Source organism: Pseudomonas sp. Sample_21, from assembly GCF_004307525.1.
Classification (GTDB): Bacteria; Pseudomonadota; Gammaproteobacteria; order Pseudomonadales; family Pseudomonadaceae; genus Aquipseudomonas; species Aquipseudomonas atacamensis.
Genome location: NZ_RCNZ01000106.1, coordinates 1 through 57,671 on the forward strand (window position 1 = coordinate 1; position 57,671 = coordinate 57,671).

Sequence of the window (57,671 nt, forward strand, 5' to 3'; positions counted from 1 at the left end):
AAGAAGACAACATGGCCATGCTCTGCTGCCACAGCGAAAAGGGCGAAATGTTCCTGATGAGCCGTTATCCGGACGAGGATGAGCTGGAAATCACCCTCGATGGCGAGCCATCGACGCTGGACGGGGTAAAAGTCACCCTCAGCCCGACCCTGCTGAAGATCGAAATCGCCGCGGCGGATGCCGATGCGTTGAATGGGGATGATGTGCTGGAAATTACCTTCAATCCGGATATGGTCGATATGGCCGAGGTCGAGCTGACCTTGAAGAATATTCTGGACGGCACTGGCACCTATATCAGCCAGATTTGATGGCGTCTGGACAGGCCCAATCGCTGGCAAGCCAGCTCCCACAGGTTTTAGCGGCGTGCAGGCAATTTATGCAACGCAGCGATCACTGTGGGAGCTGGCTTGCCAGCGATGGGGCCGGAACTGCCGGTCCAACACTCCCCTGCTACAAAAAACCACCAATGCGCCCCGGTATTTCCCGCGCTTTGCACAAATGCCGTTAGTCGCCACCCCCCGCGATGGATTAAAGTAACGCCCCCAGCCCTGGCGTATGACGTATGCCCTCGGCCATCCATTTCCAGGAACAGTCATCGATGGAACATCGTGAAGCGCTGCTGGCGCTGCGAACCTTTCTTTCAACGCAGATTCTCGGCCAGGAAAAACTCATCGAGCGTTTGCTCATCGCCCTGCTCGCCGACGGCCATATGCTGGTCGAGGGCGCTCCCGGTCTGGCCAAGACCAAAGCGATCAAAGAACTCGCCGAGGGCATCGAAGCCCAGTTCCATCGTATTCAGTTCACCCCCGACCTGCTGCCGGCCGACATCACCGGCACCGAAATCTACCGTCCGGAAACCGGCAGTTTCGTCTTCCAGCAAGGGCCGATCTTCCACAACCTGGTGCTGGCCGACGAAATCAACCGCGCGCCGGCCAAGGTGCAATCGGCCTTGCTCGAAGCGATGGCCGAGCGTCAGGTCAGCGTCGGGCGCAGCACTTATGAGCTGTCGCCGCTGTTTCTGGTGATGGCCACGCAGAACCCGATCGAACAGGAAGGCACCTATCCGTTGCCGGAAGCCCAGCTCGACCGTTTCCTCATGCACGTCAAGATCGGCTTCCCCGACGCCGCTGTTGAACGGCGCATCCTCCAGCAGGCCCGTGGCGAGGCGTTGAACGGCGAGACCAAGCCCGAGCGCCGGGTCAGCCAGCAGGCGATCTTCGCCGCGCGCAAGGAAATCCTTGGTTTGTACATGGCCGACGCCGTGGAGGAATACCTGGTGCAACTGGTCATGGCCACGCGCAACCCGGCCAAGTTCGACCCGGAAATGGCCGAGTGGATCGCCTATGGCGCCAGTCCGCGCGGTTCGATCGCCCTCGATCGCTGCGCCCGCGCCCACGCCTGGCTGGCCGGTCGCGATTTCGTCAGCCCGGAAGACATTCAGGCCGTACTGTTCGACGTGTTGCGCCATCGCATCATTCTGTCGTTCGAAGCCGAAGCCGCTGGCATCGATCAGGACCGCGTGGTGCAGCGGATTCTCGACGTCGTCGCCGTCGCTTGACCCCCATGAACGCCGCCCTGCCCTCCGAACCCGGTATCCGCATCAGCCTCGCCGAGCTGATCGAGATGCGTCACCGCGTGCGCGAGGTACAGCTGTTTTCCACGCCGAGTCAGCGCAGCCCGCTGATCGGCCTGCATCACTCGAAATTCCGTGGCCGTGGCGTCGACTTCGATCAGGTGCGGGTGTATCAGGCCGGTGACGACGTGCGCACCATCGACTGGCGCGTCACTGCGCGCACGCAGGAGCCGCACACCAAGCTGTTCCACGAAGAGCGCGAGCGACCGATTTTCATCATGGTCGAGCAAAGCACCCGGCTGTTTTTCGGCTCGGGGCTGATGTTCAAGTCGGTGCTGGCGGCGCAGGTCGCGGCGTTGATCGGCTGGGCCGCACTGGGGCACAACGATCGCGTCGGCGGGCTGGTGTTTGGCGATAACGAGCACTACGAAATCAAGCCTCGGCGCAGCAAACAGAGCCTGCTGCAATTGCTCAACCGTCTGGTCAAGGTTAATCAGTCGCTGCACAGCGAGCGCGAGCCGGATCGCGATGCCTTCGGCGTGGCCCTGCGCCGCGCGCGGGAAGTGCTGCGGCCGGGCAGTCTGGCCATCGTCATTTGCGACGAACGCGCGTTGTCCGACAGCGCCGAACAACAACTGAGTTTGCTGGCGCGGCATTGTGATCTGCTGATGCTGCCGCTGTCCGATCCGCTCGATCACGCACTGCCCGCCGCCGGCCTGCTGCGCTTTGCCGAGCGTGGCGCGCAGCTGGAAATCGACACGCTGAACTTCGACCTGCGCCAGACCTACCGCGCCCAGGCCGAAGCGCGCATCGCCCGTTGGGAATTGCTCGCACAAAAGCTGCGGGTGTTGCTGATGCCGCTGAGCACGCAGAGCGAAATGGTCGAGCAGATGCGCGAATTCCTGAACCCGCAGCGTCCGGGGAAAGGTCGATGAACGGCCTCGAACAACTGCAACCGCTGATCTCGCCGCCGCCGATCGCCTTCTGGCCGCCGGCGCCGGGCTGGTGGCTGCTGCTTCTGCTGTTGCCGCTGCTGGGCTTTGCCGCGTGGAAGCTGCGCCGTTTCATTCCGATGAAGAAACGCCCGGTGGTACGCGCCGAGCAACCGCTGGACCCGGTGCGCATCGCCGCGCTCGCCGAACTGGCGCAAATGCCCAAGCCTTACGACGGCGCTCCGGCCGGTGCCTGGCTGCAACAACTCAACGGCCTGCTCAAACGCCTGTGCCGCAACCACTATCCGTACAGCCAGAGCCACACCCTCAACGGCCGCAAATGGCTGGCCTTCCTCGATAACCGCTGCCCGGCTGCCGGCCTGACGCGCTGGATGGTGCTGGTCGAAGGCGCGTACAAACCGGAATGCAAACTCGATGACAAAGCCATCGCCGGCCTGACCCAAGCGGTCGACACGTGGATTCGCAAACATGTTTGAGTTCGCCTGGCCGTGGATCTTCATGCTGTTGCCGCTGCCGTGGCTGATGCGTCTTGTCCTGCCGGTGGCCGACAGCGGCGAGCCGGCGCTCAAAGTGAGTTTCCTCGCCGACCTCGAAGGCCTCGCCCGCCGCCGCGCCCGCGCCAACTTGCCGGCGTGGCGGCAGCAGGCGCCGTTTATCTTGCTGTGGCTGATTCTGCTGACCGCCGCCGCCCGCCCGCAATGGCTTGGCGAGCCACTGCCGATTGCCGCCAGTGGCCGTGATCTGCTGGTGGCGGTGGACGTGTCCGGTTCGATGGATTTTCCCGATATGCAGTGGCAGGACGAAGAAGTCAGTCGCCTGTCGCTGGTGCAGCACTTGCTCGGCGATTTCCTTGAAAGCCGCGACGGCGACCGCGTCGGTTTGATCCTGTTTGGCAGTCAGGCTTACCTGCAAGCACCGCTGACCTTCGACCGACGCACCGTTCGCATCTGGCTCGACGAGGCGCGGATCGGCATCGCCGGCAAGAACACCGCGATCGGCGATGCCATCGGTCTGGCCCTGAAACGTCTGCGTCTGCGCCCGGCGCAAAGTCGCGTGCTGATTCTGGTCACCGACGGCGCCAACAACGGCGGCGAAATCAATCCGCTGACGGCCGCAAAACTGGCCGCCAGCGAAGGCGTCAGAATCTATCCGATCGGCATCGGCGCCAATCCCGAGGACAGCGGCTCGACCGGCCTGCTCGGGGTCAATCCAAGCCTCGATCTGGATGAGCCGGCGCTCAAGGCCATCGCCGAAATCACCGGCGGCCAGTACTTCCGCGCCCACGACGGCCTCGAGCTGCAAGCGATCAAGGACACCCTCGATCAGCTCGAACCGGTGACCCAGCAACCGACTCAGGCACGCCCGGCGCAAGCCTTGTATCACTGGCCGCTGGCGTTGGCGCTGTGGTTGAGCCTGTTGCTGGTCGTCCGCGAACTGTGGCCGGATAACCCGCTGCAACGCCTGTTTACCAAGCAACTGTATTTGCAAAGTCCGCTGCCGGACTGGCGTCAGCGCTTGCAGCGTTTGCGCCTGCGGAGGCGCCGATGATCGCGCTCTGGCCGCACTGGTTCCGCCCTTGGTGGCTGCTGCTGTTGCCGCTGCTCGGCTGGCTGCTCTGGCAACTCTGGCACCGACAGAAACGCGCCGGGCGCTGGCAGATGATTCTGCCGCCGGCATTTCACGCTGCGCTGCTCAGTGGCGGCAGCGGTCGCCAGAGCAAACTGCCGTGGATCGCCCTTGGCGTGGCATGGTTGCTGACCATTCTGGCCTTGCTCGGACCGAGCTGGGAGCGCGTCGAACAGACCAGCCAGAAACCCGCCGATCCGCTGGTAGTCGTGCTCGAACTGACCCCGGAGATGCTCGCCACCGACTCGCCACCGACGCGTCTGGAACAGGCGCGGCGCAAGCTGTTCGACCTGTTGCAGGCGCGCAGCGATGCGCAGACCGCCATCGTCGTTTATGCCGGCAGCGCGCACACGCTGGTGCCGCTGTCGGATGATCTGGCCACCAGTCGCAATCTGCTCGACGCGCTCAAGCCGTCGCTGATGCCGGAAGCCGGCCACCGCGCCGATCTGGCCGTGGACAAGGCGCTGGCCTTGCTCAAGCAAGGTGCGCTGGGACAGGGACGGATTCTGCTGATCGGTTCGTCGCTCAACGAAGAGGAACGGCGAGGCATTCGCCGCGCGCTCAATGGCGAGTCGACGCAACTGCTGATGCTCGGCATCGGCACCGCCGAAGGTGCGCCGATTGCCCAGGAGGACGGCAGTTTCCTCAAGGACGAGCAAGGCGCGATCCGCGTGCCGCAACTCGACAGTCCTGGTCTGGCGACATTCCTCAACAGCGTCGGCGGCGAGTATCACCCGGCGCGACTCGACGAGGCTGATCTTGGCGCCCTTGGCCTGCTCAACGGCCCGCGCAGCCTGCGCGACGACGGCCAGACCGTGCGCCTCGATACATGGGCCGATCAGGGCTATTGGCTGCTGTTGCCGCTGTTGTTGCTGGCTGCGTGTGCCGGGCGCCGTGGCTGGCTGTTCTGCCTGCCGCTGCTGTGGTGCCTGCCGCAACCGAGCTACGCTTTCGACTTCGAAGACTTGTGGCTGCGCCCCGATCAACAGGGTTTGCACTTGCTCAAGCAGAAACGACCGGCCGAAGCCGCGCAGCATTTTGAAGATCATCAGTGGCAAGGGGTGGCGTTGTACGAGGCCGGCGACTACAGTGGCGCCGCTCAGCGCTTCGCCGAGGGCAGCGATGCCCGCGCCCACTACAATCGTGGCAACGCTCTGGCAAAAAGTGGCGAGCTGGAAGCGGCGATCGATGCCTACGAACAGGCGCTCGAGCTGCAACCGGATCTGCGTCCGGCGCAGACCAACAAGGCGCTGGTGGAAAACCTGCTGAAGCAGAAAAACGCCCCGCCGCCGCCCGAACCGGATAACCAGCCGAACGAACAAAGTCTGCCCGGCGATGAGCCCTCGCCCACCACCGCGCCCCCTCCGGCGGTGAGCAGTGAAACCCAGAGCGAGGCGCAACCGGCCGAGTCGGCCAGCGAACCGCCGCCGACCGCCCCGCCGCTGCCAGGCCCCAATGAAATCCCCGGCAGCAACGAGGAAGAGGAAACCGACACGGTGCCGACCCTGCGCCCGAGTGAGAACAACCTCGAAGGCGAGCAGCGTCAGGCGCTCGAACAATGGCTGGGCAAGATCCCGGACGACCCGGGCGAACTGCTCAGGCGCAAATTCTGGTACGAACAGCAACAACATCAGGATCAGGAAAACAATCGATGACCCGCTTCACCGCTCTCTTGCTGCCCCTGCTGATCTGCACGGCCACCGCTCAGGCGGCCGAGCTGACCGCCAGCGTGGATCGCAGTCGCCTGAACTCCGGCGAGACGGTCGAGCTCACCCTCGAAACTGACGACGTCACCCAGTTCGGCAAGCCCGATCTGTCGGCACTGGAAGCGCTGTTCGAAGTGCGCGGCACGCGCCAGGTCAACCAGCTCAACACCCTCAACGGCGAAAATCGCGCGACCACACGCTGGATCATCACCCTGCTGCCGAAAGAAAACGGCAGCGTAGTGATTCCCCCGCTGCAACTGGGCGAAGCACAGAGCCAGCCGATCACCGTGCAGGTGATCGCCAGCGACAACCGCGAAGACAACAACAGCCTTGATCCGGTGTTCATCGAAGCCAGCCTCGACCAGAACAGCGTCTACGTGCAGGCGCAGGCCATCCTGACCCTGCGCATCTATCATTCAGTCTCGCTGTACGACGACAGCAGCCTGAGCCCGCTGCAAATTGCCGATGCGCGCATCGAACAACTTGGCGACACGCGCACCTACGAGAAAGACATCAACGGTCTGCGCCACGGCGTGATCGAGATGCGCTACGCGATCTATCCGCAACACAGCGGCCTGCTGACCATCGCGCCGCAGACGTTCAGCGCCACGCTGGTCGATACCGCGCCATCGGCAGACGCCTCGGGGCCCAAGCCCGGCAAACTGATGCGCGTGAGCTCGGCGTCGATTCCGCTGACGGTCAAACCGAAACCGCTGACCTACCCGGTCGATGCACCCTGGTTGCCGGCGCGCAACCTCAGCCTCAGCGAAAGCTGGAGCCCGGAACCCGACCACACCCAAGTCGGCGATTCCCTGACCCGCAGCCTGACCCTGAAAGTCGAAGGCCTCGCCAGCTCGCAACTCCCAGCCCTGCCCGCCACCGACGTCAACGGCCTGCGCCGCTACCCCGACCAACCGGTGCTGAGCAACCAGAGCAGCGACCGCGGCATCATCGGCAGCCGCGAAGAACGCGAAGCCCTGGTGCCGAGCCGCAGCGGCGCGATCGACCTGCCAACCGTCGACGTGGTCTGGTGGAACACCTTCGAAGACCACCTCGAACACAGCAGCCTGCCCGCGCGCACCCTGCAAGTGGCGAACAACCCGAGCCTGCAAATCGACACCCCGGCCGGCACCCTGCAACCGAGTACGCCCGACAACGACACCCTGTGGTGGTGGAAACTCAGCACCCTGATCCTCGCCTGCACCACCCTGCTCGGCTTCGGCCTCTGGTGGCGCGCCCGCTGGCAACCGGCAATCCACCGCGCCGCCCAGACCGGCCCGAGCCCGCGCACCCTGCTCGACGACATCAAACGCGCCAGCCAGGCCAACGACCCTCACGCCACCCGCCAGGCACTGGACGCCTGGGCGCGGCAGCAGCCGGAGACACTGGCAGACATGGCCGCGCGTTTTGTGCCGTTGTCGGACGCGTTGGACGGGTTGAATGGTGCGCTGTACAGCGAGACGGGGCAGCATTGGCAGGGTGAGGATTTGTGGCGGGCGATCCGAACGATTCCAGCGGCGGAACGGGTGCAGGATCCGGTGAGTGAGAGTGGGTTGCCGCCGCTTTATCCGAAGTAGGTCCCGTCACCCTCGGGATTCGGAGCGGAGGTCACGGCAACCGCCGAACTCTCTGAATCGATTCCCACTTTTGGCACGTAAAACGGGGACAGACTACGTTTTCGGAGTAACTTGCTAAACATGGCCTGTCCCCGTTTACCCGCAGGTGAGTTCGACATATACAGCTTCGATGATGGCATTGTCTTCCTCAAAGTCAGGTACATAAAATCTCAAGCCCACGTCAATGACATTGAATCCTGAGCTATTGAAGACCAGAACTTCTCCTCGCCTGGACAGAAATTGTTGAGCCACCAAGGCATCTTCACCGACCAGGTTCTGCTCATCCCAGAAAAGCTTACTCCACTTAAAAAACTCGACACCAACGACTATGAGCTTTTCATCAAAGTACACATGAACGCCCAAGTCATCATAAGCGTCAGTCGGCACTGCCGAATCTTCGGTTTTGAAAAACGCCTCAAAACCACCACCCAGGGCTGTTCGGGATTCATCTCGCGTCATACCAGCGCGAATCAATCCCAAGTCCCCGCCCCCCAAAAATCTGAAAATCTTCGTCATGTCTTCTTGAACTTTTCCTGGTTGAAGGGCAAATCTGAAGTTGGTTGATACGCCAATGCTCACTGCAACGACCCAACTCCAAGCGACTAAAGGATCCCTCAGGGACAGTCCACGTTTTTTAAACGAGGTCTGTCCCGTTATCCTCAGAGATCGAACACAGAACGAACATATTCCGTCAGTCCAATTAAATCCTCGTACGCCACTGGACCAAGCAAAGGTTCATGAATGGACAAATAGACCGCTGCCGTCATGTTTACTTGCAAAGCACATTCATCCACGCCCCACAACCTTGACGGTGCAATCATCCAGTTAATCCCAGGCAGCCCTTCGCGTGACCGGCCAACAAGCGACCATGCTACCCCCCCCCTGTAGCCTTCCACGGCGACTTTCAACTTGTCGATATCAACGTTGCTAATACACTCAAACCTGAAAGCGATGAAGGGTGGCAGCGCAGAATGATCCTCCCGCTGCATTTCATTCCCAACCCTTACTTTTGGAAAACGCTGTTGATACTTTTGCCACTCCAATACGCCAACTTCAGCAATAACAGTCAGGAGATGGCCTTCTTCATTCTCAACTGTCATAAATTAAAGACCTTTGATCCCTCGAGACAGGCCACATTTATTTAAACGTGGTCTGTCCCATTATCCTCCGTCCTATTATTCTCCTTAGTTGCTACTGGCCCCCAATATCCGCGAAAAGGAGGTTCCGGCGCAACCAATCTCCAAACCTCTGCGGAGTCACAACATTTGAACCAAAACTCATCAAATCCAGGTCCAGCGTAACTATCTAATACGCGAACACTTTCTGCTCGACCATTTACTACTTGGTTGTTGATCCAAACAACAAATCGACGGTATTCGTCCGGCGAAAAAAAGCTCTCTATTACTTCCCAGCTACAGCCCGCCATACTTTATCTCACCCAGGATGGATCAATTTTGAAGTCTTTTGGAAAAAGAACCTGACTTCCCCCTCCCACAAGCCCTCCCTGAGGGGCGGCTACACCTTCAAAATACTTAGTACCTGCTGGAACTTCAATCTTCACCACATTTACCGCCGTATTTCCCCATTGAGGATTCAAAGCACTGTCTATGATGGATTGCACAGGGCCTGTCGGTTTTGTCGCGGTCCAATAAGCCCCAAGCTCATTAGCCGAGCCTCCATATACCCGATACAAAGTTGTCGGTTTCTGAGTTACGACCTCTGCGTAGGTAGCGCTCCTGAACGTGTCTGCAATCGAAGCTGGCAGAGGACCTTGATTGAGCGGGTTGTATTGATTGAGTAGTTTCCCGCCGCTAGGCATGACAACTGACTTCAGATTGCCCGCGCTGTCCAATTCCAAACGCGCGATTGTTGCTCCAATCTCTGCTCCATCTTTTCCTAAAAATTGGCTCAAAGTTTTACTTGAAACGGTTACTCCCACCTTCCCTAAAGCGGCGGCTCCCTTTGCCAGACCACCTACGTCCGACACAACGCCACCGACGGTATACAAAAGCAAACCTAGATCGCGTCCAAGCTGCAACGCCTGATCGGTCCCACCAAACTCCAGTGCGTACTCCATCCTACCAATAGTTGCGAGCAAACTGTCCACCGCGGCATTACCAAGCTTGGCTCGCAGCGCTTCGCTTTCGACAATTTGTCGTAGACCGCTGAGACTCTCCAACGGACTTGCCAAGAAGCCCGATAGGCCGTCCAGATCCTTCCATCCCCCTTCCTGCAGGCCAATGATCACACCAAGGCCTGTAGCCATATCTTGGGTGCTATCAACGCTCGCCCACTTCCGCCATATCTTTATCTTTTCAATAAGACTTGGCGCTGCTTCCAGCTCTTTATCTCTTTGTATCTTCTGCTGCGTTGCCAACCAGTTGTTATCAACGTTTGCAATCGCAGCGTTGTTGGCCGTGGCTGCACCGCTTGGATCGCTAGCCGCAGCAATAGCGGTCACCAGGCTGGTGATGAGGTTGCGCTTGGTTTCGCGATCCGCAGCTGTTTCGTTTGGATCTGGGTCCGCAAACAGTGCTGTCAGCACACTGGCTGCCGCTCCACCCAACGCACCCGCCGAACAGCTTTGGCTACTGGCAGCAGCGCCTGCGCAACCAAGAATCGCATGCAAGCCTGCGTGTACCGGGCTGCCCTCTTTGAGTCCCTTGAGGACCAATTGCCCGATGTAATCCGATCCCTGCTGCTGGACGTAATTGACCACCATGTTTTGCGCAAACTGCGCGCTAGTACCGGTGACACCGCCGGTGATCCCGGCGACCAACGCGGTAGTGATCTGCCGATAAGTGCCTCCAGGCCCCCAGTTCTTGTTGATGTCTTTGACTTGCTGGGTGAGTTCTAAATATTTTTCACGGTGGATAGCCCTTTTTTCATCCGGAAGGCTTTCGTCATGTGCTGCGAGGTACTCTCTTTCAGCTTCCTTCTTCTTGCTATCGGCTTCGTTCGCACGGTTTTCGATGAACTGCGAGACGTTCTGCACAAACTTGCCGACGATTTCGAAATCCACGCCAATTTCCTCGGCGTCGAAAATCGGCTTGAGCTTGTTGCTGCCGTCACGCTCGCTGGAAACATTGGTGGTGATCGCTGCAATGGTCTGTTCAGCAGTTTTGCCGGTCAGTTCCTGTTGCTTGGCATTGTTGGTGATGGTGACTGCAGCACCGCTGATCCCGCTATGGGTGGTGCTGCTTGAATCGCCGCTGGCGAACAGGACGACCGGTGTATTGGCGTTTGCACCTTCCTTGGTGGTGACAACTGGCCCGCCTCGGGTCGGCGTGCCACTGGCGTTACCACCGCCCTTCATATTGAAGCCATAACCACCACTGAGATTGATGCTACTGGCGTCGTACTCGGCCTTGTTCTTGATATCAGAACTCGTCAGCGTGCCAGTGCTCAGAGTGTTCTTACCGTCAGCGACCGCTTTGTCGGTACTGGCGATCACAGCCCCGACCAGATCGGTATTACCCTTGACTTCAACCTGGAAACCACCGTCGCCTGCCTTGATGCCCGACTGCTCGGAAACACTGGCGTACTCGCTTTGCATGTGCTGCGCAGCGATGCCGCCGCTGACGCTGCTGGTGCCGTAGCAGAATGGCGGCACGCAAATGCTCACTCCGACATTCGCGCTCATCTGTTTGGAGGTATAGGTGCTGGTGTCCTGCTGGCTCTCGACATTGAGATCACCGCCGACTTTCACCTTGACCGTTTCCCCCGTAGCCACAGCCCCTTTGATGTTGGTGTCGCCACCGCTCTCCAGGCTGAGCGTCTGGCCTGACTTGATCGAGGTATTGGTGTGGGTGACGTCATCGCCATCGCTGCTGCCCCGTCCAACGTTAGCGGCGAGCTCGAAGGTAATGCCGTTGCTTTCGCCGAAGCCAAAACCGATGCCTGCGCTCCAGCCACTGTTACTGTTGGCGCTTTGTTGATGCGCGGTGTTTTGCGCGGACAACAGATTGATTTCGCCATCGGCTTTCAGGCTTACATCGCCACCGCCCTCGATCCGGCTGCCGACAACATTGATGTCACTGTCAGCGCCGGCACCCGTTGCAACGATGTTGACCTTGCCTCCCGCGACCACATCGCTGGCAACAACATTGCGGCCACTCTGGCTACTGTTCATCTTGCTCTGACTGTTACTCAGATTGACGCTGACCTTAATGCCACCCACCGGGTTCTGCATCATTGCCTGACCGGCATCCATTGCCTGATTGGCACTCATGGCCGCGTTCACCGCAGCCAGTGCGACCATGCGGTCATCACTGGTTTTCTGCGCCGCCTCACCCATTTGCTGAATGCCACGCAGAGCATCAACCAGGGGAATATTGACGGTCCCGCCGATTGCCGTACGGCTCGTGCTGGCGGTTTTATTGGAGTTGAGCGTGTCGAATCCCGCTTCGATATCGACATGTTTGGCTTTTATGTCGATATCACCCTGAGGAGTCACCAACTGGCTCGCACTTTGGGTGTAATGATCACCTGCTGACAGGGAAATGTTGCCACCGAGGGAGGCGATTTGACTGCCCGACTGACGAGTCGACGTGTTGTCGCTGGTCTCTTTCGTTTTGACGATCCCGGTCGCGCCCTGCCACCACGAGCCGACTTCGCCGACTTTTTTGCTGCCGGATTTCGAGCTTGAGGACGCATAATTTTCGGCGCTGGTGATCTCCAGATTACGCCCGGCATCGATACCGATATTCTTGTCGGCCACCAACGTACTGCCCTCGACGACAGAATCACGACCGCTGTTGATTTGAATGCTGCCAGCGCTGATATCGCTGCCGATACTCTGCGTGGACGATTGTTGCGATCGCTGGGTTTTCTGCGTATTGGAGAGCCACCCCGTAACCGTCATCCCTGTCTTGCTGGAGCCTTTCGACTGACTGGAAGTCAGGGTTTCTTCAGCCGTGCCAATCAGAACGTCATTGGCCGCTGTGAGCTTCACTTCATTTTCCGCACGCAGCGCAGCTGCCTGCAGGTTAATGTCGTGGTTCGACTTGAGCTCGATATCCTTGGCGCTGAGTTCGGTGCTGTTCAGACGCGTCTGCGTCTGCTCACTACTGCTGGACTTGCTTTTGTTCCAGCTTTTCTTCGACGACGCACTGGCCTGGCTGTAAGAGTCTTGAGCTGCAAGCAAGTTGATGTCGCGGCCAGCGCTAGCTAGCAAAGTGCCGTCACTGCTGAGTTTGGCACCGGTCAGATTGACGTCCTGCCCGGCCGAGACAACCAGTTTGGAGCCCGCCTCGACGGTCGAACTGACGGACAGGACCGTCTCACTCTCACTCATCGTCGACTTTTTCTTGCCGAAGGAGCCTTTTTTTGTTTTCGAGTAGTAGTCGTAGTCGACGTCTTCTGCGGTGGCGATATTGACGTCATCACCGGCGAACAAATACGCCTCGTTGCTGGCGCTGATACGACTCGCGATCAGATTCAGGTCGTTTCCGGCGCTGGCAGCAATATCGCGACCTGAGCTGATAACGCTCGACTGCTGGGAAACGTTGATCGACTCGACTTGCTTGCGCTTGCTGCGCGCCGAAAACTCACTTTCATTCGCTGCCGACGTTACGAGTAAATCGTTGCCCGCGCTCAAGCTGATGTCGCGTTTCGCATCCAGCCAACTGGCCACGATTGCCACGTCGCGATCGGCACTGATCGACAGATCCCGCCCGGACGTTACTTCGGCGCCGTGCTGCGTGATGCTCTGATTGAGGAAACTGCTACCGCGCGCATTCGTGCTCCGGTTCTGGACCGAAGTGATATTGACGTCGCGATCCGCATCAAGCGTCATGTCCTGACCGCTTTTGAGCACACCGCCGATGTTATTGATATCGAGGCCGGCCTTGATCGTCAGATCGTTGGCTGCTTCGATTCGCGCGGCGTTGTCCAAGTAGTCACGATGGAACACGTTGCCACCCCGGCTGACATCTACGCTGTTGACGTCGCGCTGGTTGATCACGCTGCCGTTGGTGGCTGTCAGGCTGACATTCTTGCCGGAAATGATGCCGCCGGACTTGTTGATGATGTCGTTGCCGGCCTTGAGCGTCAGGCGCTCGCCCGCTTCGATCAAGCCGCTGTTGGTGAGGTCATTGCCTGCTTCTGCCCAGAGGTTGTTCGAGGCGCGCAGCGTACCCGCGTTATCGAGGTTGCCGCCGGCGATCAGGGTCACGTCACCGCCCTGAATCAGTGCCCCATTTGGCGCCAGGCGGTTATTGGCCTGCGCCAGGTACAGCACCGGCACCAGCACTTTTTCGCCGTTCACTTCGTGCTCTTCGAGCCAGACGATGTCATGGGTCAGTGCTGCCACTTGCTGCGCGGTCAAGGTGACGCCCATCGACAGGTTGAGCTGGCCCTTGCTGGCGATGGCGTTGTTCATCAGGTACTTGAACATCGCTTCGTCGGAAGTCTGGCCGTCGATGAAGCGCTGACCAGTACGGGCGACCACGGCCTGCTGCACCAAGCGTTGTTCAAACAGGCCGTCGCCCAAGCGCTTGGCGCTAGTGTCGGGGTCGTAGCCGAGCTTCTGCAGCAGGTAATCCGAACTCTCGAATTTTTTCAGGTCGGTGAGTACCGGATTGGTTTCGATCAGGTATTTGTGTGGGTTGGAGCGCACGCTGGTGTCAGGCAGACCCTGTACACGTGGCACGTCAAAGGAAACATTGCCCCGATCAGGCGCTGAAACCCGGACAAGTCCGCCGCTCTCGGCGGCATTGACGCTGATCATTGCGGTCTTGTCGTTGAGATTCAGCGACTGACGATCAGCCAGTGCCAGTTCACGGTTTTTCACCGAGACCGGGGCGTTGTCGTCGATCTTGAACTCGGTCGCATGTCGGACCGGCATCCCGCCCGCATGAGTCGAGGGTGCGGCGCTGATAGAGCTGATCTTCCAGGCTTCGGCGGCCACCATCGCCGGTTCGCTACCGTCCTTTTTGCTCAGACGGAACAGGCCGTTGTCGCCGCTCGGCAAGGTGAAGCCCGGCAAGGCCAGTGGGTTGACCTGTTGTTGGGCCAAGTCTGGAGGCAACTGCGCGTTGATGCGAATGACGGTTGGCGTTACCTGGCCGGCCAGTTGGGTGGACCCCAGGCGCGATGCTCCCCCGACCGATGCGTTGCCGTTGCGGACAACACCGTTGTCGATTTTGTTGGTTGCGTTTATGTAAACGGTGCCACCGGCCTGGACGACCGCGTTTGCATTCGATGTCGGGGTACTTTCAGTGACGGTGTCTCTGGTGAATACCGCGTTCTTGAGAAAGTCCGGGGCCTCTGCACGAACGCCGGTGTCATAACTGGGCGCAGCGTAATGGAGCTTTCCAGAATCGTATTCGACAGCGATCGAGCCGAACGTGAGGTATCTGATAGCTTCGCGACCACCCTGACGCCCGCCAATCCGGGTCAGCGACTCAACGTCATTCATATCCCAGACGTGAATATTGGGAACCATTGTTCTTTTGCCGTTCAGCGCTCCGATGTAACCGGAGTCGTAATCCGGATCGTTGGCCGCGTTGTAATTCAAAACGTCCTGCCAGAAGCCCCAGCTTCGGGCTGCACGCGGCGCATCTAGCCAACGCGTAACGGTGTAATCCCCCGCCGTCGCCCCTTGGTTAGTAAAATTCTCAACGTTGAATGTAAGATTTCGACCAGCGCTGACAACCGACGCATTATTGATGAATTCGCGTCCGTTCCCCGTAAGGTCGCGCCCGGCCGTCAAGGTGCCTGATGCCGAATCCCTGACAATGGTTGAGTGGTATTTTTCAACCCAGACCAAGTGACTCGGCAGGCGACTTTCGAAATTGATGCCACTGAACGAGGTGCACGTCGTGCATCGAACACCAATGGTTCCCGAGACCAGCCCGCCACCGGCAGCAACTTCAAACACATCCTTGCGATTCTCGATGTGATCGGCCGACAGACTCAGATCACCCACACTTTCGATGGTCGCCGAAATGTTATTGATCGAAGAGCTCCAGCCGTTGCTGTCGTCGCGGGCAATACTGATATTGCCCATGCCATAGATATCGGCGTAACGGTTGGTAAGCGACCCCACACGCAGGTTCATGTCGCGGCCACTGAATATCAGCCCGTTCTCGTTGAGCAACGAATCACTGTTGATCCGCAGATTGCCGGCGCTGCCCAACGTCCCGTTGTTGACCAGCGACGCGGCATTAACGGTCAGGCTGTCGGCGGAAGTAAGCCGGCCCAGGTTGGACAGGGTGCCACGGCTGGTGACCGTGGCGGTCGATGCACCGGTGATGCTCGCCACGCTGCTCAAATCGATGCGCGAAGCCAGCAGCCCCAGATCGCCGACACTGCTCACTCGCCCATTGCCGCCGTAAGTCCCGCTCAACTGAATATCGAGCCCGCCATCACTGGCAATCAACCCCTCGTTCGTCCAGTTCCCGCCACGCCCCACCAACTGATTCGAGGCCAGCAACTGACCACTAGCCGTCTGCACGAAATTGCCGACATTCACCGTCAAGCGCCCCGCCTGGATCACGCTGCTGTTGGTCCAGCTGTCCGCGTTCAGGGTCAGGCCGCCACGGGTCACCAGTGAGCCGCCGGCGTTCATTACGTTGGCGGTGGAGATGCCGAATTCACCGAGGCCGACATGGGTCACTGTGCCGCCAGCGTTGAGCAAGCTCGGTGCGGCGAGGGTGAAATCGGTGTTGGCGGTTTCCACCAGGCCGTTGCGGTTGTCGAACTGGCTGCCGATCTGGAAATCGGTTTTGCCGCTGCTGCCGAGGGCGCGCAGTTTGCCGCTCTGGTTGTTGAGATTGGCGGCGCGAATCGCCAGAGTGCTGGCGCTTTCGATCAGGCCGCCGTTGTTGGCGAGATTGCCGCCAAGGCCAATGTCGATGAGGCTGCCGCTGACTTGGCCGGCCGCGTTGTTCATTGAGCCGGCGATGACGTTCACCTGGCCGCGGGCATAGATGCCGCCGCCGCTGTTGTCGAGGGCGTTGCCGCCGGCGTTGAGCAGGATGTCGCCGCTGTTGGCGGCGATGCGCCCGCCGTCGCTGTAGATGCCGCCCAATGCACGCAGGTCGAGGCGACTGCCTTCGATCTTGCCTGACTGGCCGTTGCGCAGGACACCGGTCAGACGGGTTTGCAGCAGACCTTTGAGGCTCGACAGCACGCCGCCTCGGCTGTCGAGGCTGTCGGCGGTGAGGTTCAGGTCGCCGTTCTGCGCAATGATCTTGCCGCCCTGGTTGTCGATTGCGCCGTTGCCCGTGTTGACGGTCAGCGCGGTCATGCTTTGCACCGCACCGTTAGCGTTGTTCAGTGCGGCTGCGGTGAGGGTGGCGTCGGCGGCACCGCTGGAAATCAGGCCATCGCCGTCGTTGCGCAGCAGGCCGCCGGCGGTGAGGTTCAGTTGGCCGCTGCCGGCGATGGTGCCGCGCTGGCTGTTGTTCAGATCGCCGCTGGTGAGCAGGCTCAGCAGGCTCTGGCTGATCATTTGGCCGCCACGGTTGTCGATGCTGGTCGAACGCGTCAGCACCAGCGGCCCAGTGCTGCCGAGCGCGCCGTTGACGTTGGTCAGCGCGCCGAGCAGGTCGAGTGTGACGCGATCATCGCCGACCAGACTGCCGGCGCTGTTATTCAACGCGCCGCCGGTGAAGGTCAGGGCTTTTTTCGCGCTCAGGTTACCCGAGGCGTTGTTCAGACTCGCCGCCCGGATATCGAGGGTGTCAGCGCTTTTGATCAAGCCGCCGGAAGCGTTGCTGACTTCACCGCCGAGCACAGTCAAGGTCTGCTTGCCGTCGCTGGTCAGCGTGCCGGCGCTGTTGTTGAGGCTGCCGGCCTTGATGTAAAGCTCGCCCTTGCTGCCGACGCCACCCTGGCTGTGGTTGATCAGCGCGCCGCTGAGGTCGATGCTGACATTACCGAGCTGGCTGGAGATCGCGCCCCCGAGGCTGTTATCGACGCTACCGCCGGACAGGGTCGCGCCGGTCCAGCCAGAGACCAGTCCGCCCTGATTTTTCAGCTCGGCCGCCGTGAGGGTCAGTTGCTGATTGCTGATCAGATTGCCGCCGCGATTGTCCAGACTGTTGGCGTTGAGGCTGAAGCTGTTGACGCTGGAAATTTCACCTTTCTGGTTGTTCAGGTCACGCAGGGTGGCGATGCTGAGCACGCCTTTACTGTTGATCACGCCGTCCTGGTTATTGAGGTCACGCAGGTGCCCAATGCTCAACGCGCCTTTGCTGCTGATCACCCCGCCCTGGTTGTTGAGGTCCTGCGCGGTGGCGCCGAGGTCGATGGCAAGGCCAGCGGCACCCACCAGCGTGCCCTCCTCGTTGTTCAGGCCGGTGCTGTTGAGGGTCAGTTGTTGCGCGGCGCGGATGCTGCCCTTGTTGTGGTTGTCGAGCAGGCCATCGACGGTCACCGAGATATCGCTGTCACTGAGCAATACGCCGCCATCGCTGTTGTCGAGACTGGCCGCGCGAACCTGCAACGCTGCTGCCGCGATCGTGCCCTTGATCGAGGTCAGGGCCTTGTCGAGGGTCAGGCTCAGTTTCTGATTGCTCAGCACTTGGCCGCCGCTGTTGTCCAGCGATTTGGCGATCAGTTCAAAGGCCTGCTCGCTGGAAATCTCGCCACCACGGTTGTTCACCTCAGCGAGATTCTTCAGCAGCAACTGCCCTGGCGCATTGATCACCCCACCCTGGTTGTTCAGCGCACCACCGTGCAGGTCGACGCTGACGCTGGCGTGGCTGCTGAACAGTTTGCCGCCCTGCTGATCGAGGCCCTGAATATCGGCAGTCAACGCATTGCCAGCGCCGAGGCTGCCAGCCGTGTTGGTCACTTTGCCGGCGCTGAACTCAAGCTGATCGGCGGCGTAAATGCTCGCCTGACTGTTATTGAGTTCGCCGGTAGTGATGTGCAGATTGCTTTTGCTGCTGATCACGCCTTTCTGCTGGTTGTCCAGCGCGCTACTGGTGAGCGTCAACGCTGCATCGGTCAACAACTGGCCGCCACGGTTGCTGACCGCACCGTGTGTGTCGACGCTGAGCGCTTTGGCGCTGGACAGCGTACCGCCATCGTTATTGAGGCTTTGCGCATCGATCGCCAGCGCACCTTCGCTGAACAGACTGCCCTGCGCGTTGTTCAGCTCGCCGGAAAGAGTGATGGCGAGGTCTTGTTGCGTGGTCAGGCGAGCGCTGTTTTCCAGACTTTTGCCGACCAGCGTCAGGCCGGTAGCGCCGGACAGCACGCCGTTGTTGCGGTTGATCACCTCGTTGACGGTCAACGCCAGATTGCCGCCCGCCAGCATGTAGCCGCTGTCGCTATTGTCGAGCCAGGCGCCGATCAGGCTCACGCCGGCCTTGCTCGACAGTTCACCGCTGCGGTTATCGACACGGTCGACGACCAGTTGCAGCGCTTGGGTCGAACCGACCAGGCCTTCCTGACGGTTATCCAGACGCGCCGCCGTGAGCGTCAGGCCCTCGTCGGCGATGACCACGCCAGCCTGGTTGTCGAACAGATCGGTGACGGTGAAATCGACCTCGCCACGCCCGCGAATCTCACCGCCGCTATTGTCGAGGCTGGCGCTGCGCGCTTGGAGGCCAGCGGAGGCGATCAGGCCTTTTACGTTGCTCAGCGCACGGTCGATGACCAGGGTGAGTTTTTCATTGCTGAGCAGCTTGCCACCGTCGTTGTTCAGGCTTTGTGCGTTGAGGTTCCAGGCTTTGGCAGCGGAGATTTCCCCGGCGCTGTTGTTCACATCCTTGAGGTTTTTCAACAGCAGTTGCCCCGGCGTATGAATGTTGCCGCGCTGGTTATCGAGCAGGCCATTGTTGAGGTCCAGGGTCAGGTCGCCATTGCTGAACAGCTCGCCGCCGTCCTGCTGCAGCGAGGTGACGGAAGCCTGCAGGGTTTTCTGGCTGCCGATGATGCCGCCGGAGTTATCCAGATGCGCGGTGATCAGCAACAGCGTGCCGTCTGTGGCGAGGCTGCCGCCCTGACGGTTTTTGAACTCACCGGTGGTCAGGGTCGAATCGGCCTTGGCACTGAGGATGCCGTTGTCACTGTTATCGAGACTGCCGCTGGTGAAGGTCAGGCCCTTTTGCGAGGCGATCAGCCCGCCCTGATTCTGTACCCCGGCGACGCTGGTCAGTGCCATCGCTTCCAGGCTCGACAGCTTGCCCAGGCGATTGTCGAGGCTGCCGAGATTCAGGGTCATCTGCCCTTCACTGCTGATCAGGCCTTGCTGGTTGTCGAGGGCATTGTCGAAGGTCAGGTCCAGTGTGTTCTGGCTGACGATCCGCCCGCCCATGTTGCTCACACCGATGCCGCTGAGCGTCGCCGCGCCTTTGCTGAAAATCAGGCCATTTGTGGCGTTGATGATCTGCGCGACTTTCAGGCCCAGCGTGGTGTCGGACAGCACCTTGCCGCCCTCGCTGTTGTCCAGGCGTGCGCCATTGATATGCAGGTCGAGTTGACTGGAAAGCGTACTGGCGCGGTTGTCGATCTGGTCGACATTGACGGTCAGGGTCTTGAGCGACCCGACCAAGCTGTCCTGGCGGCTGTTGAGAGTCTTGCCGGTGAGTTTCAGATTGCCTTCGGCAACCAGTTCGCCGGTTTGCTGAGTCAGGTTGTCGATGCTGGCGTCGATATCGCCCTTGCCGGAAATCCGTCCGGCATCGTTGGTGACATCCCGGGCTTTGATGCTCAACAGTCCGGTCGAGGTCAGCAAGCCGCCATTGTTGTTCAGCGTGCTGCCTTCGAAGGTCAGCGCTGCCTTGCTCTCGGCGCGGCCCTTGTCGCGGTTATCCAGATTATCGATCAGCAGCGTCGTCGCTTTGTCGGCGCGCAAAACACCCGCACGGTTGTCGGTGGTCGCGCTGCTGACGGTCAGGGTGTCGAGACCGGAAATCTTGCCGGCGCGGTTATCCAGGCGCGTGGCCTGCACGTCCATCGCACCGTTGGCCTGGATCAGGCCCTTGTTCTGGTTGTTCAACTGGTCGCTGATGCGCGTGGTCAGCGTGCCTTCGCTGGTCAGCTGGCCTTGCTGGCTGTTGTCCAGTTGTTGCGCTTTTACCGCCACGGCCTGTTTCGCGCCGATCCGTCCGGTGCGATTGTTGATGGCGCCGAGGGCGGTGATGTCGAGCAAACGGCCAGCGGAGATCAGGCCGGCGACGTTGTCCAGCGAGGTGACCGTGAGTACTACGTCGCTCTGGCTGCCAAGTTCACCGTTGCTGTTGATCAACTGACCGATGTTGCCGGTGAGTCTGCCATTGCTGGTGAGCGTGCCTTGATTGTTCAGCACTTGATTGGCAGTGAGGGTCAGGCTGTTGTTGCCCAGCACTTTGCCTGCGTTGCGGTTGTCCAGCGTGCCGGCAGTGATGCTCGCGGTCTGGCCACTGAGCAGACCATTCTGGTTGTTGAGGGTTTGCGCGGCGTTGACGGTCAGGTTGCGGCTGGCGCTGAGGCTCTTGCCACTGTTGCTCAGATTCTGTGCGCGAAGGCTCAAGTCACCGTTGCTGTTACGGCTGCCGTCAGCATTGACGCCGGCTTCGATGGCGCCGGCGTTGGTCAGTTGCCCACCGGCGCTGAGCACCACGCTGTCGCGGGCGGCCAAGGTCTGGCGGTTGGTCAGGTTGCCTTGGGTCTGTACGTTGAGCGACGTGCCGGCGTAAACCGGAGCTTGCGCGTCGAGGCTGGCTGCCTTGACGTTGACCGCGCCGGTAGCCGAGGTGTCGGCCAAGCTCAGTTGCCCGTTCGCATCCAGCTGAATATCGCCGCCGCTGGCGATCAGTTTGCCGTCGAGTTTCACCCCGACGCCGGCCTCGGTGCCGACCAGTTTGATCGCCCCGGCGTACATGCCGCCGAGCGCCGAGGAGTCGATGGCCAGTTGCGGTTTGGCGCTACCGTCGTCGGCGCGGGCGGTGGCATTGAGGGTGTCGGCGTTGACGTCGTTGCGACCGGCGACGATGGTCAGGTTCTGTGCCTGGATCTGCGCATTGATTTTGGCGCTGCGGGTGATGATTTCGAAGCGGTCGATATTGGTTGCGTTGATGCCCGCGCCTTCGATAGCCACGCTGCCTTGATCGACCTGAAAGCGATCCAGCCGACCGTTTTCCAGCACTGGTTTACCGGTAGTCAACGTCACCCGTGGTGCGTTGATGAAACCGCAGCCATTGCAGGTAATGCCATACGGGTTGGCGACAATCACTCGCGCAGACTGCCCGGCCACTTCGGTGTAACCGCGCAACTGACTCGGGTTGCCGCTGATGACTTCGTTGAGAATCGCCTGCGCCGAACCGCTGTTTTTCAGGTTCGGGTTACCGATGACGTGACCGCCCAGTTGCGTGTTCGAAGTTTGAGTCGCGCCGTTGTTGAGGATGACGCCCTGTGCGCCGACGTTGTAATCGTGGAACTGGTTGTGCGACAGGCCACTGGCGTTGGGCGTGGCGATGTTGACGATCGGCACGCCGTTGCCGGCACGGTCCAGCGTGGTATTCGGGTTGGCAACGACGATGCCATCGGCCTGCGCCCACAGCGGTTGCCAGAACATGACGTTGGCCAGCAGGAAGGCCAGTCCGCGCTTGGGCATGCCGAGGAACTGCTCGCGTTTGGCCGTAGCGGCAGAAGGCTGGCGAGCGAGGAATGCGTACTGGCGAACGTCCATGTAGAAGATCCTGCAACGGGCAATAATCGGTCTGATCAGGTGCCATGCTCCGCAGGAAAGCGGCGCGGATGAGCGCAAAGAGTCGCTGGCATCCCTGCAATAGCGCGCTAGTATCAAAATAGTGGCGCGATATTAGATGGCCACTATTTTGACGTCAATTAATGGATGCGTTGAAAAATCGATTTCGATGAGCGGTTGTGCCGGAATCCCCGTTGCACCGTTCACCGCCCGCCTGCGCGATAAGCCCCACCGGCGCAATAATCTGTAAACTCTCCCCTCTTTCGCCGCCCTCATTTCATCTGCGGCCATCACCTCTTTTCTGTAGCGGAGTCCACCTTGCGTCTGTTCCACACCTCCGACTGGCACCTTGGGCAAAACCTGCACGGCCAGGAGCGCGATTTCGAGCACGCGTGTTTTCTCGAATGGCTGCTGCGCCAGTTGCACTTGGCGCAGCCGGATGTGCTGCTGATCGCCGGGGACATCTTCGATACGGTCAATCCGCCGGTCAAAGCTCAGGAACGCCTCTACGATTTCATCGTCAGCGCTCACGAACAGCAGCCGTTGCTGACCATTGTGATGATCGCCGGCAACCATGATTCCGGTTCGCGGATCGAGCTGCCGGCGCCGTTGATGCGGCGTTTGCGCACCCATGCGTTGGGTCGGGTGCTGTGGCTGGATGACGGGCAGCTCGACGCCGAACGTTTGTTGCTGCCGCTGCCGAATGCCCAAGGAGAAATCGCCGCGTGGTGTCTGGCGCTGCCGTTCTTGCGCCCGGCGGAAGTCACTGGCGCGCATCTGGGTGACAACTATCTGCGCGGCATCGGTCAGGTGCATGAATGGCTGATCGCGGCGGCGAATGCCAAGCGCCAGCCCGGGCAGGCGTTGATCGCTATCAGCCACGCGCACATGGCCGGGGGCTCGGTGTCGGAGGATTCCGAGCGCAGCCTGATCATCGGCAATGCTGAAGCGCTACCCGCCAGCCTGTTCGGCGAAAGCATCAGCTATGTCGCCCTCGGCCATTTGCACAAGCCGCAGAAGGTCAACGGCGAGGAGCGCATTCGCTACAGCGGCTCGCCGATTCCGCTGTCGTTCTCCGAAATCGGTTATCAGCATCAGATTCTCGATGTGGTCCTCGACGGTGAAACTCTGGTCAGCGTAGAGCCGAAACTGATCCCGCGCTCGGTCAATCTGCAGCGCATCGGCCCGGCGCCGCTGGCCGAGATTCTGCTGCAACTGGCTGACCTGCCGAACATCGATCTGCTCGCCGAAACCCAACGCCAACCATGGCTGGAAGTGCGCGTGCGCCTCGATGAGCCGCAGCCGGATCTGCGCCATCAAGTGGAAACCGCGCTGCAAGGCAAAGCCGTGCGTCTGGTGCGCATCGCCGCTGAATACGCCGGTAATCGTGGCGCCGATGGCAGCGATGACGGCAGCACGCTGATCGAGCTCGACCAGCTCACCCCGCAGGAACTGTTCAGCCGCGCCTGGCTCGACAACTACGGCAGCGAGGTCGACGAGCAGACGCTCAAGGACTTCGCCGAACTGCTGCAGGACGTGCAACTGGAGGGCGAGCAGCCATGAAAATTCTCGCCATTCGTTTGAAAAACCTAGCCTCGCTGGCCGGGCCGTTCGAGATTGATTTCACCGCTGAACCGCTGGCCAGCGCCGGTCTGTTCGCAATCACCGGCCCGACCGGCGCCGGCAAAAGCACGTTGCTCGATGCCTTGTGTCTGGCGCTGTTTGGCGCTGTGCCGCGCCTGAACAACACCGGCCGCGATGCGAAAGTCCCCGATGCTGACGGAGAGATCGCCACTGGCGACCCGCGCACCTTGCTGCGTCGCGGTACCGGCGAAGGCTACGCCGAAGTGGATTTTGTCGGCGTTGATGGCCGCCGCTATCGCGCGCGCTGGGAAGCCAATCGTGCTCGCGAGAAGGCTGGTGGCAAACTCCAGGCCAGTCGGCAGAGCCTGCGCGACATCGATCAGGATCAACTGCTCGCCAGCCAGAAAGGCGAATACAAAACCCAGCTCGAAGCCGCGCTGGGCTTGAACTTTGAACAGTTCACTCGCGCTGTGCTGCTGGCGCAGAGTGAGTTCAGTGCGTTCCTCAAGGCTGACGACAACGACCGCAGTGAACTGCTGGAAAAACTCACCGACACCGCGCTGTACACCCGCCTCGGCCGCCGCGCCTTCGACAAGACCAAAGAAGCCCGTGAAGCGCACAAGCAGTTGCAGGATCAGGCCACCGGTGTGACGCCTTTGGCGCCGGAAGCGCGCACCGAACTCGACGAGCGTTTCAACACCGCGCAGCAACAGATGAAGGCGCAACAGGCGCAGCTCAAACAACTTGAGCAACAACACGGTTGGCTGAAGGATTTGCGTCTGTTGCAGGAAGCGCAGCAAGCGGCCAGCGAACAACTGCAAACCGCGCAACAGCAATGGCAGGCACTGGCCGGCGAGAGGGTAAAACTGACGCGTCTGGAACAGCTTGGCCCGCAGCGTCATCAGTTCGCGCGCAAGGCCGAGCTCGATGCGCTGCTGACGCCACTGGCGACGCAGATTGCCGCGCACACCCAACAACACGCGGCGCTGGGCGAACGCCAGACGGAGCTGGAACAGAACCTCGACGCAGCGAAAGTCGCCCTGAGCGCAGCGCAACAACGCCAGAGCGAAAATGCGCCGTTGCTGCGTCAGGCATTCGAAGAGCAAAGCACCCTCGCCCGCCTGATCAAGGACACCGCCAGCAGTGCCGAAGCCCGGCAAGCGGCCGAGCAAGCGTTCAAGGATGGCCAGAGCGCGATTCAGGCTTTGCAGGAAAAGCAGACTGAAGTCGCCGCGCGTTTGCAACGCATCGCCGCGGAGCTTGAGCAGAGTGCCCATCTGGCGCCGTTGAGCGATGCCTGGAGCGCCTATCGCGACCGTCTGCAACAGCTGATGCTGATCGGCAACCGCATGAACAGGGGCCAGAGCGAACTGGCTTCCCTCGAACAGAACGCCGCGCGCAGTGCTGAGCAACTGGCCTCGCACAAACAGCAACTGGAAGTGCTGTTCAAAGAAGCTGGCGCAGAGCCGGACGCAGTCGCCGAACAGATCGGCCTGCTCGGCACCTTGCTGCAGGACAACCGCAAACAGCTGCGCGCAATCGAAGACCTGTCGCGCCTGTGGGCGTCTCAGCAGGATCTCGACAAGCGCAGCGCCGAGTTGCAACAACGCCAGCTCGACGCGCAGCAGCAACGCGAACGCTTGACCCAGGACGGTGTGAACACCAAGGCCGAACTGACCGTCGCCGAGCAGACCCTCAACGTCACTCGCGAGCTGCTTGAACGTCAGCGGCTGGCGCGCAGTGCCAGTGTCGAAGAGTTGCGCGCGCAGTTGCAGGACGATCAGCCCTGCCCGGTCTGCGGCAGCAACGAGCATCCCTATCACCAGCCCGAAGCACTGCTGCAAAGCCTTGGCCGTCACGATGAAAGCGAACAGGCCAACGCCCAGCAAGTGGTCGATCAGCTCAAGGAAAAACTGATCGAGCTGCGCGGCGAAGTCGGTGGCGTGATCGCGCAACAGAAAGAATTGCTCCAGCAACAAGAACAACTCGCGGCGCAGCAACAAGCCTTGGCCCCGAGCCTCGACGCGCATCCGCTGGCCGCGCAACTGTTCAATCAGGACGCCGACAAACGCGACGCCTGGCTCAGCCGCCAGACTGAGCAGTTGAACCAGAGCATCACTCAGGACGAACAACGCCAAAGTGCGCTGCTCACCTTGCAACAGGACGCGGCGCGCTTGTCGCAGCAATTGCGTCAGGCCGAGGTGGCGCATCAGCAGGCGGCGCAACAGCTGAGCCATCAGCAGCATGAACTCAACAGTGATCGTCAGCGCCTTGAAGAAGAACTCAGCACGTTCGGCCCGCTGCTGCCCGCCGACACCCTTGAGGCCTTGCGCCTGGAGCCGGCGGCAACGTTCATGCAGCTGGACCGGCAGATCGCCGAGCGTTTGACCCAGCTCGAACAGCAAAAGGAAGAGCTGAGCGAACAGCAGCAACGCCAGCAGACGTTGGAGAAAGAACAGGATCGTCAACAGCTGCGCACTCAGCAACTGCACAGCGCCGAGCAACAATTCATGGCGCTGACCGAGCAACAGCAAGGCTGTCAGGAAAAGCTCGCGCAGTTACTTGGCGAGCACGACAGCGCCGAGCACTGGCAGCAGCAGCTGGAACACGCGGTGGAACAGACGCGCGTCGCCGAAACCAGCACCGCTGAGGAGCTGCAAAGCGTGCGCACGCAACTGGTGCAGATCGCCGCTGAGCTCAAGGCCCAACAGGAACGCCTGCAAGCACTGCAAGCTGAAGACCTGGCACTCGCCGGCAAGATCGCTAATTGGCGCGCTAGCCATCCGGAACTGGATGACGGCGGCCTTGAAGACTTGCTGCGCTTCGACGACGCGCAAGTCGCCGAACTGCGCCAGACCCTTCAGCACAACGAAAAAGCCATCGAACAGGCGCAGGTCCTGTTGCAGGAGCGCGATCAGCGTCTGCTCGATCACCAGACCCGGCAGGACGGCAATCTTGACGCCGAACAGCTGGACAGCGCCCTCGCCGAGCTGCAGAACCAGTTCGCCGTCAGCGAACAGCAGTGCGCCGTCAGCGAACAGCAGTGCGCCGAACTGCGCGCCGAACAGGTTGAAGACCAGCGCCGGCAGAACGCCAATCAGGCGCTGGCCCAGCAGATCGCCGACGCCTATGCCGAGTACCAACGCTGGGCGCGGCTCAGTGCCTTGATCGGCTCGGCCACCGGCGACACCTTCCGCAAGATCGCCCAGGCCTACAACCTCGACCTGCTGGTGCATCACGCCAACGCGCAGCTGCGCCAACTGGTCAAACGCTATCGCCTCAAACGCGGCGGCAGCATGCTCGGCCTGCTGGTGATGGACACGGAAATGGGCGACGAACTGCGCTCGGTGCATTCGCTTTCCGGCGGCGAGACGTTCCTCGTATCACTCGCCCTTGCGCTGGGTCTGGCTTCGATGGCGTCGAGCACGCTGAAAATCGAATCGCTGTTTATCGATGAAGGCTTTGGCAGCCTTGATCCTGAATCCTTGCAGTTGGCGATGGACGCGCTCGATGGCTTGCAGGCGCAGGGACGCAAGGTCGCGGTGATTTCCCATGTGCAGGAAATGCACGAGCGGATTCCTGTGCAGATTCAGGTGCGGCGCCAGGGCAATGGTTTGAGCACGCTGGAGGTGAAATGAACACGCTGTATTCCTTCCGCCGCTGCCCTTACGCGATGCGTGCGCGAATGGCCCTGCGTTATACGGGCGTGCCGGTGGAGATTGTCGAAGTCAGTCTCAAGGACAAACCGGCGCAGATGCTCGCGCTCTCGCCCAAGGGCACCGTGCCGGTGCTGAATGCCGATGGCGTGGTGATCGATGAGAGTCTGCAGATCATGCGCTGGGCGTTGGCGCAGAATGATCCGGATGATTGGTTGCTGGCCGGCGACTCCTTCGCAGCGCTGTGGATGGAAAAACTGATTGAAGGTAATGATCAGATTTTCAAATCGGCTTTGAATCGCTACAAGTACGCCGAGCGCTACCCTGAGCAGCCGATGGAAGCTTATCGGGCTGAAGGTGCGTTGTTTCTGCAGAAACTGGATGAGCTGCTCGAAGGCCGCGATTATTTGCTCGCCGATCACCCAAGCCTCGCCGACATCGCCCTGCTGCCCTTCGTCCGACAGTTCGCTCACGTTGATCGCGAGTGGTTTGCGCAGACGCCGTATGTTCGCTTGCAGGCCTGGTTGCAGCGCTTGCTCGAATCCGAGCTGTTCATCTCGATCATGAAGAAGTAACCCTCTCTCCCTCTTGATCGTTCCCACGCTCCGCGTGGGAATGCAGCCGGGGACGCTCTGCGTCCCATTGGAACGCGGAGCGTCCCTTGAGGCATTCCCACGCAGAGCGTGGGAACGATCTTCGTCAGGCCAGGGCGTTGCACATGCCCAGCGCCATGCAATCCACTTCAAACGGCCCGAGAAAATCCACCGCGACCTTGACCGGTGGATTGCCGGCCATCAGCCCCAGCGTGTTGGCGCGTTCAATGTTGTGCGCGATGTTGTGGTTGGCCTCTATGGCCCGGGCCAAACCTCCCACCGAGCCCTGGCCAAACCCCAGGAGTGAGGCGCCGTTGGTCATCAGCGCGAGGCTGGCGATGACCCAGAGTCTGTAGCCTTTCATGCGCCGCCGACTCCTGCGAGTTCGGCCCTGTCGACCATGGCGCTTTGCGAGCGCAGTTCGAACTGGATGCCGGGGTGGGCGACGTCGATCGGGGCGTCGAAGCTGTGTTCCATCTGTGCGCCGATGCTGACGAACAGCACCACGGCCAGGTACAGACCAATGGCCAGGTAGGCGCCGCGTTTGGCGGAAGTGAGGATTGCGCTGGCCATGGTGTTCTCCGTGGGCAAAGGTTTCGATGGCCACAGAATCAATCAAAAAAGCCGAAGCAACCACTCAGGGTTTGCAATGGTGAATATCAGCTTCGTTGATTATTTAGAGGCTCTATTTGCCGGCGAGAGAAAACCTATGAGTGCAGAACGCGCGCGCGTGTAGAAGCTGCCGAAGGCTGCGTTCTTCTGATTGATCGTTCCCACGCTCCGCGTGGGAATGCCTCAAGGGACGCTCCGCGTTCCAATGGGACGCGGAGCGTCCCGGGCTGCGTTCCCACGCAGAGCGTGGGAACGATCAGGTTACGCGCGCGCGTAGAAGCTGCCGAAGGCTGCGATCTTTTGACGATGAAGATCAAGAGATCGCAGCCTTCGGCAGCTCCTACAGGAGAACGGTGCGCTCAGGCTTGGGTTTTGTGATCCAGCGCGGCGTAGAAGTTGGCGCTTTGTTGCAGGTATTTCTGGGTGTAGCTCTGGGTGTGGGATTTTTTGCTGGCGATTTCGACGTTGGCACCGGCTGGCAATACCACGGTGGCAGAAATGGCGGAAGCGGCGATGACGGAGAAGAGATTGAAGTTCATGGCGGTAACCCTCGTGTTCGTTTGCTTGGTTTGCCCGGCGGGCTGTGAAACAAACGTAACGCTCGAGGGTTGCCTCCTTGAAATCTTTTGTAGCATTAGCCGTTATCAGTGTAATTAATACATCGACGCAGGCCCCGTAGACCGGGGCCTGTGGCTTATTGTCGCACCAGGAATTTCAGATCGCTTGGCGCGTCCATCGGCAGTTTTTGCACGGTTTTGCCCAGCAGACCGGTCTTGGCATCGCGTTCGACGACGACAATCTGGTTGCTCTTCTGGTTGGCAATCAAGACGAATTTACCGCTCGGATCAAGGGCAAACTCGCGCGGGTGATCACCTTCGACCGAGCGCTTTTGCAGCTCTTTGAGCTGACCGGTCGCAGGATCAATGCCGAACACTACGAGCTGATTGGCCGTGCCGCGATTGCTCACGTAGAGAAACTTGCCGTCAGCCGAGGCATGCAGCGCCGCGCCGGCCTTGTCCGAGGTTGGCTGGCCCGCCGCGAGATCGACCAGCTGCGTCTGGGTCAGCACGCCGTCGTTGTAGTCGAACACCGCAACCTGCGCGCTCATCTCCATGGTCAGCCAGGCGTGTTTGCCATCAGCGCTGAACAGCAGATGACGCGGGCCGCTGCCGGCCGGCAAGGCTACCGAGGCGGTTTTCGCCGGGGTTAGCGGCAGGTGCGGGTTGGCCTTCGGGTCGTACTGATAGATGAAAACCTTGTCCGCGCCCAAATCATTGGAGAACACATAGCGCCCGTCCGGCGACGACACGGTCGAGTGCACGTGATTGGAAGCCTGACGCTCAGGGTTGACCCGACTGGCCGGGTGGCCGCTCATCTGCACCACCGGTTTCAGCTGGCCGTCGGCATCGACCGGCAATACCGCCAGGGTGCCGCCCGGATCTTCCATCACCGAGTAGTTGCTGACGAACAGGTGTCTGGCATCAGCGCTGAGGCTGGAATGGGTCGGCTCGTTACCGAGGCTCTGCACTTGATTGATCAGGCTCAGCGCATGGGTTTTCGGGTCGATGGCGAAGCTGCTGACGCGGCCGACCGGATCGGTCTGGCCCGGGCCGTTTTCGTTGACCACGAACAAGCGCTTCTGGTCTTTCGAGAGGGTCAGCCAGGACGGGTTTTCGGTCTTGACCACTTGCAGCGGCTTGGCGTCGATCTGGCCGGTGGCGCTGTCGAACTGCATGCGGTAGATGCCTTGGCTGGAACCGGCGGTGTAGGAGCCGACCAGCAACTGCAAGGTGTCGGCAGAGGCGCTGGAAAGCCCCATCGCGCCGACGCTGCCGGCCATCAGCAAAGGCCAGAAGTTACGCATTTTCATTATTGTCATCCTCATCGTCGCTGCTGCTGACTACGTCGCCGAGGCACACCAGACGATGCTCGCCCGTGGTCTTGGTGTCGCTGGCGTAACCGACGATCAGCCAGCTCTGCAGCGTCTCATCGAACGTCGCTTGCGCGACCTGCGCCGGGGTGAATTGCCAGTGCTTGGCTTCGCGGCCATCGATGCATTCGATGTGCAGGTTATCGTCCTCGTCGAGGGCGAATTCGAAGGCGTGCAGGCCATCGATTTCGACCATACCGCAGTGTTCGAGGGCGTTGAGAAGGGTTTGGGCAGTCATGGCAAACAGTCTTTCTAGGGGGGAAAGGGCCAATGATAGCCCAATGTGATCCAGAGGCCCCTGCTGGAACCTCTGTGGGAGCGAGCCTGCTCGCGAAGGCGGTGTGCCAGCTGATCGTTCCCACGCTCTGCGTGGGAACGATCAATCAAAGACACAGGAAATTACGGTGCTGGCTAGATCGCCTCACGCGATGGCTTGCCATCCACCAAACGCTGAATCCGCAGCGGGTTGGCGTTTTTCAGTGGTTCGGGCAGCAAGCTGTCCGGGTAGTTTTGGAAGCACACCGGGCGCAGGAAGCGATCGATCGCCAGCGTGCCCACTGACGTGCCGCGCGCATCGGACGTCGCCGGGTACGGCCCGCCGTGCACCATCGAATCGCACACTTCGACACCGGTCGGATAACCGTTGAGCAGGATGCGCCCGACCTTCTGTTCCAGCAGCGGCGTCAGTTCGGCGAATTGCTCGAAATCAGACGGCTCGCCGATGATCGTCGCGGTCAACTGACCGTGCAGGCCGTGCAGCGCCGCGCTCAGTTGTGCCTGATCGGCCACTTCGACGATTACTGTGGTGGGGCCGAACACTTCTTCCTGCAGCACTTCGTCACCGTTGATCAACAGGCTGACATCGGCCTTGAACAACTGCGGCTGCGCCTGATTGCCCTGCTGCGGATTACCGGCCAGATGCTCGATGCCGCTGTGCGCCAGAAGCTTTTCCAGGCCTTTGCCATAGCTGCCGAGGGTGCCGGCGTTGAGCATGGTTTGCGCCGGTTGATCACCGATTGCAGCGGCGACTTGCTGTACAAACGCGCTGAACTGCGGCGAGCGAATACCGATGACCAGACCCGGGTTGGTGCAGAACTGACCGCAACCCTGAACCACCGAAGCGGTGAGGTCGCGCGCGACGGTTTCCGAACGTGTGGCCAGTGCCTGCGGCAGCACGATGACCGGGTTGATGCTCGACATCTCGGCGAACACCGGAATCGGTTGCGGACGTGCGGCAGCCATGTCGCACAAGGCGCGACCGCCCTTCAGCGAACCGGTGAAACCAACGGCCTGAATCGCCGGATGCTTGACCAGCCATTCGCCGACGCCGCCACCGTAGATCATGTTGAACACGCCAGCGGGCATACCGGTTTTTTCTGCTGCACGAATGATCGCGTCGGCGACCAGTTCAGCGGTGGCCATGTGGCCGCTGTGGGCCTTGAACACAACCGGGCAACCGGCGGCCAGTGCTGCTGCGGTATCGCCACCGGCAGTGGAGAACGCCAGCGGAAAGTTGCTCGCACCAAACACCGCAACCGGGCCGAGGCCGATGCGGTACTGACGCAGATCCGGACGTGGCAGCGGCTGGCGATCCGGCAATGCCTGATCGATGCGTGCGCCGTAGAAATCACCGCGACGCAGAACTTTGGCGAACAGACGCATCTGCCCGCTGGTGCGACCACGCTCGCCCTGAATGCGCCCGGCTGGCAGTGCGGTTTCGCGGCAGACCACGGCGACGAAATCGTCGCCAAGCGCATCCAGCTCATCCGCGACCGCATCGAGGAACTGCGCGCGACGTTCGGCGCTAAGGCTGCGATAGGTCGGGTAAGCCGCAGCGGCGGCCTTGGCAGCGGCGTCGACTTCTTCGGCCGTGGCCTGAATGAAATCATGCGGCAGGGCTTCGCCAGTGCTGGCGTCGACCGAGTGCAGTTTGACGCTGCCGGCGGCGCTGCGCTGACCGCCGATGTAGTTGTGACCGAGAATCTGAGTCATGGGATCTCCTTAAAGGGTGCCGATGCTGTCCGGTTCAAAAGCCGCCTGAACCGGTGCGATACCGTTGATTAGCGCAGCGCCGAAATCGGCCTGGCTGATCTCGAACGTGTCGCCCGGCTGGGTGCGGATGCCGTCGGCAAACGACAGGGTCGCAGTGCCGAAAAAGTGAATATGCACGTCGCCCGGACGCAGGAACTGACTGTATTTGAAGTGGTGGTACTCGAGGTTCGCCAGGCTGTGGCACATGTTGGCCTCGCCGCTGAGGAACTCGTTCTGCCAGAGCACTTCGCCGTCACGCAGGATTCGGCTGGTGCCGGCAAGGTGTTGAGGCAATTCACCGGTACGAAGTTCCGGGCCATAACTGCAACTGCGCAATTTCGAGTGCGCCAGGTACAGGTAATTCTTGCGTTCCATGACGTGGTCGGAGAACTCGTTTCCGACGGCGAAACCGAGGCGATACGGCTTGCCATCGTTACCGATGACATACAGGCCGGCCATCTCCGGCTCTTCGCCGGCGTCTTCGGCGAACGGCGGCAGCGGGAACGGCTGCCCCGGACGCACGATAATGCTGCCGTCGCCCTTGTAGAACCACTCTGGTTGCACACCGGCCTGCCCCGCCGCCGGTTTGCCACCCTCCACGCCCCATTTGAAAATGCGCATGGTGTCGGTCATCGCCGCTTCATCGCCGGCCTGCTGGTGCATCTTGTCCCGGGCCGAAGCACTGCCCAGATGGGTCAGACCAGTACCGCTGACCAGCATGTGTGCCGGGTCCGGGTGATCCAGTGGCGGCAGGATGCGCAGGTCTTTGAGCAACTGCGCGTAGTCGTGGCTGGCACCGAGGCCGAGGCTTTGCACTTGCTGCTCAAGGGAGCTGCCGGCCTCGATTGCAGCCAGGGCCAGATCACGGACACTGCGGGCGTCCTCGACTTCGCGGACCTGACCGTTGTCGACCACGCCGACACGGCGCTCGCCGTTGGGTAATTCGAATTGAACCAGATGCATGATTTTCTCCTATTCCCTCAAAACACCGCCGATCCACTGTGGGAGCGAGCTTGCTCGCGAAAGCGGTGTATCAGTCACCTCAAATGTTGAATGTGCCGACCTCTTCGCGAGCAGGCTCGCTCCCACAGGGGCCAGTGTTGGTCAGTCAGGTGCGGGTCGCGCCACGGGCGCTGGCGGCAAACTGGTCGACGGGCAGAACGTGCTTGCGCTCCAGCACGCGATAAACGATGCCGGTCAGAATTAGCCCGAACACCATCACGCCCGAGAGGAAGTAGAGTCCGGACGCCAGATTGCCGGTGTATTCCTTCAAAGCGCCGATCACGAACGGCCCGATATAACCGCCGAGGTTGCCGACCGAGTTGATCAAGGCAATCCCCGCCGCCGCACTCGCGCCGGCAAAGAACCGCCCCGGCAATGTCCAGAACACCGCGGTGCACGAGAACAACGCGAACGCCACCAGACACAGCGCCGCCAGTTGCGCTACCGGCAGCGACAGCCAGGCACTGAGGAACAGGCCCAGCGCACCGAGCACATAGAGCACCGCCAAGTGGCCGTAGCGATCATTCAAACGGTCGGAGCTGCGCGGAATGATCAGCAGGCCGATGATCCCGAAAATGTATGGCACCGACGAGACGAACCCGGTGACCAGATCGCTGCCGCCGAACTGTTTGATCAGCGTCGGCAGCCACAGGCCGAGGCCATAAATGCTCAGGGTCACCGGCAGATAGAACAGCGCCAGCAGCAACACGCGTTTGTCTTTCAGCGCATGCAGCGGATTGCCGTGACGGGTCTGGCCGTACTCCTGCAAATCCTTTTTCAGTTCGCCGGTCAGCCAGTCTTTTTCCGCCTGATCCATCCACTTCACTTGCTGCGGGCCGTCCGGCAGCCAGCGCAGGACCGGCCAGGTCAGCAGGATCGCCGGGGTGCCGATGACGATGAACAGCCACTGCCAGCCGTGCAGGCCGAGGATGCCGTCCATGCCCAGCAAACCACCGGACACGGGACCGGTGATCATCATCGCGATCGGTTGCGAGAGGATGAAAAGGCCAAGGATCTTGCCGCGATGGCGCACCGGGAACCATTGGGTGATGTAGTACAGCACGCCGGGGAAGAAGCCCGCCTCGGCCGCGCCGAGCAGAAAGCGCATCACATAGAAGCTGTGCGGCCCTTGCACGAAGGCCATGCCGATGGTGATCGCGCCCCAGGTGATCATGATCCGCGCGAACCAGCGCCGCGCGCCGAAGCGTTCGAGCATCAGGTTGCTGGGAATCTCTAAAAGAAAGTAACCAATGAAAAACAACCCGGCACCGAGGCCGTAGGCGGCATCGCCGATGCCGATGTCGGCGCCCATGTGCAGCTTGGCGAAGCCGACGGCGGAGCGATCCACATAGGCGATCAGGTACAGCAGGATCAGGAAGGGAATCAGTTTCAGTGTGATGCGCCGGACAAGCCGCAATTCCTGGCTCATGAGATCGGTCTCCGATTGTTGTTTTTATAGAACCTCGGGGGACGCCTCTCGCCAAAACAGCCAGGGCCATCCCTCCGTCGAAAACGACTATATAGTAATACTAATTACCCAACAACTCTTCCAAAGCGCGGATTTTGAGCTTAGATTAAGCGTCAGCTCGCAAACAATAGTCTTACAATAAGAGAATCGATCATGTCTGATAAGAAACCCACCCTGCGCTCCGCCCAATGGTTTGGCACGGCCGACAAGAACGGCTTCATGTACCGCAGCTGGATGAAGAATCAGGGCATCGCCGACCATCAGTTCCACGGCAAGCCGATCATCGGCATCTGCAACACCTGGTCGGAACTGACTCCGTGCAACGCGCACTTCCGCCAGATCGCGGAGCACGTCAAACGCGGGGTGATCGAGGCCGGTGGTTTTCCGGTGGAGTTTCCGGTGTTCTCCAATGGCGAATCGAACCTGCGCCCGACTGCCATGCTCACCCGCAACCTGGCGAGCATGGACGTTGAAGAAGCGATTCGCGGCAACCCGATCGACGGCGTCGTGCTGCTCACCGGTTGCGACAAAACCACTCCAGCACTGCTGATGGGCGCGGCCAGTTGCGACGTGCCGGCCATCGTCGTCACCGGCGGGCCGATGCTCAACGGCAAGCACAAAGGCAAGGATATCGGCTCTGGGACCGTGGTCTGGCAGCTCAGCGAACAGGTCAAGGCCGGCACCATCACCATCGATGACTTCCTCGCGGCCGAGGGCGGCATGTCGCGTTCGGCGGGCACCTGCAACACCATGGGCACCGCGTCGACCATGGCGTGCATGGCTGAAGCGCTGGGCACTTCGCTGCCGCACAACGCCGCGATTCCGGCCGTAGATGCGCGCCGTTATGTGCTGGCGCACATGTCCGGCATGCGTGCGGTGGAGATGGTGCGTGAAGACCTGAAGCTGTCGAAGATCCTCACCAAGGAAGCCTTCGAAAACGCTATTCGTGTCAACGCTGCCATCGGCGGTTCGACCAACGCCGTGATCCACTTGAAAGCCATCGCCGGGCGCATCGGCGTCGAGCTGGATCTGGACGACTGGACCCGCATCGGTCGCGGCATGCCGACCATCGTCGACCTGCAACCGTCCGGGCGTTTCCTGATGGAAGAGTTCTACTACGCCGGTGGCTTGCCAGCGGTACTGCGTCGCCTCGGTGAAGCCAATCTGATCCCCAACCCGAATGCACTGACGGTCAACGGCAAGTCCATCGGCGAAAACACCAAGGACGCGCCGATCTACGGCGAAGACCAAGTGATCCGCACCCTCGACAATCCGATTCGCGCCGACGGTGGCATCTGCGTGTTGCGTGGCAATCTGGCGCCGTTGGGCGCGGTGCTCAAGCCGTCCGCCGCCACTGCTGAACTGATGCAGCATCGCGGGCGTGCGGTGGTGTTCGAGAACTTCGACATGTACAAGGCCCGGATCAACGATCCGGAGCTGGACGTCGATAAGGATTCGATTCTGGTGATGAAAAACTGCGGGCCGAAGGGTTATCCAGGCATGGCCGAAGTCGGCAACATGGGTTTGCCAGCCAAGCTGTTGGCAGAAGGCGTGACCGACATGGTGCGTATTTCCGATGCACGCATGAGCGGCACCGCGTACGGCACGGTGGTTTTGCACGTCGCCCCGGAAGCCGCAGCCGGCGGGCCTTTGGCGGCAGTAAAGGAAGGCGACTGGATCGAGCTCGATTGCGCCAGCGGCCGTTTGCATCTGGACATTCCGGATGCTGAACTGGCCGCGCGAATGGCCGATCTGCAAGCACCGCAACAGTTGCTGGTGGGCGGTTATCGTCAGCTGTACATCGACCACGTGCTGCAGGCGGATCAGGGTTGCGACTTTGACTTCCTGGTTGGCTGCCGTGGTGCCGAGGTTCCGCGCCACTCTCATTGACACCCCACTGATCGTTCCCACGCTCCGCGTGGGAATGCAGCCCGGGACGCTCCGCGTCCCTTTCAGAGCTGGAACGCGGAGCGTCCCTTGAGGCATTCCCACGCAGAGCGTGGGAACGATCATTGCCTACCTCAAGATTGTGCCGTGCCTGCTATGATGCGCGGCATCTCCATCGCTCAGGATCGCGCCACTCCCCATGGATTACCGCAAACCTTCCGACCGTAAAAGCATGCACTCGCGCATCGTCCAGGAACTGGGCATGCAGATCGTCTCCGGACGCTTTTTGCCCGACGACAAACTGCCCGCCGAAGCCCTGCTGTGCGAGGAGTACGCGGTCAGTCGGCCGGTGTTGCGCGAAGCCACGCGGGTGCTGGTGGCCAAGGGTCTGGTGTATTCCAAACCGCGCGTCGGCACCGTGGTCAAGGCCCGCCGTGAGTGGCACATGCTCGACCCGGACGTGCTGCACTGGCTGATGCAGAGCAGCCCGCAGAATGAATTCTTCAACGTGCTCACCAGCGTGCGCAGCATCATCGAACCGGCCGCCGCCGCCCTCGCCGCTCAGCATGCGACCGATGCCGACATCGCTGCGATCAACGAAGCCTACCAACGCATGGAAGCCGCGCCGACCCCGGAAGCGCTTTTGCAACCGGACCTGGACTTCCACAGCCGCATCGCCGATGCGACGCACAACGACCTGCTGGCGAACCTGTGCAACATGTTGGCGGTAGCAATTGCCGAGGCGTTGAAGCATTCCAATCAACGGCCGAATCTGCATGAACTGGCGCTGCCGCGCCACAAGGCGATCCTGACCGCCATCGAGAACCGCGATGCCCTGGGCGCCCGGCATGCGACGCTGGTGCAGCTGGATGATGCGCGTAGTGCGTTGAGTGTTGTGCTTGGCGCAGAGCTTTCTTAGGGCTTGAGATCGCTTGCCCTCACCCTAGCCCTCTCCCAGAGGTAGAGGGGACCGATTGGGGGATATTTGAGATTTACGCCGACTTGAACGTTCTGCTGTGAATCCATAACCGACTCGGTATTTCAGGTCGATATATCTAGCCGCACCCCTCGGTCAGTCCCCTCTCCCTCCGGGAGAGGGCTAGGGTGAGGGGCTCTTGATCTTGGACCACAAAAAAAGCCGCAACCCATCAAGGTTGCGGCTTTGTCGTTTCAGCCTGTCAGATCAGTGGGCAAACAGCGAATTGCCCTTCTGCCCCGCCAGCTTCTCAGGCTTGATCAGGAACTTGGCCAGCGCTGGCAGCAGCCACAGCGCACCGAACATGTTCCACAGCAGCATGAAGGTCAGCATCAGACCCATGTCGGCCTGGAACTTGATCGCCGAGAAGATCCAGGTGCACACGCCGATCGCCAGGCACAGGCCGGTGAACAGCACCGCTTTACCGGTCGACTTCAGGGTCTGGTAATAGGCTTCCTGCAACGGCAGCCCGGCACGCAGGAAACTTTCGAGGCGGCTGTAGATGTAGATGCCATAATCCACGCCGATCCCCACACCCAACGCCACCACCGGCAGCGTCGCGACTTTCACGCCGATGCCCATGAACGCCATCAGCGCGTTGCCGAGCACCGAGGTGAGCACCAGCGGCAAGACGATGCACAGGGTCGCTGCCCATGAGCGGAAGGTGATCATGCACATCACTGCCACGCAGATGTACACCAGAATCAGGATGGTCAGCTCAGCCTGTTTGATGACTTCGTTGGTGGCCGCTTCGATCCCGGCGTTACCGGCAGCGAGGATGAATTCCAGGCCATCCTTGTTGTTTTCCTTGGCAAACTCCTGCACCGCGTTGACCGCACGATCGAGGGTCTCAGCTTTGTGATCGTTGAGGAACACCAGCACTGGCGCCAGCGAGCAGCTGTTGTTGTACAGGCCATCGGCGCGGGCGATCGAGTTATTCAGTACGTCCGGGTTGCGCGACAGGGTTTCCCATTTCAGGTTGCCCTCGTTCATGCCCTTGATCATCTGCTTGGACACGGTCACCAGCGAGATCGCCGACTGTACGCCCTCGGTGTTCTGCATCTTCCACATCAGCTGATCGATCGGCGCCATGGCTTCGTAGCGCGAGCAGCCTTCGGCCTTGGTCTTGACCATCACCACGAGCACGTCGGAGCTGGTGGAGTAGTTGCTGATGATGAAGTTGTTGTCCTTGTTGTAACGCGAGTCCGGACGCAGTTCCGGCGCGCCCTGGTCGAGGTCGCCGATCTTCAGGTTCTGGCTGTACCAGAGGCCGCCACCGAAGGCGATCAGAGCCAAGGCTACCGAAATCGGTGCGACTTTCGGGCTGGCGAAGTTCGACAGCAGGCGCCAGAACGGGTGCTCGCGGTTGGCGTCCTTCTTGCTCTTGGCAATCGCGCGCTTGCTGATGCCGACATAGGAAATCGCCACCGGCAGCAGGATCAGGTTGGTGAACACGATCACCGCAACGCCGATAGACGCGCCGATGGCCAGTTCACGGATCACCCCGATGTCGATGATCAGCAGGGTGATGAAGCCCACCGCATCGGCCAGAATCGCGATCATCCCCGGCAGGAACAACTGGCGGAAGGTGCGTCGTGCCGCGGTCAGGGCGTTATCGGCCTCGCTGGATTGCAGGGCAATACCGTTGATCTTCTGCACGCCGTGGGAAATGCCGATGGCGAAAATCAGGAACGGCACCAGCATCGAATACGGGTCGAGCCCGAAGCCGAAGAAGTGCATCAACCCGAGCTGCCAGACCACCGCCACCAGCGTCGTGCTCAACACCGCGATGGTGCTGCGCAGGCAGTTGGTGAACCACAGCAGCAGGATCAGGGTGATGACGAAGGCGACCCCGAAGAACAGCACCACCATCACCAGACCGTCGATCAGGTCACCGACCTTCTTGGCGAAACCGACGATGTGGATCTTGATGTTGGGGTTCTGCGCTTCGAACTTGTTGCGGATCTTGTCTTCGAGCTCATGAGAGAACTGGCGATAGTCCAGCGCCAGCAACTTGCCTTGGTCCTGCGGGTCCGGATAGGCCTCCAGCAGTGGGATGTCGACGATGCTCGACTTGAAATCGTTGGCCACCAGACGCCCGACCTGGCCGGACTTGAGCACGTTGTTGCGCAGCAGATCGAGGCTGTCCTGGGAGCCGTTGTAGCTCTGCGGAATCACTTCACCGCCGGCGAAACCCTCTTCGGTCACTTCGGTCCAGCGTACGCTCGGGCTCCACAGCGATTTGAGGCCGGAACGGTCGACGCCGGAAATGTAGAACACTTCGTCGTTGATCTGGCGCAGGGTCTCCATGTACTCCTTGGAGAAGATGTCGCCGTCGGTGGCTTCCACCGAAATACGCACCGTGTTGCCCAGGTTCGCCAGATCGTTGCGGTGCTCCATCATCTTTTCGATGAAGGGATGCTGCAGCGGGATCATTTTTTCAAAACTGGTCGACGGCCGAATCAGCGTGGCCTGCCAGAACAGGAAAATGCTCACCACCAGGCAGATCAGGATCACGGCCGGACGGTTATTGAAGATCAGGCGCTCGAGAACCGTCGCCTTTTCCTGCTGAGGAGTGATCAAGGAAGTCATAGCCCCGCCTTCTTGTTATTGGTCTCGGCACCGTTTGGCTGGGTGATGTGCAAGCCACCCTGCCCGGTCAGAATCAGGTTGCCGTTGCCGGCGGCGGTGACCGACGACAGCGAAATGCGATCCGGGCGGTTGAACACGCTGAAGGTTTCGCCGTTGTCGCTGCTGCTGATCACCGAGCCGCCGTTACCGACGATGACGATCGAGCCGTCTTCCAGCAGCGTGCCGCCGGACAGGCCGAACTCCAGCGCACCGCGTGCAGCTTTGAGTTCGACCTGCTCCCAGTTGCTGCCGAAATCAGTGGAGCGATAAAGATTGCCGCGCAAGCCGTAAGCCAGCAGGGTCTGCGGCTGCGCCGTGCCGATCACGCCGAACAGTGAACCTTCGTACGGGCCTTCAAGCTTTTCCCAGGTCTGGCCGTCATCGGCGGAGCGGAACATGCTGCCGGACTCGCCGACGATAAACAGCCCGGCGTCTTTCACGGCGGCGATGGCGTTGAGGTGGAACTGGTCTTCGTTGTCGAGGCGATCGCTGACGTCTTCCCAGTGCTTGCCGCCATCGGAGGTTTCCAGCAGCGTGCCGTAGGCGCCCACGGCAAAGCCGCTGCTGGCGTCCTTGAACCAGACGTCGAGCAGCGGCGATTCGCGTGCGAGGTCTTCGAATTGTTTGGTCCAGGTCAGACCGCCGTCTGCGCTGGCGAGAATCTGTGCATCGTGGCCCACGGCCCAACCGTTTTTGTCATCGACGAAATACACGGCAGTGAGCAGTTGCCGGGTTGGCACCTTGGCCTGGGTCCAGGTTTTGCCCTGGTCATCGGAATAGACGATGTGCCCGCGATCGCCGACCGCGACCAGACGCGCGCCAGCGTGGACGACATCAAGAATCAGGCTTTTCGCGGCCTTGGCCGATTCGGTGGCATAGACCACGTCAGCCGGGGCCTCGGCGGCAATCACAGGTGCCGATAACGTGGCAAAGCCCAGCAGCGAGAGTGCTGTGGCCAGCAACGCGGTGTTGCGTAACGCCGGCGGGCGGCAACGACTCATAGACCTTCCCCTATTTATTATTGTTGGGCCATCGGGCCTTCAAGGGCGCCGCAAGGGTGCTCGGCTAGTGGCGTTTCAGAAGCATAGTCCTGAAACCCGCAATCCAGAGCCCCTTCGGAAGCTGGCTCATCCTATCGGGCTTTGCAAATGTCTGACAATCGGCGCCGCGTTATCTTTTGTTAACCGAAAGCGGCCCTCTGTAACCAAGGAATTCCCCTGTGGGAGCGAGCTTGCTCGCGAATGCGGTGTATCAGTCACCCTGTTTATTGGCTGACCCACCGCTTTCGCGAGCAGGCTCGCTCCCACAGGGTTTGTGGTGATGGGTGGTTTCGCGCCAAAGGCTGAATGCGCAGCCATTCGTAGGATGGATGACGCAATTGTCGCTGCGGGGACTTGCAGGATCGGTATTATGGTATACCATCAGACGCACAGACACTCTCAATCCCCCAACGGAGCAGCTCATGAGTTTCGAAATTCGCAAGATCGTCAGCTATGTCGAAGAAACCTTCATCGAAGGCGGCAAGGCTACTGACAAGCCGGTGACCATGGTCGGCCTCGCCGTGGTGATGAAGAACCCTTGGGTGGGCAACGGTTTTGTCGAAGACCTCAAGCCGCAGATTCGCGCCAACTGCTCCGACCTCGGCGCAATGATGGTCGAGCGTCTGGTCGGCATCATCGGCGGTGCCGAGAAGATCGAGGCCTACGGCAAAGCGGCGGTCGTCGGCGCTGATGGCGAGATCGAGCACGCGTCGGCGGTGATCCACACCCTGCGCTTCGGCAATCACTATCGCGAAGCGGTAAAAGCCAAGAGCTACCTGAGCTTTACCAACAAGCGCGGCGGCCCGGGCACGTCGATTCAGATCCCGATGATGCACAAGGACGACGAAGGCCTGCGTTCGCACTACATCACCCTGGAAATGCAGATCGAAGACGCGCCGCGTGCTGACGAAATCGTCGTCGTGCTCGGTTGCGCCGACGGTGGCCGCCTGCACCCGCGCATCGGCAACCGCTACATCGATCTGGAAGAACTGGCTGCCGAAAAAGCCCAGTAATCACAATAAAAAGGCATTGCAGGAGCGCTCCATGATTCGGCTCACCGCTGAACTCACCCCGGCTGGCACCAGTTACCTGGCGACCGGCCAAGGCCAGCCCGTGGTATTGATCCACGGCGTGGGCCTGAACAAAGAAATGTGGGGCGGGCAGATTGTCGGCCTCGCCAGCCAGTACCAGGTGATCGCCTACGACATGCTCGGCCACGGCGCCAGCCCGCGCCCGGCCAGCGGCACCGACCTGCTCGGTTACGCCGATCAGTTGCTCGAGCTGCTCGATCACCTCAATCTGCCCCAGGCAGCGGTGATCGGTTTCTCCATGGGCGGCCTGGTCGCGAGGGCCTTCGCCCTGCATTACCCGGAGCGCCTGCAAAGCCTGGTGGTGCTGAACAGCGTGTTCAACCGCAGCGAAGAACAGCGTGCCGGCGTCATCGCACGCACTGCGCAGGCTGCCGAACATGGCCCGGACGCCAATGCCGAAGCGGCATTGTCCCGCTGGTTCAGCCGTGAATATCAGGCAGCCAACCCGGCGCAGATCGCCGCGTTGCGCCAGACTTTGGCCAACAATGATCCACAGGGCTACCTGACCACCTACGAATTGTTCGCCACCCAGGACATGTACCGCGCCGACGACCTGAGCAGCATTCAGGCGCCGACGCTGATCGCCACTGGCGAGCTTGACCCTGGCTCGACGCCGGAAATGGCCGAGCAACTGGCCCGACGCATCCCCGCTGCGAAGGTTGCCGTGCTGCCCGAGCAACGGCATATGATGCCGGTAGAGTCGCCGCGTCTGGTCAACCAGATGCTGCTGGAATTTCTCCAATTCGCACACGCCCGACAAAACCATATAAAGGGGATCGTTGCATGACACTCGCACGCTTCCAGATGTGCATCGGCGGAGACTGGGTCGACGCCCTCTCCGGCAAGACCTTCGAAAGCCTCAACCCGGCCTCCGCGCAAGCCTGGGCGGAACTGCCCGACGCCGATGAAGCGGACGTCGAACGCGCCGTGCAAGCAGCGCAAAATGCCTTCGACAGCCCGGCCTGGCGCGGCCTGACCGCCACTGCGCGCGGCAAACTGCTGCGTCGCCTCGGCGATCTGATCGCAGAAAACAAGGAACACCTGGCGCAGCTGGAAAGCCGTGACAACGGCAAGCTGATCCGCGAAACCCGTGGCCAGGTCAGCTATCTGCCGGAGTTCTTCCACTACACCGCAGGCCTCGCTGACAAGCTTGAAGGCGGTACGCTGCCGCTGGACAAGCCTGACCTGTTTGCCTACACCGTGCATGAAGCCATGGGTGTGGTCGCCGCGATCATTCCGTGGAACAGCCCGCTGTACCTGACCGCGATCAAACTGGCCCCGGCCCTGGCCGCCGGCAACACGATTGTGATCAAGCCGTCCGAGCACGCCTCGGCGACCATTCTCGAGCTCGCACGTCTGGCCCTCGAAGCCGGGATTCCGCCGGGCGTGGTCAACGTCGTCACCGGTTACGGCCCGAGCACCGGCGCCGCCCTCACCCGCCATCCACTGATCCGCAAGATCGCCTTCACCGGCGGCGCGGCCACGGCGCGGCATGTGGTGCGCAGCAGCGCCGAGAATTTCGCCAAGCTATCGCTGGAGCTGGGCGGCAAGTCGCCGAATATCATCTTCGCAGACGCCGATCTCGACAGCGCGATCAACGGTGCGATTGCCGGCATCTACGCAGCGTCCGGGCAGAGTTGCGTGTCTGGTTCGCGCTTGCTGGTGCAGGACGAAATCTACGACGAATTCGTCAACCGTCTGGTCGAGCGCGCCCAGCGCATCCGCATCGGCAACCCACAGGAAGACAATAGCGAGATGGGACCGATGGCAACCGCGCAGCAACTGGCGGTGGTCGAAGGACTGGTCGCCGATGCGATCGCCGAAGGCGCGCGTTTGCGCACCGGTGGCAAGCGTCCGGCGGATCTCGGCGAAGGCTGGTTCTACGAGCCGACGCTGTTCGAGTGCGACCGCAATTCGATGAAGATCATGCAGGAAGAAGTCTTCGGCCCGGTGGCTTCGGTGATTCGTTTCAAAGACGAAGCCGAAGCGCTGGCGATCGCCAACGACTCGCAGTTCGGCCTCGCTGCCGGCATCTGGACCCGTGACCTCGGCCGCGCCCATCGTCTGGCGCGGGATGTGCGCTCGGGGATCATCTGGGTCAACACTTACCGCGCAGTGTCGGCGATGGCGCCGATCGGCGGCTTCAAGAACAGTGGCTATGGACGCGAAAGCGGCATCGACTCGGTGCTGGCCTACACCGAACTGAAAACGGTGTGGATCAACCTCTCCCAGGCGCCAATGCCTGATCCGTTTGTGATGCGCTAGGAGTCCTGCGAAATGATCGAACCCGGCATATACAAAGACGTCATGAGCTCGTTCCCGTCCGGCGTTACGGTGGTCACCACCCTCGACCCGGAAGGCGGCATTGTCGGCATCACCGCCAGCGCGTTCAGCGCGCTGTCGATCGACCCGGCGCTGGTGTTGTTCTGCCCCAACTATGCGTCCGACACCTACCCGGTGCTGCGCGACAGCAAAAAATTCGCCATCCATTTGCTCTCCGCCGAGCAGACCGCCGAAGCCTACGCGTTCGCCGGCAAGGGCAAGGAAAAGGCCAAGGGCATCGAGTGGCATTTGAGCGATCTGGGCAACCCGATTCTGGCCAAGGCCACGGCGATAATCGAGTGCGAGTTGTGGCGTGAATACGACGGCGGCGATCACGCGATCATTGTCGGCGCAGTGAAGAACCTGATCCTGCCCGAGCAACCGGTGACGCCGATGATTTATCACAAGGGCAAGTTGGGTGCGTTGCCCGCCTTGACCTGATTGCCCCACCCAACTCCCATTGTGGTGAGGGAGATAAATCCCCTCACCACAGGGTTCATTCCAACAAGGGGATCTGTGTTGTGAGGAGGAATGATGAGTAACGAGAAGTATGAAAAAGGCCTGCAAATCCGCACCCAGGTATTGGGCGAAGCCTATGTTCAGCGCTCGATAGACAACGCCGACGACTTCACCCGTCCGCTGCAGGAAATGGTCACCGAATACTGCTGGGGCCATGTCTGGGGGCGTGAGGGTCTGTCGCTCAAGGAGCGCAGCATGATCAACCTGGCGATGATCTCGGCGCTCAACCGCCCGCATGAACTCAAGCTGCATGTGCGTGGCGCCTTGCGTAACGGCCTGAGTCGTGAGCAAATACGCGAAATTCTGCTTCAGGTCGGCATTTATTGCGGCGTTCCGGCGGCCGTGGACAGTTTCCGGCTGGCCCGTGAAGCCTTTGCCGAAGCCGACGCCGAGGCCTCCAGTTAACCCTCGGCTGTTTTGATGCCCGTCTGGCATGGACAGCCAAGCTCAAGAGCGGACCCCATGAAACGCCAGCCACTCGACGACAGCTTCAAGGTCAATCGCAACCCCGTTACCCTGCGCGAAATCGTGCTGGACAAACTGCGTAGCGCGATCATGAATTTCCAGCTCATGCCAGGTGATCGTCTGGTCGAACGCGACCTCTGCGATCGCCTCGGCGTCAGCCGCACTTCGGTGCGCGAAGCCTTGCGTCACCTAGAATCCGAAGGTCTCGTCGAATTCGCCGACGCCAAAGGCCCGCGCGTGGCCATCATCACCCTCGCCGATGCCGTCGATATCTACGAATTGCGTTGCGTGCTCGAAGGCTTGATCGTGCAGTTGTTCACTCTGCGTGCCAAGGCCAAGGACATCAAGGCGCTGGAAAAAGCCCTCGATGACAACCGCAAGGCGCTCAAGGACGGCGAGCTGCAACAGGTCATCGACTCGGTGCAGGGTTTCTACGACGTGCTGCTCGAAGGCTCGGGCAACCATGTCGCCGCCACCCAATTGCGTCAGTTGCAGGCACGCATCAGCTATCTGCGCGCGACCTCGGTCTCCCAGGAAAACCGACGCGGCGCGAGTAATCACGAGATGGAAAAAATGGTCGAGGCGATCAAGAGCGGCGATCCGCTGGCGGCGCATCAGGCGTGTGTCGATCACGTCCGCGCGGCCGCCGCCGTGGCCCTCGATTACCTCAAGCGCAAGCAGGAAGAGACCGGCGTCGCCGTCAAAGGTACCCCGGCGATCACCCTGCCGATCGCGCTGAAAGAACCCCGCATAGGTCAATGACATGTTCAGCCCGAGCTTTTGCCCGAAATGCGGTGGCCCTGACCTCGGTCAGCAGACGCCGCCGGGCGATACGCACGAGCGCCTGATGTGCCGCGGCTGCGGCTATATCCACTACGTCAATCCGAAGATCATTGCCGGCTGCATCATAGAGCAGGACGGCAAATACCTTTTGTGCCAACGGGCGATCCCCCCGCGCCCGGGCACCTGGACGCTGCCGGCCGGTTTCATGGAAAGCTTTGAGACCACCGAACAGGCGGCGCTGCGCGAAGTCTGGGAAGAAAGCGGCGTGCGCGCGGAAATCGTCTCGCCGTATTCGATCTTCAGCGTGCCGAAGATCAGCGAGGTGTACATCATCTTCCGCGCCATCGCCCTGGAGATCACCGGGCAGTACGGGCCGGAAACCATGGATTACAAGTTCTTCGCCCCGGAAGAGATTCCGTGGGAGCAGATCTATTACCCGGCGATCCGGCAGATTCTCGAGCGCTATATCGAAGAGCGCCAAGCGGGGGTTTACGGGATTTACATGGGTAATGATGACAGCGGCAAGATTCATTTCATGCGCTAAAAATCACCTTCCCCCTGATCGTTCCCACGCTCCGCGTGGGAATGCCTCTACGGACGCTCCGCGTTCGGCTCTGGATGGGACGCAGAGCGTCCCGGGCTGCATTCCCACGCGGAGCGTGGGAACGATCATCAGTGTGGCTTAAATTGGGTTGATGCCTTCAACGATGATGATCTCCGCCCTCGCCCATTCTTCGCGATAACTTTTCGCCTCCTGATACGCCGCCGAGCGGTAGCACGCGACGGCTGTTTCGTAGCTTTCAAACTCGATGATCACCGTACGCTGTGGCATCTGCCGCCCTTCCAGCGCTTCACTGCGCCCGCCTCTGGCGAGAAACTTGCCGCCGAATGCGGCAATCGCCTGCGGGGTGCGCTGGGTGTATTGGCTGTAGTGCTCGGCATCGGCTATATCCACATGTGCAATCCAGTACGCCTTCATAGTGACCTCTTTGTTGATTTTGTATTATGGTATACCAATATATTTCCAACGAACCCTGAGAGTCCAGCATGGCCTTCAACAGCATCGAAGAAATCATCGAAGATTATCGCCTCGGCAAAATGGTCCTGCTGGTCGATGACGAAGACCGCGAGAACGAAGGCGACCTGCTGCTGGCCGCTGATCGTTGCACACCGGAGGCTATCAGCTTCATGGCCCGCGAGGCACGCGGGCTGATCTGCCTGACCCTGACGGACGAACATTGTCAGCGCTTGGGCCTGGAGCAAATGGTACCCGCCAATGGCAGTGTGTTCAGCACTGCATTTACCGTGTCGATCGAAGCGGCGGTTGGCGTGACCACCGGCATTTCCGCCGCAGATCGCGCCTGCACCGTTGCTGCCGCGGTCGCGCCGAATGCCCGCGCCGAAGACCTGGTGCAGCCCGGCCACATCTTCCCGTTGCGCGCCAAGGAAGGTGGCGTGCTGACCCGCGCCGGGCACACCGAGGCCGGTTGCGATCTGGCGCGTCTGGCCGGTTTCACCCCGGCCTCGGTGATTGTCGAAGTGATGAACGACGACGGCACCATGGCGCGCCGCCCGGATCTGGAGCAGTTCGCACGCAAGCACGGGATCAAGATCGGCACCATTGCCGACCTCATCCACTACCGCCTGAGCACCGAGCACACCATCGAACGCATCGGTGAACGTGAGCTGCCGACGGTGCATGGCACCTTCCGTTTGATCACCTTCGAAGATCGCATCGAAGGCGGCGTGCACATGGCAATGGTCATGGGCGATCTGCGCCGCGAAGAGCCGACGCTGGTGCGCGTGCACGTGATCGATCCGCTGCGCGATCTGGTCGGCGCCGAGTACAGCGGGCCGACGAACTGGACGCTGTGGGCGGCGCTGCAACGGGTCGCGGCGGAAGGTCATGGGGTTGTGGTGGTACTGGCCAATCATGAATCGTCGCAGGCGTTGCTCGAGCGCGTGCCGCAGTTGACCCAGCCGCCACGGCAGTTCAGCCGTTCGCAATCGCGGATTTATTCCGAGGTCGGGACGGGGGCGCAGATTCTGCAGAATCTGGGAGTGGGCAAGTTGCGTCACCTCGGTCCGCCGCTGAAGTACGCGGGGTTGACCGGGTATGACCTTGAGGTGGTTGAGAGCATTCCTTTCACCGAATAACCCTGTTATCGATACTCCCCTGTGGCGAGGGGATTTATCCCCGTCGGGCTGCGAAGCGGCCCCGATTCCTGCCAACGCGATCCGCCAGAAATATCGCATGTCCCGCTTTCAGGGCTGCTCCGCAGCCCGACGGGGATAAATCCCCTCGCCACAGTTTCATTCGCTACACATTTGGATGAAGACCGGAAAGACAGATCCGCCAGATAACCGGTAAGGCAAAGTGCTTGCACAAAGTTTGGAATACCATAATATGATATTCCATAGACCGGACGGACCAAAAAACCGTCCAGCTACTGCTCCCGACAGGCGGGCAACAACGCAAGGCCCGCTCAAAAACACAACAATGAGGGCGTGAACATGGTGTTGAACAAAGCTGCAACCGCGATCTTTTTCGCGGGACTGCTCAGCGTTACCGGCCAGGCTGCAATGGCTGCCGAAAGCGTGAATTTTGTCAGCTGGGGCGGTAGCACCCAGGATGCGCAGAAACAAGCCTGGGCCGATCCGTTCAGCAAGGCCAGCGGCATCACCGTCGTTCAGGACGGCCCCACCGACTACGGCAAACTCAAGGCCATGGTCGAAAGCGGCAACGTGCAGTGGGACGTGGTCGATGTCGAAGCCGATTTCGCCCTGCGCGCCGCTGCCGAAGGCCTGCTTGAACCCCTCGACTTCAAAGTGATCCAGCGCGACAAGATCGACCCGCGCTTCGTCAGCGATCACGGCGTCGGCTCGTTCTTCTTCTCCTTCGTCCTCGGCTACAACGAAGGCAAGCTCGGCGCCAACAAGCCGCAGGACTGGAGCGCGCTGTTCGATACCAAGACCTGGCCCGGCAAACGCGCCCTGTACAAATGGCCAAGCCCCGGCGTGCTCGAACTGGCGCTATTGGCCGACGGCGTTGCGGCTGACAAGCTTTATCCGCTGGATCTGGATCGCGCCTTCAAGAAACTCGACACCATCAAGAAAGACATCGTCTGGTGGGGCGGCGGCGCGCAGTCGCAGCAACTGCTCGCGTCCGGCGAAGCGAGCATGGGCCAGTTCTGGAATGGCCGTGTGCACGCCTTGCAGGAAGACGGCGCACCGGTCGGCGTGAGCTGGAAGCAGAACCTGGTCATGGCCGACATTCTGGTCATCCCCAAAGGCTCGAAAAACAAAGATGCGGCGATGAAGTTCCTCGCCAATGCCAGCAGCGCCAAAGGCCAGGCCGACTTCTCCAACCTGACCGCCTACGCGCCGGTCAACCTCGACAGTGTGGAGCGTCTGGATTCGACGCTGGCCCCCAACCTGCCGACGGCTTACGCCAAGGATCAGATCACCCTTGATTTCGCTTACTGGGCCAAGAACGGTCCGGCTATCGCGACACGGTGGAACGAATGGCTGGTCAAATGAAAATCGCGGCCACTGCGCCCCGTCCTTCCACTGCCACCGGGAGCGCCGCCGGCGCTGCCGGTTCGGCCCTCAAGCAACGCTGGCGCGGCGCCGGCAACCTCGTCCCGGCGCTGCTGTTCCTCGGCCTGTTCTTTCTCGCGCCGTTGATTGGCCTGCTGTTGCGCGGTGTGCTCGAACCTGTGCCGGGTCTCGGCAACTACGAACAGTTGTTCGCCAACTCGGCCTATGCGCGAGTGCTGCTCAACACCTTTTCGGTGGCCGGGCTGGTGACGCTGTTCAGCCTGCTGCTGGGCTTTCCGCTGGCCTGGGCGATCACTTTGGTGCCGCGCGGTTGGGGGCGCTGGATCCTCAACATCGTGCTGCTGTCGATGTGGACCAGCCTGCTCGCCCGCACCTATTCGTGGCTGGTGTTGCTGCAAGCCTCGGGCGTGATCAACAAGGCGCTGATGGCGCTGGGCATCATCGATCAACCGCTGGAGATGGTGCACAACCTCACGGGCGTGGTGATCGGCATGAGCTACATCATGATCCCGTTCATCGTGCTGCCGTTGCAGGCGACCATGCAGGCCATCGACCCGATGATCCTGCAGGCCGGCTCGATCTGCGGCGCCAGTCCGTGGACCAACTTCTTCCGGGTGTTCCTGCCGCTGTGCCGGCCGGGTCTGGCGTCCGGCGGTTTGATGGTGTTCGTGATGTCTCTCGGTTACTACGTCACCCCCGCTTTGCTGGGCGGGGCGCAGAACATGATGCTGCCGGAGTTCATCATTCAGCAGGTGCAATCGTTCCTCAACTGGGGTCTGGCCAGTGCCGGCGCCGCGTTGTTGATCGCAATCACCCTGGTGCTGTTCTACTTCTACCTGAAGCTTCAACCGGAATCCCCGGTTGGCGCCAGTAATGCGAGGTAAGCCGACATGCTCCTGACCCCCAATGCCATGAGCCGGCGCATGCGTTTCGGCCTCTACGCTACGACTGGGCTGATCGGTCTGTTCCTGCTGTTGCCGATCGTGTTCATCGTGCTGCTGTCGTTCGGCTCCTCGCAGTGGCTGGTGTTCCCGCCACCGGGCTGGACGCTGAAATGGTACGGCCAGTTCTTCTCCAATCCCGACTGGATGAACGCCGCTGCGGCCAGCCTCAAGGTCGCCGTGTTGACCACGATCTGTGCCGTGGCCCTCGGTTTGCCGACCGCGTTTGCGCTTGTGCGCGGGCGCTTTCCCGGCCGCGAGATGCTCTACGGCCTGTTCACCCTGCCGATGATCGTGCCGCTGGTGATCATCGCCGTGGCGGTGTACGCGCTGTTTCTCAAGCTCGGCTACACCGGGACCATGTTCGCCTTCGTCGTCAGCCATGTGATCGTCGCGCTGCCGTTCACCATCATCTCGATCATCAACTCGCTGAAGCTGTTCGATCAGTCGATTGAAGACGCGGCGGTAATCTGCGGTGCCTCGCGCTTGCAAGCGGTGTTCAAGGTGACGTTCCCGGCGATCCGCCCGGGGATGGTCGCCGGCGCCCTCTTCGCCTTCCTCGTCTCGTGGGACGAAGTGGTGCTCAGCGTGATGATGGCAAGCCCGACTCTGCAAACCCTTCCCGTGAAAATGTGGACCACCCTGCGCCAGGACCTGACCCCGGTGATCGCCGTCGCTTCGACGCTGCTGATCGGCCTGTCGGTATTGGTCATGGTGATCGCCGCCGCCCTGCGCCGGCGCAACGAAATCAGCGCCTGAGCGCCCAGGAGTACGACATGAGTGCCGTTATCAAAGACGCATCCCAGCAGAACGACAAACCCCTGGTCAGCCTGCGCAACCTGAACAAGCACTACGGCGATTTCGCTGCCGTCGACAATATCTCGCTGGACATCAAGGACGGCGAATTCCTCACCTTCCTCGGCTCCAGCGGCTCGGGCAAAAGCACCACGCTGTCGATGCTCGCCGGTTTTGAAACACCGAGCAGCGGCGAGATCCTCGTCAACGGCCAGTCGCTGGTCAAAGTGCCGCCGCACAAGCGTGACATCGGCATGGTCTTCCAGCGCTACTCGCTGTTCCCGCATCTATCGGTGCGCGACAACATCGCCTTCCCTTTGGCGATTCGCAAACTGGCTGCGGCCGAGCGCGAAAAGCGCGTCGATGCGATGCTCAAACTGGTGCAGCTCGAACAGTTCGCCCATCGCCGCCCTTCGCAACTCTCTGGTGGTCAGCAACAACGTGTCGCCATCGCCCGGGCGCTGGTTTACGAGCCGCGCATTCTGCTGATGGATGAACCGCTGGGCGCGCTGGACAAGAAGCTGCGCGAGGACTTGCAGGATGAACTACGCCAGCTGCACCGGCGCCTGGGCATCACCATCGTGTACGTGACCCACGACCAGGAAGAAGCCATGCGGCTGTCGCAACGCATCGCGATTTTCAGCCACGGCAAAATCGTCGGTCTGGGCAGTGGTTATGACCTTTATCAGAATCCGCCGAATGCCTTTGTCGCGTCGTTTCTGGGTAATTCGAACTTCCTCAAGCTCAAGGCGCAAGGCAATGCGGCAGCGAGTTTCGAGGGTCAGTCGTTGTCGATTCGGCTGACGTCCGGGTTGCACACTGATCAGGATGTGCTGCTGATGGTGCGCCCGGAAAAAGCCTTGGCGTTGAGCACGCAGCAGGCGCTGGATACGCCGCTGGCGGCGGGTTGGAATGAGGTATCGGCGAATGTTGTGGAGGTGCTGTTTCTCGGTGAGAGCCAGACGTGCAGCGTGGTCACTGCGGGCGGGACGTCGATGACGGTGAAAGCGCTGTCGGCAGCGGGCATGCCACTCAAGGCCGGCGATCCGGTAAGGGTGCGCTGGGCGACGGCGGATGCTTGTGTTTATACCGAGTGGACCGAGAGCGATCTGAACAAGGCAGCAGGTGCTCACTGATTGCGCTGAGTCAGTTGGATCTACCCCCTCACCCCAGCCCTCTCCCCCACGGGGGGCGAGGGGGAAAGGGAGCCGATCTTCATGCTGTTCAAAATGTAAGTTCGACTCGGTATCGCACGTCGGCGTATCTCGCAACAACACCTCGGTCAGTCCCCTCTCCCATTGGGAGAGGGCTAGGGTGAGGGCAAGCAGGCCACACGGTATCAGCCAATGGCCCGGTACCCTTCAATCTCATCCGGCCAAGCCGTCAGCACTTCAAACCCGCTCTCCGTCACCGCGACCATATGCTCCCACTGCGCCGACAACGAGCCATCCTTGGTCAGCACCGTCCAGCCATCCGGCATGTTCTTCACATGGCGTTTGCCGGCATTGAGCATCGGTTCCACGGTGAAAATCATCCCGGCCTTGAGCTTCAGCCCTTGATTGGGAAAGCCGTAATGCAGGATTTGCGGTTCGTCGTGATAGACCTTGCCGATGCCATGGCCGCAGTACTCGCGCACCACGCTGAAGCCCTCCGCCTCCGCCAGGCTCTGGATCGCGTGACCGATATCGCCCAGCGTTGCGCCCGGTTTCACTGCGCGAATGCCCGCGCACATCGCGTCGTAAGTGGTCTTGATCAGGTGCTGCGCTTCAGGAGTCGCCTCACCCACGACGTACATGCGGCTGGTATCACCGAACCAGCCATCCTTGATCACGGCGATGTCGAGGTTGACGATGTCGCCGTCTTTCAATGGCGTACCCGATGGAATCCCGTGGCACACCACGTCATTGACCGACGCGCAGACGGTTTTCGGAAAGCCGTGATAACCGACGTTGGCCGGCACGGCTTTCTGCACATTGACGATGTAATCGTTGCACAGCCGGTCCAGCTCATCGGTGGTCACCCCGGCCTTCACATGCGGCACCAGCATCGCCAGCACCTCAGCGGCGAGTTTGCCGGCGGCGCGGGATTTTTCGATGTCGGCCGGGGTGTTGATCTTGATCTGGTTTCTCATGCGCTGACGGCTTCCTGAGTCAGTTGTTGCAGATCCAGTCCGCCGTTCTGTTCGGCGCGGATCAGCAGGCGGCAAATGGCGCTGTGGTCGAGGTTGGGATGCAGCTCGGCGAGCATGCCGATGCGCATCCAGTGCTCGGCCTGCGCGTTGATCGAGCGGCTGAGGGCGTTGCTGGAGATGCGCAGGTTCTCGTGCATGTCCTCTGAAATTTTTACGATGCCCATATATGAATCCGATACGATGTGTATATGGAGCGTATATTAATCAGTGCATACGGCCGATTGCAATGCCAACGGCAAAATCGACGCTGTGGCAGATTCGCCTCCCCCTCCACCGCGCAAATCGACTACCATGCCGCCGCCGGTTTCCACACGGAATTAATAGGGAATCCGAAATGCTTGCACAGCATCAATCGGAACTGCCCCCGCAACTGTAGGTGCCGAGCCTGCTCCTCGACTGCCACTGGGTGAATCCCGGGAAGGCCGGAGCGTGGCGATGACGCATCAGTCAGGAGACCTGCCGGCACAGTGACTGACTAACCGGCGGGGTGTCCGGGAAGGACATCGTGCCGTGCGCATTTTCCCTGTGCCGGCCTTGCGCAGTTTCCACGACCGCGCCCGAGGTGTGTTTCCAACCGTACCCGCCTGCTCCCGTACGGTTCTCCTGGAGACTGCCCCATGCTGCTGCCCCGCGTTGCCACCCTGCTCACCGCTTTGAGCCTTTGCGCCCTGGCGCAAGCGACGCCGACTGCGTATCCGCTGACCGTGGAAAACTGTGGCAGCAGCCTGACCTTTCAGCACGCGCCTGCGCGCACGGTGACCATCGGCCAGGCCGGCACCGAAATGCTCTACGCCTTGGGTCTGGGCGACAAAGTCGTCGGCACTTCGCTGTGGTTCAACGACGTGCTGGGCACATACAAAGCGCAGAACGACAGGATCGAGCGCCTCGCCGACAACGAGCCGAGTTTCGAAGCGGTGATCGCCAAACGCCCGGAACTGGTCGCCGTCGAGCTGGAATGGATGGTCGGCCCGCAAGGCGCGGTCGGCACCCGCGAGCAGTTTCATGAACTGAAGATTCCGACCTATCTGCTGCCCTCCGATTGCGAAGCCAAGGACAACCTCGTCGGCTCGGACGGCACGCGGCTGGCACCGTTTCGAATCGACAGCATCTACAAAAGCGTGAGCCAACTGGCGGCGATTTTCGATGTGCAGGCGCGTGGCGAGCAGCTCAATGAGCAGCTCAAAGCCAGCCTCGCGCAGTCGATCGCCACTGCGAAAAAGCAGCAGCGCAAAGACGTCAGCGCCCTGGTGTGGTTCTCCAGCGCCGAGATGGACATCGAGCCGTTCGTGGCCGGGCACAAAGGCGTTCCCGATTTCATGCTCAGCACCCTCGGCGTGCGCAACGTCGTCGAGTCGGATGAAGAATGGCCAACCGTCGGCTGGGAAACCATCGCCAAGGCCAACCCGACGTTTCTGGTGATCGCGCGCATGGATCGTCGACGTTTCCCGGCGGACGACTATCAGAAGAAACTCGCCTTCCTGCGCAGTGATCCGGTGACGCGCAACATAGACGCGGTCAAGCACAACCGCATCATCATCCTTGACGCCATGGCCATGCAGGCCAGCCTGCGCACCTTCGACGGCCTCGCACAACTGGCCAGCGCCATCAACGGCTACGACCTGTCGCCATGAGCAGACGCCTGATCCGTTTGCTGCTGGTGCTGTTGACGCTGTCGGTCGCGCTGATTGGCGGCGTGGCCATTGGCGAGACTTCGATCGAGCCGAGCGTGGTGTTGCAGGTGCTGGCCAACAAGCTGTGGGGCGCCGGTTATGTGCTCGACCCGATCGACGAAGGCATCGTCTGGAACTATCGCCTGACCCGCGCGCTGGTCGCGGCGGCCTGCGGCGCCGGCCTGGCGACGTGCGGGGTGATCCTGCAATCGCTGCTGCGCAATCCGTTGGCCGATCCGTATCTGCTGGGAATTTCTGCTGGCGCCTCGACTGGCGCGGTGATGGTCGCCCTGCTTGGCGTCGGCGCCGGGGCGATTTCATTGTCGGTCGGTGCCTTTGCCGGCGCGGTGACCGCGTTCGTACTGGTGATTTTGTTGGCACGGGTCAGCGGCTCGGCCAGTGGCACCGGGCAGATCATTCTCGCCGGGATTGCCGGCTCGCAACTGTTCAACGCCCTCACCGCTTTTCTGATCACCCGCTCGGCCAGCTCCGAACAAGCGCGCGGCATCATGTTCTGGCTGCTCGGCAATCTCGGCGGCGTGCGCTGGCCGTCGGTGTGGCTGGCAGTACCTGTGGCTGTATTGGGATTGGTCGTTTGTCTGTGGCACCGGCGAGCACTGGATGCGTTCACCTTTGGTGCGGACTCGGCGGCGTCTCTCGGCATTCCAGTGCGACGTGTGCAGATTCTGTTGATTGGCTGCGCCGCGCTGGTGACGGCGGTGATGGTGTCGATTGTCGGCTCGATCGGCTTTGTCGGTCTGGTGATTCCCCATGCCGCGCGGTTGTTGCTCGGCACGGGGCATGCGCGTCTGTTGCCCGCCAGTGCGCTGGGCGGTGCGGTGTTTCTGATTGCCGCCGATGTGCTGTCGCGCACCCTGATCAAGGGTCAGGTGATCCCGGTCGGCGTGATCACTGCGCTGGTCGGCGCGCCGGTATTCGCGCTGATTCTGGTGGGACGGAGATCAGCGCGATGAACACGGTTCTGAGTTGTGCGGGTGTGGGCTTCAAAGTGCGCGGTGCCGAGTTGCTCAATGGTGTCAGTCTCGATGTTCAGCGCGGCGAGACCCTGGGCATTGTCGGGCCGAACGGTTCGGGGAAATCCACTTTGCTGAAACTGCTCGCCGGGCTGCGCGAACCGAGCGCAGGTCAGGTGCAGCTCGACGGTCGGACGCTGGGCAAGATGTCGCGGCGCACTATCGCGCAGACGCTCGCGGTGGTTGAGCAACAGGCCGATACCGACGATGGCATTCGCGTGTTCGACGCGGTGGCGCTGGGGCGCACGCCGTGGCTGTCGGCGCTGCAACCGTGGTCGCCGGCCGATGAAGCCATCGTCGAGCAAGCGCTGGTCGACGTCGACGCCGTGCACCTGCGCAACCGCCTCTGGCGCAGCCTCTCCGGCGGTGAACGCCAACGCGTGCACATCGCCCGCGCACTGGCGCAGCGCCCGCAGATCCTGCTGCTCGACGAGCCGGCGAATCACCTCGATATCCAGCATCAGTTGAGCATTCTGCAAGTGGTGCGCGCACTGCCGGTGACCACGTTGATTGCTCTGCACGACCTCAATCAGGCGCTCAAATGCGATCGCCTGGCAGTGCTGGAGCGCGGGCGTCTGGTGGCATTGGGCGAGCCGCTGCAAGTGCTGACGCCGGAGCGGTTACAGACGACTTTCGGGGTCAGGGCGCACTATCTGACGGACCCGTTCGATGGTGCACCGATATTGCGCTTCGTCGCTTGATGCATGTGTAGCTGACACACCGCTTTCGCGAGCAGGCTCGCTCCCACAAAGGATTTGTGTGTTGCCG

Annotated in this window: 43 protein-coding genes and 1 riboswitch; of the genes, 27 read left to right on the forward strand and 16 right to left on the reverse strand. The window is 60.9% G+C overall.

Features of this window, described 5'->3' with window-relative positions; genetic code table 11:
* The 7 genes from D8U71_RS20225 to D8U71_RS20255 form a co-directional block, all read left to right on the forward strand.
* Positions 1-308 (forward strand): hypothetical protein (locus D8U71_RS20225; protein WP_130888532.1); only part of this gene is annotated, 308 nt, incomplete at its 5' end.
* A 290-nt stretch (positions 309-598) separates the two neighbouring features.
* Entirely contained in the window at positions 599-1,558 is a 960-nt protein-coding gene (locus D8U71_RS20230) for a MoxR family ATPase (RefSeq protein ID WP_007913915.1), read from the forward strand.
* Between the two features lie 5 nt (positions 1,559-1,563).
* Positions 1,564-2,508, forward strand: a complete 945-nt coding sequence (locus tag D8U71_RS20235; protein WP_016774988.1) for a DUF58 domain-containing protein — start codon at positions 1,564-1,566, stop codon at positions 2,506-2,508.
* Positions 2,505-3,002, forward strand: coding sequence for a DUF4381 domain-containing protein (locus tag D8U71_RS20240; protein WP_122750528.1), 498 nt, complete (start codon positions 2,505-2,507; stop codon positions 3,000-3,002). The genes D8U71_RS20235 and D8U71_RS20240 overlap by 4 nt, the downstream gene beginning before the upstream one ends.
* Entirely contained in the window at positions 2,995-4,074 is a 1,080-nt protein-coding gene (locus tag D8U71_RS20245; RefSeq protein ID WP_125927359.1) for a VWA domain-containing protein, read from the forward strand. The genes D8U71_RS20240 and D8U71_RS20245 overlap by 8 nt, the downstream gene beginning before the upstream one ends.
* A complete protein-coding gene (locus D8U71_RS20250; protein WP_024013175.1) occupies positions 4,071-5,807 on the forward strand; it encodes a tetratricopeptide repeat protein in 1,737 nt (578 codons plus the stop codon). Before D8U71_RS20245 ends, D8U71_RS20250 begins: the two co-directional genes overlap by 4 nt.
* Complete coding sequence (locus tag D8U71_RS20255) at positions 5,804-7,435, forward strand: BatD family protein (protein WP_130888533.1); 1,632 nt, start codon at positions 5,804-5,806, stop codon at positions 7,433-7,435. Before D8U71_RS20250 ends, D8U71_RS20255 begins: the two co-directional genes overlap by 4 nt.
* 135 nt (positions 7,436-7,570) lie before the next feature.
* Here D8U71_RS20255 and D8U71_RS20260 read toward each other — a convergent pair whose 3' ends face one another.
* The 3 genes from D8U71_RS20260 to D8U71_RS28650 form a co-directional block, all read right to left on the reverse strand.
* Positions 7,571-8,053, reverse strand: a complete 483-nt coding sequence (locus D8U71_RS20260; protein WP_130888534.1) for a hypothetical protein — start codon at positions 8,051-8,053, stop codon at positions 7,571-7,573.
* Between the two features lie 80 nt (positions 8,054-8,133).
* Entirely contained in the window at positions 8,134-8,574 is a 441-nt protein-coding gene (locus tag D8U71_RS20265) for a hypothetical protein (protein WP_024013178.1), read from the reverse strand.
* 329 nt (positions 8,575-8,903) lie between these two features.
* On the reverse strand, positions 8,904-22,103 hold the full coding sequence (locus D8U71_RS28650; RefSeq protein WP_241664247.1) for a hemagglutinin repeat-containing protein: 13,200 nt from the start codon (positions 22,101-22,103) through the stop codon (positions 8,904-8,906).
* Positions 22,104-22,439: 336 nt separating this feature from the next.
* Between D8U71_RS28650 and D8U71_RS20290 the strand changes: the two genes are divergently transcribed.
* The 3 genes from D8U71_RS20290 to D8U71_RS20300 are packed head-to-tail and all read left to right on the forward strand — an operon-like array spanning position 22,440 to position 27,936.
* The gene (locus D8U71_RS20290) at positions 22,440-23,684 is read left to right on the forward strand and encodes an exonuclease SbcCD subunit D C-terminal domain-containing protein (RefSeq protein ID WP_056789434.1); all 1,245 of its coding nucleotides are present in this window, start codon (positions 22,440-22,442) and stop codon (positions 23,682-23,684) included.
* Positions 23,681-27,343: an AAA family ATPase gene (locus tag D8U71_RS20295; protein ID WP_130888535.1), complete on the forward strand. Its 3,663-nt coding sequence runs from the start codon at positions 23,681-23,683 to the stop codon at positions 27,341-27,343. Before D8U71_RS20290 ends, D8U71_RS20295 begins: the two co-directional genes overlap by 4 nt.
* Complete coding sequence (locus D8U71_RS20300) at positions 27,340-27,936, forward strand: glutathione S-transferase (protein ID WP_125927351.1); 597 nt, start codon at positions 27,340-27,342, stop codon at positions 27,934-27,936. The genes D8U71_RS20295 and D8U71_RS20300 overlap by 4 nt, the downstream gene beginning before the upstream one ends.
* Before the next feature lie 124 nt (positions 27,937-28,060).
* Here D8U71_RS20300 and D8U71_RS20305 read toward each other — a convergent pair whose 3' ends face one another.
* The 8 genes from D8U71_RS20305 to D8U71_RS20350 form a co-directional block, all read right to left on the reverse strand.
* A complete protein-coding gene (locus D8U71_RS20305) occupies positions 28,061-28,318 on the reverse strand; it encodes a hypothetical protein (RefSeq protein ID WP_039763921.1) in 258 nt (85 codons plus the stop codon).
* On the reverse strand, positions 28,315-28,527 hold the full coding sequence (locus D8U71_RS20310; RefSeq protein WP_039763920.1) for a hypothetical protein: 213 nt from the start codon (positions 28,525-28,527) through the stop codon (positions 28,315-28,317). The genes D8U71_RS20305 and D8U71_RS20310 overlap by 4 nt, the downstream gene beginning before the upstream one ends.
* A gap of 398 nt (positions 28,528-28,925) precedes the next feature.
* Positions 28,926-29,105 carry a hypothetical protein gene (locus D8U71_RS20320; protein ID WP_016775003.1) on the reverse strand — a complete coding sequence of 60 codons (180 nt, stop codon included), beginning with the start codon at positions 29,103-29,105 and terminating at the stop codon, positions 28,926-28,928.
* A gap of 155 nt (positions 29,106-29,260) precedes the next feature.
* The gene (locus D8U71_RS20325) at positions 29,261-30,436 is read right to left on the reverse strand and encodes a lactonase family protein (RefSeq protein WP_130888536.1); all 1,176 of its coding nucleotides are present in this window, start codon (positions 30,434-30,436) and stop codon (positions 29,261-29,263) included.
* The gene (locus D8U71_RS20330; protein WP_130888537.1) at positions 30,423-30,734 is read right to left on the reverse strand and encodes a DUF5629 family protein; all 312 of its coding nucleotides are present in this window, start codon (positions 30,732-30,734) and stop codon (positions 30,423-30,425) included. The genes D8U71_RS20325 and D8U71_RS20330 overlap by 14 nt, the downstream gene beginning before the upstream one ends.
* A gap of 173 nt (positions 30,735-30,907) precedes the next feature.
* Positions 30,908-32,488, reverse strand: a complete 1,581-nt coding sequence (locus D8U71_RS20335; protein ID WP_130888538.1) for an aldehyde dehydrogenase (NADP(+)) — start codon at positions 32,486-32,488, stop codon at positions 30,908-30,910.
* Between the two features lie 9 nt (positions 32,489-32,497).
* A complete protein-coding gene (gene araD1, locus D8U71_RS20340) occupies positions 32,498-33,490 on the reverse strand; it encodes an AraD1 family protein (protein WP_130888539.1) in 993 nt (330 codons plus the stop codon).
* A 145-nt stretch (positions 33,491-33,635) separates the two neighbouring features.
* On the reverse strand, positions 33,636-34,958 hold the full coding sequence (locus D8U71_RS20350; protein WP_024013183.1) for an MFS transporter: 1,323 nt from the start codon (positions 34,956-34,958) through the stop codon (positions 33,636-33,638).
* Positions 34,959-35,150: 192 nt separating this feature from the next.
* Between D8U71_RS20350 and D8U71_RS20355 the strand changes: the two genes are divergently transcribed.
* Together D8U71_RS20355 and D8U71_RS20360 are read left to right on the forward strand one after the other, a co-directional pair.
* Positions 35,151-36,887 (forward strand): IlvD/Edd family dehydratase, encoded by a 1,737-nt coding sequence (locus D8U71_RS20355; protein WP_024013184.1) that lies wholly within the window; start codon positions 35,151-35,153, stop codon positions 36,885-36,887.
* Positions 36,888-37,083: 196 nt separating this feature from the next.
* Positions 37,084-37,803, forward strand: a complete 720-nt coding sequence (locus D8U71_RS20360) for a FadR/GntR family transcriptional regulator (protein WP_024013185.1) — start codon at positions 37,084-37,086, stop codon at positions 37,801-37,803.
* 264 nt (positions 37,804-38,067) lie between these two features.
* Here the strand turns inward: D8U71_RS20360 and D8U71_RS20365 are convergent, their stop codons facing one another.
* Together D8U71_RS20365 and D8U71_RS20370 are read right to left on the reverse strand one after the other, a co-directional pair.
* The gene (locus D8U71_RS20365) at positions 38,068-40,452 is read right to left on the reverse strand and encodes an RND family transporter (protein WP_024013186.1); all 2,385 of its coding nucleotides are present in this window, start codon (positions 40,450-40,452) and stop codon (positions 38,068-38,070) included.
* On the reverse strand, positions 40,449-41,492 hold the full coding sequence (locus D8U71_RS20370; RefSeq protein ID WP_122507913.1) for a YCF48-related protein: 1,044 nt from the start codon (positions 41,490-41,492) through the stop codon (positions 40,449-40,451). The genes D8U71_RS20365 and D8U71_RS20370 overlap by 4 nt, the downstream gene beginning before the upstream one ends.
* Before the next feature lie 461 nt (positions 41,493-41,953).
* Between D8U71_RS20370 and D8U71_RS20380 the strand changes: the two genes are divergently transcribed.
* The 7 genes from D8U71_RS20380 to D8U71_RS20410 all read left to right on the forward strand — a co-directional run bounded on the left by D8U71_RS20380 (position 41,954) and on the right by D8U71_RS20410 (position 47,255).
* Positions 41,954-42,544: an amino acid synthesis family protein gene (locus D8U71_RS20380; protein ID WP_007968626.1), complete on the forward strand. Its 591-nt coding sequence runs from the start codon at positions 41,954-41,956 to the stop codon at positions 42,542-42,544.
* A 31-nt stretch (positions 42,545-42,575) separates the two neighbouring features.
* A complete protein-coding gene (locus D8U71_RS20385) occupies positions 42,576-43,409 on the forward strand; it encodes an alpha/beta fold hydrolase (protein ID WP_024013187.1) in 834 nt (277 codons plus the stop codon).
* Positions 43,406-44,887 (forward strand): aldehyde dehydrogenase, encoded by a 1,482-nt coding sequence (locus D8U71_RS20390; protein WP_024013188.1) that lies wholly within the window; start codon positions 43,406-43,408, stop codon positions 44,885-44,887. The genes D8U71_RS20385 and D8U71_RS20390 overlap by 4 nt, the downstream gene beginning before the upstream one ends.
* A 12-nt stretch (positions 44,888-44,899) precedes the next feature.
* The gene (locus tag D8U71_RS20395; protein WP_130888540.1) at positions 44,900-45,385 is read left to right on the forward strand and encodes a flavin reductase family protein; all 486 of its coding nucleotides are present in this window, start codon (positions 44,900-44,902) and stop codon (positions 45,383-45,385) included.
* Between the two features lie 93 nt (positions 45,386-45,478).
* Complete coding sequence (locus D8U71_RS20400) at positions 45,479-45,868, forward strand: carboxymuconolactone decarboxylase family protein (RefSeq protein WP_039763896.1); 390 nt, start codon at positions 45,479-45,481, stop codon at positions 45,866-45,868.
* Between the two features lie 57 nt (positions 45,869-45,925).
* Positions 45,926-46,690, forward strand: coding sequence for a GntR family transcriptional regulator (locus D8U71_RS20405; RefSeq protein WP_042606770.1), 765 nt, complete (start codon positions 45,926-45,928; stop codon positions 46,688-46,690).
* Position 46,691: 1 nt separating this feature from the next.
* Entirely contained in the window at positions 46,692-47,255 is a 564-nt protein-coding gene (locus D8U71_RS20410; RefSeq protein WP_016775015.1) for an NUDIX hydrolase, read from the forward strand.
* 138 nt (positions 47,256-47,393) lie between these two features.
* Here D8U71_RS20410 and D8U71_RS20415 read toward each other — a convergent pair whose 3' ends face one another.
* Complete coding sequence (locus tag D8U71_RS20415; RefSeq protein ID WP_130888541.1) at positions 47,394-47,690, reverse strand: DUF1330 domain-containing protein; 297 nt, start codon at positions 47,688-47,690, stop codon at positions 47,394-47,396.
* A 68-nt stretch (positions 47,691-47,758) separates the two neighbouring features.
* On the opposite strand from D8U71_RS20415, the gene ribBA reads away from it, so the two are divergent.
* From ribBA to D8U71_RS20440, 5 genes are all read left to right on the forward strand, one after another.
* Complete coding sequence (gene ribBA, locus D8U71_RS20420) at positions 47,759-48,868, forward strand: bifunctional 3,4-dihydroxy-2-butanone-4-phosphate synthase/GTP cyclohydrolase II (protein ID WP_016775017.1); 1,110 nt, start codon at positions 47,759-47,761, stop codon at positions 48,866-48,868.
* A 357-nt stretch (positions 48,869-49,225) separates the two neighbouring features.
* A complete protein-coding gene (locus tag D8U71_RS20425; RefSeq protein ID WP_125918464.1) occupies positions 49,226-50,251 on the forward strand; it encodes an ABC transporter substrate-binding protein in 1,026 nt (341 codons plus the stop codon).
* Positions 50,248-51,156 carry an ABC transporter permease gene (locus D8U71_RS20430; protein ID WP_130888553.1) on the forward strand — a complete coding sequence of 303 codons (909 nt, stop codon included), beginning with the start codon at positions 50,248-50,250 and terminating at the stop codon, positions 51,154-51,156. The genes D8U71_RS20425 and D8U71_RS20430 overlap by 4 nt, the downstream gene beginning before the upstream one ends.
* A gap of 6 nt (positions 51,157-51,162) precedes the next feature.
* Positions 51,163-51,972 carry an ABC transporter permease gene (locus D8U71_RS20435; RefSeq protein ID WP_007918021.1) on the forward strand — a complete coding sequence of 270 codons (810 nt, stop codon included), beginning with the start codon at positions 51,163-51,165 and terminating at the stop codon, positions 51,970-51,972.
* A gap of 17 nt (positions 51,973-51,989) precedes the next feature.
* Complete coding sequence (locus D8U71_RS20440; RefSeq protein ID WP_130888542.1) at positions 51,990-53,144, forward strand: ABC transporter ATP-binding protein; 1,155 nt, start codon at positions 51,990-51,992, stop codon at positions 53,142-53,144.
* 203 nt (positions 53,145-53,347) lie between these two features.
* Here D8U71_RS20440 and map read toward each other — a convergent pair whose 3' ends face one another.
* Both map and D8U71_RS20450 read right to left on the reverse strand, forming a co-directional pair.
* Positions 53,348-54,139, reverse strand: coding sequence for a type I methionyl aminopeptidase (gene map, locus D8U71_RS20445; protein WP_071172707.1), 792 nt, complete (start codon positions 54,137-54,139; stop codon positions 53,348-53,350).
* Complete coding sequence (locus tag D8U71_RS20450) at positions 54,136-54,363, reverse strand: ParD-like family protein (protein WP_007918027.1); 228 nt, start codon at positions 54,361-54,363, stop codon at positions 54,136-54,138. The genes map and D8U71_RS20450 overlap by 4 nt, the downstream gene beginning before the upstream one ends.
* Positions 54,364-54,483: 120 nt before the next feature.
* A riboswitch (cobalamin riboswitch) is annotated at positions 54,484-54,678 on the forward strand.
* Positions 54,679-54,816: 138 nt separating this feature from the next.
* Between D8U71_RS20450 and D8U71_RS20455 the strand changes: the two genes are divergently transcribed.
* From D8U71_RS20455 to D8U71_RS20465, 3 genes are read left to right on the forward strand one after another with little or no spacing between them, the layout of a single operon-like run.
* Positions 54,817-55,830 carry an ABC transporter substrate-binding protein gene (locus D8U71_RS20455; protein ID WP_130888543.1) on the forward strand — a complete coding sequence of 338 codons (1,014 nt, stop codon included), beginning with the start codon at positions 54,817-54,819 and terminating at the stop codon, positions 55,828-55,830.
* Entirely contained in the window at positions 55,827-56,843 is a 1,017-nt protein-coding gene (locus tag D8U71_RS20460) for an iron ABC transporter permease (protein WP_130888544.1), read from the forward strand. Before D8U71_RS20455 ends, D8U71_RS20460 begins: the two co-directional genes overlap by 4 nt.
* Positions 56,840-57,604: an ABC transporter ATP-binding protein gene (locus D8U71_RS20465; RefSeq protein WP_130888545.1), complete on the forward strand. Its 765-nt coding sequence runs from the start codon at positions 56,840-56,842 to the stop codon at positions 57,602-57,604. Before D8U71_RS20460 ends, D8U71_RS20465 begins: the two co-directional genes overlap by 4 nt.
* Positions 57,605-57,671 lie beyond the last annotated feature (67 nt).

Bases quoted from the DNA above. Each gene is read 5' to 3' on its own strand.
- D8U71_RS20230 (WP_007913915.1), top strand. From the start codon at position 599: ATGGAACATCGTGAAGCGCTGCTGGCGCTGCGAACCTTTCTTTCAACG.
- D8U71_RS20235 (WP_016774988.1), top strand. From the start codon at position 1,564: ATGAACGCCGCCCTGCCCTCCGAACCCGGTATCCGCATCAGCCTCGCC.
- D8U71_RS20240 (WP_122750528.1), top strand. From the start codon at position 2,505: ATGAACGGCCTCGAACAACTGCAACCGCTGATCTCGCCGCCGCCGATC.
- D8U71_RS20245 (WP_125927359.1), top strand. From the start codon at position 2,995: ATGTTTGAGTTCGCCTGGCCGTGGATCTTCATGCTGTTGCCGCTGCCG.
- D8U71_RS20250 (WP_024013175.1), top strand. From the start codon at position 4,071: ATGATCGCGCTCTGGCCGCACTGGTTCCGCCCTTGGTGGCTGCTGCTG.
- D8U71_RS20255 (WP_130888533.1), top strand. From the start codon at position 5,804: ATGACCCGCTTCACCGCTCTCTTGCTGCCCCTGCTGATCTGCACGGCC.
- D8U71_RS20265 (WP_024013178.1), bottom strand. From the start codon at position 8,574: ATGACAGTTGAGAATGAAGAAGGCCATCTCCTGACTGTTATTGCTGAA.
- D8U71_RS28650 (WP_241664247.1), bottom strand. From the start codon at position 22,103: ATGGACGTTCGCCAGTACGCATTCCTCGCTCGCCAGCCTTCTGCCGCT.
- D8U71_RS20295 (WP_130888535.1), top strand. From the start codon at position 23,681: ATGAAAATTCTCGCCATTCGTTTGAAAAACCTAGCCTCGCTGGCCGGG.
- D8U71_RS20300 (WP_125927351.1), top strand. From the start codon at position 27,340: ATGAACACGCTGTATTCCTTCCGCCGCTGCCCTTACGCGATGCGTGCG.
- D8U71_RS20305 (WP_039763921.1), bottom strand. From the start codon at position 28,318: ATGAAAGGCTACAGACTCTGGGTCATCGCCAGCCTCGCGCTGATGACC.
- D8U71_RS20310 (WP_039763920.1), bottom strand. From the start codon at position 28,527: ATGGCCAGCGCAATCCTCACTTCCGCCAAACGCGGCGCCTACCTGGCC.
- D8U71_RS20320 (WP_016775003.1), bottom strand. From the start codon at position 29,105: ATGAACTTCAATCTCTTCTCCGTCATCGCCGCTTCCGCCATTTCTGCC.
- D8U71_RS20325 (WP_130888536.1), bottom strand. From the start codon at position 30,436: ATGAAAATGCGTAACTTCTGGCCTTTGCTGATGGCCGGCAGCGTCGGC.
- D8U71_RS20330 (WP_130888537.1), bottom strand. From the start codon at position 30,734: ATGACTGCCCAAACCCTTCTCAACGCCCTCGAACACTGCGGTATGGTC.
- D8U71_RS20335 (WP_130888538.1), bottom strand. From the start codon at position 32,488: ATGACTCAGATTCTCGGTCACAACTACATCGGCGGTCAGCGCAGCGCC.
- araD1 (WP_130888539.1), bottom strand. From the start codon at position 33,490: ATGCATCTGGTTCAATTCGAATTACCCAACGGCGAGCGCCGTGTCGGC.
- D8U71_RS20350 (WP_024013183.1), bottom strand. From the start codon at position 34,958: ATGAGCCAGGAATTGCGGCTTGTCCGGCGCATCACACTGAAACTGATT.
- D8U71_RS20355 (WP_024013184.1), top strand. From the start codon at position 35,151: ATGTCTGATAAGAAACCCACCCTGCGCTCCGCCCAATGGTTTGGCACG.
- D8U71_RS20360 (WP_024013185.1), top strand. From the start codon at position 37,084: ATGGATTACCGCAAACCTTCCGACCGTAAAAGCATGCACTCGCGCATC.
- D8U71_RS20365 (WP_024013186.1), bottom strand. From the start codon at position 40,452: ATGACTTCCTTGATCACTCCTCAGCAGGAAAAGGCGACGGTTCTCGAG.
- D8U71_RS20370 (WP_122507913.1), bottom strand. From the start codon at position 41,492: ATGAGTCGTTGCCGCCCGCCGGCGTTACGCAACACCGCGTTGCTGGCC.
- D8U71_RS20380 (WP_007968626.1), top strand. From the start codon at position 41,954: ATGAGTTTCGAAATTCGCAAGATCGTCAGCTATGTCGAAGAAACCTTC.
- D8U71_RS20385 (WP_024013187.1), top strand. From the start codon at position 42,576: ATGATTCGGCTCACCGCTGAACTCACCCCGGCTGGCACCAGTTACCTG.
- D8U71_RS20390 (WP_024013188.1), top strand. From the start codon at position 43,406: ATGACACTCGCACGCTTCCAGATGTGCATCGGCGGAGACTGGGTCGAC.
- D8U71_RS20395 (WP_130888540.1), top strand. From the start codon at position 44,900: ATGATCGAACCCGGCATATACAAAGACGTCATGAGCTCGTTCCCGTCC.
- D8U71_RS20400 (WP_039763896.1), top strand. From the start codon at position 45,479: ATGAGTAACGAGAAGTATGAAAAAGGCCTGCAAATCCGCACCCAGGTA.
- D8U71_RS20405 (WP_042606770.1), top strand. From the start codon at position 45,926: ATGAAACGCCAGCCACTCGACGACAGCTTCAAGGTCAATCGCAACCCC.
- D8U71_RS20410 (WP_016775015.1), top strand. From the start codon at position 46,692: ATGTTCAGCCCGAGCTTTTGCCCGAAATGCGGTGGCCCTGACCTCGGT.
- D8U71_RS20415 (WP_130888541.1), bottom strand. From the start codon at position 47,690: ATGAAGGCGTACTGGATTGCACATGTGGATATAGCCGATGCCGAGCAC.
- ribBA (WP_016775017.1), top strand. From the start codon at position 47,759: ATGGCCTTCAACAGCATCGAAGAAATCATCGAAGATTATCGCCTCGGC.
- D8U71_RS20425 (WP_125918464.1), top strand. From the start codon at position 49,226: ATGGTGTTGAACAAAGCTGCAACCGCGATCTTTTTCGCGGGACTGCTC.
- D8U71_RS20430 (WP_130888553.1), top strand. From the start codon at position 50,248: ATGAAAATCGCGGCCACTGCGCCCCGTCCTTCCACTGCCACCGGGAGC.
- D8U71_RS20435 (WP_007918021.1), top strand. From the start codon at position 51,163: ATGCTCCTGACCCCCAATGCCATGAGCCGGCGCATGCGTTTCGGCCTC.
- D8U71_RS20440 (WP_130888542.1), top strand. From the start codon at position 51,990: ATGAGTGCCGTTATCAAAGACGCATCCCAGCAGAACGACAAACCCCTG.
- map (WP_071172707.1), bottom strand. From the start codon at position 54,139: ATGAGAAACCAGATCAAGATCAACACCCCGGCCGACATCGAAAAATCC.
- D8U71_RS20450 (WP_007918027.1), bottom strand. From the start codon at position 54,363: ATGGGCATCGTAAAAATTTCAGAGGACATGCACGAGAACCTGCGCATC.
- D8U71_RS20455 (WP_130888543.1), top strand. From the start codon at position 54,817: ATGCTGCTGCCCCGCGTTGCCACCCTGCTCACCGCTTTGAGCCTTTGC.
- D8U71_RS20460 (WP_130888544.1), top strand. From the start codon at position 55,827: ATGAGCAGACGCCTGATCCGTTTGCTGCTGGTGCTGTTGACGCTGTCG.
- D8U71_RS20465 (WP_130888545.1), top strand. From the start codon at position 56,840: ATGAACACGGTTCTGAGTTGTGCGGGTGTGGGCTTCAAAGTGCGCGGT.